We start from the raw sequence: 57,671 nt of genomic DNA on the forward strand, positions 1-57,671 counted from the left end.
ATTTTGCAGGAGCAAAAATCTGCCCTGCCGCCGACACCTGTCAATCGAGCAACCGTACCCTCCTTACAACCATTAGCGCGATATTGAATAAAGGAAAGTTATTCAGAGTTGTATCCTTGGGTTTCATGTTGGCTTTAAGTTCAAAAGTATCAACTATTAACGCGAACATAGCCATTGCAAAGCCCGTCATGCATATTTAAGATCGTTAGGCTTATAGAATCTCCGATGCATAATCGGCTAGACGGGATCTTTCGCCTTGTTTCAAGGTGATGTGCGCGGCATGCGGCCAGGTCTTGAAACGGTCGACAATATAAGTGAGCCCCGATGTGGTGGCCGTCAAATAGGGTGTATCGATTTGACCTAGGTTACCGATACAAATGATTTTAGTCCCCGGGCCGGCTCGGGTGATCAATGTTTTCATTTGTTTGGAAGTCAGATTTTGCGCTTCGTCGATGATCAAGTAACGGTTTAGAAAGGTGCGGCCGCGCATGAAGTTGAGCGATCTAATTTTGATCCGGTTCATAACAAGGTTGCTGGTCGCGCCTTGTTGCCATTCGTTGTGTCCCGAACGACTACCTAATAGTTCCAGATTGTCCATTAAAGCCCCCATCCACGGCGCCATTTTTTCTTCTTCGGTGCCGGGCAAAAAGCCGATGTCTTCTCCGACCGGAATGGTTTCCCGGGTCATGATGATTTCGTTGTAGATTTTTTCTTCTAGGGTTAATTCGAGACCGGCTGCCAATGCTAATAGGGTTTTACCGGTGCCAGCAGTGCCTAAAAGCGTTACGAAGTCGATCTCCGGGTCGAGCAGCACGTTGAGCGCAAAATTCTGTTCGCGGTTTTTGGCTGTGATTCCCCATACATTGTTATGAGGCGTTCGGTAGTCGTGCGCCAGTTCGAGTACAGCGCTTTTACCGTCGCAGCTTCTGACGATGGCTTCGAAGTCGCTGTTGTTATCCATATATAAATACTGATTCGGATACCATTCGCTAACGAGAGGTCCTTGCAGTTTGTAAAATGTTCGGTCGTTTTCCTGCCAAGATTCCATCTTACTGCCATGGATATCCCAGAAATCCGACTCGAGGGCGGCCGACCCTCGATACAGTAGTTCGATATCGTCAAGTGTTTGGTCGTTATGGTAATCCTCGGCATGTAATCCGAGTGCCGCCGCCTTGATGCGCATATTGATGTCTTTCGACACTAGGGTGATATTGGTATCGGGGTATTTTTGCGTTAAAGCCAGCACGACGACCAGAATCGAATTGTCGGCAATATGGCCAGGCATCGAGTCGGGAAGCATTGAAGTGAGTTGGCGAGTCTGGAAATAAAGACGTCCGAACTGTATGTCGCTATCGGGGGCGTGTTCGATACGCGAGAGAGGAAAACCTTCTTCAATCGATTCGGACGTAGCGCCTTGAATCAGTTCGTCCAAAAAACGGCTGACCTGACGGACGTTTCGGGCGACTTCTGATAGTCCTCTTTTACTATGATCGAGTTCTTCGAGAACGACCATCGGAATAAATATGTTGTGTTCCTGAAAACGGAAAATCGCGGCGGGATCGTGCATCAGCACGTTAGTGTCTAGTACGAACAATTTGAGTTTTGGTGAGTTTTGAATATTCATTAATTATACCTTTCGCACTTCAAGTTTCGGCGCATTCGTTCCCTCGGGAGGGGGGAGGGTGCAAGAAAAAAACCGAATTTGATGCGATGATTATATTATTGTGTCAAGATCTTGAGTTCTTGCAGGACTTCGGCGGCATGGTTTTTGACTTTTACGCCGCGCCACTCATGTCTTAGGATGCCTTGCTCATCGATCAAAAAAGTGCTGCGTTCGATGCCTCGGACTTGCTTGCCGTACATGTTCTTCATCTTGATTACGCCAAACAAGTTGCACAGGGTTTCATCTTGATCGGACAGCAAGTCGAACGGGAATGCCTGTTTGCACTTGAAACCTTCGTGAACTTTAACCGAATCTCGTGAAACGCCGAGAATAACGGTATTAAATGCGTTAAATTCGTCAATATGGTCGCGGAAGGCTATGCCTTCCTGCGTACATCCGGGCGTGTTATCTTTTGGATAAAAGTAGATAACAACATTTTTTCCTAAAAAGTCGGAAAGCGTTATGGTTTTATCGCCGGTTGAGGCGGCTTCGAAATCGGGCACGGCGGTGCCTATGCTAAGCGTTGTCATAATAATCAGTTAGCGTTTAATGGGTTCGAGAATGGCATCGAGATTCAGCTGATCGCAAAAATCGAGGAAATCCTCGCGAAGTTGCAACAAACGTTGTTCCGATGGAATGATAATGATGAGCTGTGTCGAAAAAACCGGTGTTTGAATATAGGCAGCGGGGTAGCGGTAGGCTTTGATTTCCTCTATTGCAATGTCACGTTCCACAAGAAAGGTTACGATAGACAGGATGATATCGTTTTGATCCAGACTCATCGCTTCGAGAGTATAGGGCAGGCCGGGTTTGGGTGTCCCCGATTTTTCTTGTCGTGCTTTATGAATGTGAATTTTTAGTTGTTTTTGCAGCGTTTCGAGTAGATTTTCGAGTTTGGCAATATGGTTCCAATTACCTTCGATTAACATATAGGCTGCTGTAGATTCAGTCAAGTCGGTCGACCGTATTTCAGCGATACTACACTTACACCGGCTAACGGCGGCTAGGATAGGTTCGATATATTGAGACTGACGTTTTCCAAGTACGGTGATTGCAAGTTGCATGGCATTATTTTTTGTTTTTCAGAGCGACAGTAAAGACCGAAAAGAGAGGGCGTTGGATTCGCTTGGCTCTCGATCGGCTCATTACTTAAGTGGACTTAGCGTCTGTTACGATCGACCAACATCTTGATAACGCCATCGATAGATCCCGTTTGGGTAATTTCTCGATTGAAAGTCGATCGGTAGTTAGTGACGAGACTGACACCCTCGATCAGGATATCGAAAACTTTCCATTCGCCACTTCTGTTTTTCATCATGCGATAGTTAATGTTTATAGGTTGCTGGCCCGGTTGATCGACGATGGTTCGGACAATGGTTCTGGTTGGATCTTCACCGCTGATCTGGGGTGCGAAAGTAATCTGCCAGTCAGTATATTCTTGAAATGCCTTAGTATAAGTTCGTACCAGTAATGTTCTGAATTCTTTTATAAATTGTTGTCTTTGAGTTGGAGTGGCTTGACGGATATGCCGACCTAAAACCAAAATCGCGACTCTCTCCATGTCTACGAAATCGCCGACTACGCCATCGACAAATTGCGTGGCTCTGGCAAAATCGTTGCGATAAAGCGGCTGACTGAGGGTCTGTTGAATTCTATCCGAGCTGTTTTGGATGATTTGTTGAGGCGGGGTCAGGTTGGCTGCGGCATTAGGCGGGTACAAAGTCGTGACCAAACAAAACAAGAAAAATAGTAGTGACAGCGGACGCCTGTTGTGCATGAAAAATCTCCGGGAAAAGTAAATTTAAAGCGCTATAGTATTACGAATTACAAACCAAGGAAAATTAGCTGCATTTTATTCCGATTTTGCATCAATGCATCAATGCATCGATTTCTGATAATTCTAAAAGAAAAGCATCTAACCGCAGAAGCGCCGAAGTATTATATACCCTTTGTTAACCTATGAATGGCGTTAATCCAGCGCTTGATCTTACCCAATAGATTATGGAGTTTAGGTGTGATGTTTCGTATTAATCGATTTCGGTATCTTCAGACGCTTGATCCGGCGTTCTGGGTAGATTTTGAAATAGCTGATTGAAATGAGCCTGTACATTTTCGATGTTGATTTGCGCGATGCCCGAGGCAAAACCGAACCAGACATAAAGACCGTTTAGATCCCTAAACATGGGTGGCAGGTACTTTGGCCCTGCAATTAAGCCATCTAAGTAGTGTTCATAAATGATAGGGATGTCGTCCAGCGTGACCTTGCCGGCGAACAGCATTGGCAACAGTTCCGGCAAGCCTTCCAGCGTTGCGCTACGGATGAAATTGACTAATTCGATAAAGCCTCGAACATAGGATAGGTCTTTTGTGAAACAAGCGCCACCTTCGACCATGCCGCCGCGAAAAACTCGCTGAGCGATCGTGTAACTGTCATGAGGGCTTACATCCCGCTCCAGGAAGTAACGGTAAACTTCAATGAAATCGGCGCCTTGTTCGGCTAGGTCGATCGCAATGACTCGGTCGCTGATGCGTCGGGCGCGATCGGGAAAAGAGCTGAACGTTAGGGTTTCGATCAAAACGGCCAAACCTTCTTGTGTCGCGGTGATGCGCGGCGAACCGACGCTAAGCCAGGTGGCCCAAGGTTGCAATCTTCCGTTTAATGTGGTTCCGACATGCACCCAGCCTTCATGCACCTCCAAGACTTTCAAATCGAGCTCGGAAAACCAAGCATTATTATTAATCTTGATTTTGTCTCCTCCGGCCGAGGCATCGGAAACGATGCCATCACTCAAAACGACGCTCAATGCGCCGTCGTCGAAATGGCTTGATAGGCGTTGCCTCAGCGACAGTACTGCGGTTTCGGCATTTATTTCTTTCGGGTGAGCGCGGTTAAGATGTTTGGCCCCGGGCAACGAAAAAATGGCGCATAATCGTTCACCGAGTTCCAAAAGGGTTTTATTGTCGCCGAGTAAATGATCTCGCGCCGAACCGTAAAGTGCATGGCTATGGATTAAAAAATCGGGAGTGCCGCGGCTATGTAATAAATCGATCACGCGCATGTATTGACTAACCGTATCTTGCAGAATCGAGCCGAGCGAATCGTTGTGTCCCAAGTTTTTAGTAATGTCTCGACTTAAGTCCTTCAGCGCGGCGTATACGCTCACTGCGTCGAAGCTTAGCGCTTGATGTTGATAGAACTCACGGTCGGCGGGCGGGAGAAATTGAGAGTCGCCGGCGAAAAATTGCTCGCGAAAATTGCGCGGCCATTTAATTGAATCGAGGATTTGAATGGGTTTTTGAATTTGAATGAGACGGTCGGAAAGTGCAAGCAGGCGTTCGCGATAGGATGAATGAGCCACGGCTGTGTTCCTGATAGAGGGATGATGCCGAGCTTACTAATATTCTGATGGAAGAGCAAAAGATTATCGGCTGAAGCTGCCGGACATGAATGCGATAAGGAGAGGAGGGTAAAAATAAATTGCCGGACGAATGACTCGTCCGGCAATCATTAAAATAAAGGATATTTACTTTTTCGCGTTGCGCTCTAAAGTTTCCTTAATGACTTCGTCCGCTACATTTTTCGGGCACGGCAGATAATGCGAGAATTCCATCGAGAATTGTCCGCGACCTGAAGTCATCGTACGCAAGTCGCCGATATAACCAAACATTTCGCTTAACGGCGCTTCGGCCTTGATGCGAACGCCTGTTACGCCGGCTTCTTGAGATTTGATCATACCGCGGCGGCGGTTCAAGTCGCCGATCACGTCACCGACATGATCTTCCGGTGTGAATACGTCGATTTTCATGATCGGCTCGATTAATTGCGGTCCGGCTTTCGGAATCGATTGACGATAAGCGGCTTTTGCGGCGATTTCGAACGCAATTGCCGATGAGTCAACTGCATGGAAGGCGCCGTCGACCAGTGTGACTTTAAAGTCCAAGCAAGGGTAACCGGCCAGTACGCCTTTGACCATGCTCAATTCAAAACCTTTTTGAATAGCAGGCCAGTATTCTTTCGGTACGTTACCGCCGACAACTTTCGATTCGAAAACGAAGCCGCTGCCCGGTTCGCCCGGTTCGATAAAATAATCGATTTTCCCGTATTGACCGGAACCGCCCGATTGCTTTTTATGCGTGTAGCTGTCTTCGACGCGTTGTGTGATGGTTTCTCGGTAGGCCACTTGCGGTTTGCCGACGATGACATCGACGCCGTGCGTTCTGCGCAGAATGTCAACCTTGATATCGAGATGCAGTTCGCCCATGCCTTTCAGGATCGTTTCGCCGCTGTCGATATCGGTTTCGACGCGGAAAGACGGATCTTCTTGGATCATTTTGCCCAGCGCAACGCCCAATTTTTCGGACGCACCTTTGTCTTTCGGTGCGACCGCCATTGAGATAACCGGGTCGGGGAATACCATCGGCTCTAATGTAGCCGGATCTTTCGGGTCGCACAAAGTATGTCCGGTTTGAACGTTTTTCATGCCCAATACCGCGACGATATCGCCGGCTTGGGCAGATTCAACTTCTTCGCGCGAATCGGCGTGCATTTCGACGATACGTCCGATACGCTCGGTTTTACCGGTAAAGGTGTTCAGTACGGTCGTGCCTTTCCCCAATTGACCTGAATAAATGCGAATGAAGGTCAATGCGCCGTAACGGTCGTCCATGATTTTGAACGCCAGTGCACGCAGAGGACGGTTTGGATCGACGATAGCAAAATTACCGGTTTCGTTGCCTTCCAGGTCAACTTCAGGTTGGGGGTTGACTTCGGTAGGGCTTGGTAAATAGTCGACAACCGCATCCAGAACCAATTGCACGCCTTTATTTTTGAATGACGAACCGCAATAAGTCGGGAACAGGCTCAGATTGATCGTACCTTTACGGATACAGCGTTTCAAAGTATCGATATCGGGTTCTTCGCCTTCCAGATATTTTTCCATGACGTCATCGTCTTGCTCGACCGCTTTTTCGATCAATTCCGCACGCCATTGTTTGACGTCTTCGAGCATGTCGGCAGGAATGTCTTGAATTTCGTAATTCATCGGATCGCCGGAGTTATCCCAGACCCAAGCTTTTTCGGTCAATAGGTCGACAACGCCGACAAACTGGTCTTCTGTGCCGATCGGTAGTGTCATGACGATAGGATTTGCGCCCAGCACGTTTTCGACTTGTTTAACGACGCGGTAGAAGTCGGCGCCGATACGGTCTAGTTTGTTCACATAAATGACACGGGCAACCTTAGAGTCGTTCGCATAACGCCAGTTGGTTTCCGATTGAGGCTCCACGCCGCCGGAGCCGCAGAAAACGCCGACGCCGCCGTCGAGAACCTTCAACGAGCGGTAAACTTCAATCGTGAAGTCAACGTGACCGGGCGTATCGATGATGTTGAAACGGTGGTCTTTCCAGAAACAAGTGGTTGCCGCGGATTGAATCGTGATGCCGCGTTCGGCTTCTTGATCCATGAAGTCCATGGTCGATTCGCCTTCGTGAACTTCGCCTAGTTTATGGATTTTTCCGGTGAGTTTTAAGATACGCTCGGTAGTCGTGGTTTTTCCAGCATCGACGTGAGCGAAGATGCCGATGTTTCTGTAATGCGATAGGTCTGTCATGTTGTTACTCTAAAGGTTAAGGCATTAAAAATTTTTTTCGACGGACTCCCAAGATATTGTCCTGAAAGTAGGCTTTTCCCTGCAACGAATGGCTGGAATTCGGATATCGCAGCAAGCCGAAGCCGGGTACTGATGAGAATCCGAAAGTTCCGGCGTAATCTTTTTCTCATCCAGTTTCAAAAAACTGGCTATTCTAACCTAAAATAACGTCAAACACAGAATGAAAATATTTATTTAAGGGGAAAAGGTGAAAGGTGAAAGGTGAAAAGCAGCGTAGCCCGGATGGAGCGCAGCGCAATCCGAGATGGGCGAAGCCACGAATACCCCGTATTCCGCTGGCGCTGCATACGGAATACATACTGCGCAACACTCGCCGCTCACTTCTCACTGTTCACTATTCACTATTCGGTTATAATCCGAACATCAAACGCGAAAAGCCTTAAATTTATTATTCAATTAATCATTTATTTATGACATTAATCCTAGAAGAGCTGGCCAGGCAATGTGATGCGGAAATTGTCGGCGGAGACAAGCATTGTTCGATTACTTCGGCGGCCGATATCAAGTCGGCCGCCGCTGGGCAAATCACCATATTAAATGATCCCAAATATGCACAATATTTGTCCAATTCCCGGGCGTCTGCTTGTTTGATCAAACCAGAAACGCGTTACGAAAATCCGCCGGAGCAAATGGCGCTGTTGATTTGCAAAGATCCCGAGATTAGTTTCATCAAAGCGATTCACCTGCTTTACCCGTCATTGGAGTTTCCTAAACAAATTTCGGAGCGTGCCTGTATAGCCGATTCGGCAATGATCGCTCATAACGTCTATATTGCGCCGTTCGTAAGTGTCGGCGAAGGTTGTTTGATCGGCGAGGGTTGCGAGATTCTTAATGGCGCCTATATCGGCAATGACGTCATATTGGGAGTTAATTGTCGTATTCATCCGAATGCCGTGATTTACGATCATAGTCGTATCGGTAACAATGTCGTAATTCACGCCGGCGCTGTGATCGGCGCGGACGGTTTCGGTTATAAGCAACGCAATGAGCAACAGATCAAAGTGCCGCATGTCGGCAATATCATTATCGAGGACGATGTCGAAATCGGCGCGAATACCTGCATCGACCGGGGCACATTAGGCTCTACCGTGATCGGTTCAGGGTCGAAGATCGATAATCTGGTGCAAATCGGCCATAACAACACGATCGGTAATAATGTGATCATTTGCGGGCAAACCGGTATTTCGGGTTCTTGCACGATCGAAGACAATGCGATTCTGGCCGGCAGCGCTGGTATTGCCGACCATGTCAAAATCGGCCATCATGCTGTCGTGATGGCGCGTTCCGGCGTATCGAACGATATTGCGCCGGCTACGCAGGTTTTCGGCAGTCCCGCGAAAGATAGAAAAGTCGCTTGGAAAGAGTTGGCTGCATTGACCAAATTGCCGGGATTGCTCAAAAAAATCAAGGATATCGAAATTAGACTCGGCAAACTTGAACAATAAAACGATCTTGTGAACGAATTGGAAGCGTTTTTTGCCGGCGACGGGCCACTATCGAAAGTTATTCCCGGTTATCTGCCGCGTGCGGCGCAGGTTGAAATGGCTTGTGCGGTTCGGGATGCGATCGAGCACGAGCGTCATTTGATCGCCGAAGCCGGGACCGGTACCGGGAAAACGTTTGCTTATCTAGTGCCTGCGATACTATCGGGACGCAAGGCGATCGTATCGACCGGCACCAAAAATCTCCAGGATCAATTGTTCAACAACGACATTCCCGTCATTCGCAAAGCGATGAGCGTGCCCTTTGCGGCCGCTTTGCTGAAAGGTCGTAGCAATTATCTGTGTATTTATCGGCTCGGCAACGCACTCAACTCGACCTTGGGTTTCAGTAGGGACGATGCGGCTTCGTTGACTAAAATCAAATCATGGTCCAACCGAACGAAATCGGGCGATGTCGCAGAAATGCCGGACGTCCCGGAAAGCGACCCGGTATGGTTTCAGGCGACCTCGACCGCCGATAATTGTCTCGGTCAGGAGTGTCCCGATTATGAGAAGTGTTTTCTGGTCAAGGCGCGTAAAAAAGCCCAGGAAGCCGATGTGCTGGTCATCAATCATCATTTACTGTGCGCGGATTGGTCGATTCGCGAAATCGGCTTCGGCGAGTTGTTGCCCGATGCCGAAATCGTAATCATCGATGAAGCGCATCAATTGGCCGATACCGCCTCTAACTTTTTGGGTATTACCGTCGGCGCCCGGCAATTGAGCGATTTGGCGAAGGATGCTTTGGTTGAATATTTCAAGGATGCGACCGATCTACCCGAGTTACGTACCGCCTGCGACGATCTGGAACACCAGATCAAGGATTTGCGCTTGGCATTCGGCATTGAGCTAAAAAGAGGCGAGTGGCGCGAAATCGAGACCCATCCGAAAATTTCTTCGGGCCTTTCCGAATTGCAGGAACAACTTCAACGTTTGACCGTGCAATTGGAATTGGCGTCGGTCAAGACTAAGGGGTTGGAATCTTGTTTCAAACGCGCAGAAGAGCTAGGGCACCAACTACGGGCCATTCTCGAAGAGAACGACGGCAAATGGATACGCTGGTACGAAACCCATAAAAAGACCTTCACGCTCAGTCGAACGCCTATCGACATTGCCTCTGAATTCCGTGCCTTTATGCAACAGCACAAGGCGACCTGGGTGTTTACCTCGGCGACGCTGAGTGTTGCAAATAAATTCGAGCATTTCGCGAAAAGTTTGGGGCTTGCGAATGCCGAGGGCGTCAGTTGGGAAAGCCCGTTCGATTACGCCGAGCAGTCGCTGTTTTATCATCCGAAAGGGTTGCCGAAACCGGCCGATCCGAACTTTACCAGGACGATTGTCGAATTTGCGTTGCCGGTGCTCGAAGCGAGCCGGGGGCGGGCGTTTTTTCTGTTTACGAGTCATCGCGCCTTGAAAGAGGCGGAATTGCTATTGAGACAAAAAATCAAATATCCGTTGCTGGTGCAGGGCAGTCGGCCGAAAGCAATTTTGTTGGATGAATTCAAACGGGCCGGTAATGCCATTTTACTGGGCACGGCTAGTTTTTGGGAGGGCGTCGATGTGCGCGGCGAGGCTTTGTCGTGCGTGATTATTGATAAGTTGCCGTTCGCCTCGCCGAGCGACCCGGTCTTGAAGGCTCGACTCGGCGCGATGGAGCGGCAAGGTTTGAATCCCTTTTTTGAATACCAGATTCCGGCCGCGGTGATCGCATTGAGGCAAGGCGTCGGCCGCTTGATTCGCGATGTCAGCGATCGCGGGGTCTTGCTGGTCTGCGATCCAAGGCTGTTAAAACGCGCCTATGGACAAATGTTTCTCGACAGCGTACCGCCAATGCGGCGAACCCGCGATATCGAGGATGTTCGGGCCTTTTTTCAAAACGAGCAGTAACGTTCGGCGAATTTGTGTGCTTCTATTTCTTAAGGGAGCGTGAATACCTCCCTGTAAGCTCTGGTTGCAACGTCCTGTTGCAGACAGCCTTATAAATCGATAGCCTACGCTCTCTCTAATTTACTCAGAATAGTCACAACGAGCGAAATGCATGAAGTTATTGGCAGTGGATACCGCGACCGAAGCTTGTTCGGCCGCCTTATATATCGATGGCGAAATCTTGGAGCGCTTCGAACTGGCGCCGCGAACGCATACGCAATTGATCTTACCGATGATCGATTCACTGATGGCCGAGGCGGGGCTCGTGCCTCAGGATTTGGATGGACTCGCGTTCGGCCGGGGCCCCGGGTCTTTTACCGGCGTCAGAATTGCGACCGGCGTGATTCAAGGTATCGCATTAGGATTAGACTTGCCTGTCGCGCCGGTTTCGACGCTGGCGGCCTTGGCTCAGAATTATTTTGAACACGCGGACCGGGACGTGGTTTTTGCCTGTATGGATGCACGTATGGGCGAGGTGTTTTGGGGTGTTTACCGTAAAAACGACCAAGGGTTTGCCGAATTGCTCGGCTCCGAGTCGGTAGGGTCCGCTGAAAACGTCGACTTCCCCGAAATAAAAGGCTACGGTATCGGCAGCGGCTGGAAAACCTACCGTGAAGCATTGGACGAGCGCTTGAATGCTTGGCTTGCCGGCGTCGACGACACGCCTTTGCCGAAAGCTTCGGCGATAGCACTGCTCGGCGCGCGAAGTTTCAACTTGAATCAAGCCGTACCGGTCGAACAGGCAATGCCGGTATATTTGCGCGATAAAGTCGCAAAAAAAGAATCGGAGCGATAATCGGGTATAATGGCCGAATTTATTTCAAGCACGCATACTATGGCGCAATTTTTTCAAATTCATCCCGAGAATCCGCAGCAACGGTTAATCAATCGAGCAGTCGAGATCTTGCAGCATGGTGGAGTGATTGCCTATCCGAACGACTCGTCCTATGCGATTGCCTGTCAAATGGACGATAAGCAGGCGCTGGACAAAATTCGTAGAATTAGGCAATTGGACGATAAACACAATTTTACCTTGATCTGTCAGGATCTAACGCAGGTGTCGAATTTTGCCAAAATCGATAACGACGCCTATCGGTTGATCAAGGCATTGACGCCAGGGCCGTTCACTTTTATCCTGAATGCTACGCGAGAAGTGCCGCGCCGCTTGCAGCATCCTAAGAAAAAAACCATAGGCATTCGGGTGCCTGATCACGCGATCGCCTCATTACTAGTGGAGACTATTGGAGAGCCGTTGTTCAGCTCGACGCTGGTCTTGCCGGGCGAGTCGTCGGCTCTAACCGATCCCTATGAAATTCGCGATCGGCTCGAGCATGAACTCGATCTCGTAATCGATGCCGGTATCGTGCCGGACGAACCGACTACAATTATTGAATGTTCGGGAAAAAATCTCGAAATTATCAGGCAAGGAAAAGGCCAAGCACCGATGTTGGACTAACCGAGAAATCCCTCTATGATGAACGAATTGTCTTTGATCCAGCGTATTATCGTATGGGTTATTCCGGTGATTTTCGCGATTACCGTGCATGAAACCGCTCACGGTTGGGTCGCCAAAAAATACGGCGACAATACCGCTAAAATGCTCGGTCGATTGACCTTGAACCCTTTGAAACACATCGACCCGGTCGGTACGATTCTTCTGCCCGGCATATTGTTATTGACCGGAACCGGTTTTATATTCGGCTGGGCCAAGCCGGTACCCGTCGATGCGCGAAATTTCAAGAATCCGCGGCAGGATATGGCCATCGTCGCATTGGCGGGTCCGGTATCGAATTTACTGATGGCTGTGGGGTGGGCGTTGATCGCTCGAGTGGGCGTCATGATCAATGTCGATTTCATGACACTGCCGATGATCTATTGGGGTATTGCGGGGATATCGATCAATCTGGTACTGGCACTGATTAATCTGATACCTATACCGCCTTTGGATGGCAGTCGCGTCGTATCCGGCATTTTGCCGAACCGATGGGCTTGGCAATACAACAAATTAGAGCGTTACGGTTTTTTGATATTATTGCTGATGTTATTCACCGGTACATTGAATGTCATACTGGGTTATCCGATGTTTTTGGCGCAAAATATGTTTTTTTCATTAGCTGGGTTGGGATGAGGGTTTTGATCGGTTTTCGGTTAAGGTGATCTATTGACGATGCAAGTAGCGCAAGCGGATGTTTTGGCCCCGGTTGAGAAAGTCTTGGCTATTGTTCAGGGCGCGCCGTTCATGGAATTCCCCGAGGATCTTTACATACCGCCCGATGCATTGCGTGTCTTTCTCGATACCTTTGAAGGACCGCTGGATTTGTTGCTCTATCTGATCCGGAGGCAGAATCTCGATATTCTGAATATTCCGATCGCGCAGATTACTCGGCAATACATCGGTTACATCGATATGATGACCGAGCTTAGGCTCGAATTGGCCGCCGAATATCTAGTCATGGCGGCACTGTTGGCCGAAATTAAATCGCGCATGTTACTGCCTAGGCAGGTCGCCGAAGAAGAGGATGATGAAGACCCGAGAGCCTTATTGATCCGAAGATTGCAGGAATATGAGGTCATTAAAAAGGCGGCCGAGGACATCGATGGCATGTCGAGGTTGGAGCGGGATCTGTTCATTGCCAAGGCCGACGTATCGATGATTGAAATCGAGCGCCCGTTACCTGATATTCAATTGCGAGAAATGTTATTGGCTTTGCAAGACGTATTAAAGCGCGCCGACCAATTAAGCCATCATCACATTGTTCAGGAGCCTTTATCGGTTCGGGAGCGCATGTCGAGCGTCCTGGAGAGGCTCAAAGGTGGGGAAGGGGTCATTTTCAATCGATTGTTTCTGACTCAAGAAGGACGCCATGGCGTCGTCGTGACTTTTTTGGCCATTCTCGAGCTCAGTAAAGAAGGCTTGATTGAAATCATTCAACACGAACCTTTGACCGAAATCGTGGTCAGAGCGGTTGCTGCAAGTGCTTAAGTTTTAATAAGATTCTCGCGCAAAGGCGCAGAGGAATTTTGCTGTTACCCAAGCTCCAGCTTGGGTAACCTGATCAGGAAGCTCTAGCTTCCCGACAAACAAAGAAGATTGAACGAGAAGGTCGGGGTTGATTAAGAATGTGCGGAGCTTGTGTCGGTCTCATGAAGCTGGAGCTTCCGGAGTGTCTTTCCCAAGCTGGAGCTTAGGAAAGAGCGAGATATGGGGTGGCCGTTTTTAGCTTGATGCGTATGGGTTGCAACCCCGTCTTAAATGTTTCGACCCTGCTAAAGCAATCCAAGATATTTGGGGACAAACCGAAACGTTGGGGACGGGGTAAATAATTCGTCCCGCAGAAGGGGTTGAATTACCGAATTCGTAAAACCACCTCTACGCCCTTTCGCATCTGCGCGAGAAAAAATTTAACAATACGTGTAGTCTTAAAAAAGCAACTTTCTAGCAACTCTCGTGGATATCAAACGAATCGTCGAAGCCCTATTATTCGCATCGGATAAACCGATGACGGTCAAACAACTCCAGCAAACTTTTCCCGAACTCGAACAGCCCGAAATCGAAACGCTGCAAAAAGCCGTTGACGAAATTGTAGAAGATTACGCAACGCGGCCTGTAGCCTTGAAAAAAGTCGCTAGCGGTTATCGTTTTCAGGTTAAGCCGGAATTATCATTTTGGGTCGGACGCTTATTCGAGGAAAAACCGCCTAGATATTCCAGAGCTTTGTTGGAAACGCTGGCGATTATTGCCTACCGACAGCCGGTTACGAGAGGCGATATCGAAGATATTCGCGGTGTTGCGGTCAGTTCGAATATCATTCGCACGCTTCTCGAGCGCGAATGGATTAGGATTATTGCGCATAAAGAAGTGCCGGGACGCCCAGCGCTGTATGGTACGACTAAACAATTTTTGGACTATTTCGATTTATCTTCCTTGCATGAGCTTCCGACATTACAGGAAATCAAAGAATTGGATTTATCGGTAGCCAGTAATCAGCAACTAATGCAGGAACAGAGTGAACAGCAAGAAAACAACCGACCAGAAGTCACAGAACAAGGGCAGGAAACCGAATTTAAAGCAGAAGTCGAGACCTTCGTCCAAAGTGCGGAAGAATGAAGTAGAGGCTCCCGTCGCGATGAAAAAAACATTGACCAAGCCCCAAGATGGAACCGGTGAACGCATACAAAAAATCTTGGCGCGCGGCGGTATGGGGTCGAGGCGCGAAATCGAACGCTGGATAGAAGAGGGGCGAGTCAGGCTTAACGGCGTGCAGGCGAAACTCGGTGATAGAATCCAAAACGGCGATCATCTGCAGCTTAATGGCCGAGTTGTTCATTGGGAAAAATTTGCGCATCAAACTACCCGAGTATTGATTTATCACAAACCGGTCGGTGAGGTCGTGACAAGGCAAGATCCGGAAGGCCGGCCGGTCGTTTTTACGCAATTACCTAAGTTGCAAGTCGGCCGCTGGATTTCGGTTGGGCGTCTCGATATCAATACTTCAGGCTTGCTGTTGCTGACCAATAACGGCGAATTGGCCAACCGATTGATGCATCCGTCGATGCAAGTCGATCGAGAATATGCCGTGCGGATTTTGGGCGAGGTTTCCGATGAGGTACTCGAACGATTGAAACAAGGTGTTGAACTTGACGATGGGCCGGCAAAATTCGACGATATTCAATTTCACGGCGGGGAAGGCGCTAATAAATGGTATCACGTCGTTGTTAGCGAAGGGCGGAATCGTTTGGTTAGACGGTTATGGGAATCTCAAGGGGTAACCGTCAGTCGCTTGATGCGCGTACGCTATGGTTTGCTGATGATGCCGGAAGGATTAAAATCTCATGCTTTTCACGAGCTGGAATCGAAAACATTGGATGTGCTGCTCGAATCGGTCGGCTTGCCTAAGGAAAAGCCTTTAGCGCCCGGTAAACAGGAGAGCGGAAAGCACGGGTTCTATAAAAAAACTAAGTTGTGAGTTTTAATTTAGTGAGCAGTGAGCAGTAAGCAGTAAGCAGTAAGCAGTAAGCAGTAAGCAGTAAGCAGGGAATGGCTGCGTGGGCATCAATTTTCGCTCGTTCCCAAGCTCTTTGCTTGGGAGTGCAGTACGAGAAGCTCCAGCTTCTCGAGGCTGGTAAGCAAGAGCTTGTGTGAAGGGGCTTTCCTATCGTTCCCACGCTCCAGCGCTCATCGTTATACATAAATTGTAGGGTACGCTGCGCGTACCAAAGCCGTGCCCTAGTGGTTCGGTTAGTACATGAAATGAACAACGCGGGGTTACCATGGTACGCACAGCGTACCCTACGCGGATCACCTAGCGTTAGGTGAGGGAGATCCGAGGGTGTTAAATGACAATAAAAAGTATCGAGGTCTCATTGGTTAAGATTGCAAAAGGGTAATTTTTGACTTATGTATAACGATGAGCGCAGAGAGTGGGAACGATAATTGCCGGGGGCTGAATGGTTACAAACATGGTATTACTGCATTGGGTTTATCTGTGATATTGGGACGATTCATAAAGCGCTCAATTTTCTTCCTTTCATGGTAATAAAAAAACGTAACTATTCAGCGCATGCGGTAGGTTGGTGTCAGGTATTGATTTCTAAGGACGCGTGAATACATCCCTGTAAGCTCTGACTGCAACGTCCTGTTGCAGACAGCCTTATAAATCAATGCCTGGCACCTTCTCATACATGACTTATGCTGAATAATTACAAAAAAACAAGCTATAAACATTGTGCTGCATCAGTCCCTCTTTATGGGTGATTTAACTATAAGATTATTAATGAAAAATATGATGAAACGAAATGTTAGTATAAGCCTTTTCATTGTGTTGGTCATGTTAAGTCCTTTTGGTCGAGCCAGCGCATATGAAGATCAAAAAATTATCGCAGGGTGGGTGGAAGACATTATTCTATCTCCGGCGCAAATACGGTTTCGAGCAAAGCTTGATACCGGTGCGAGAACCTCTTCGATCCATGCTAAAAATGTTGAAGAGTTCGAGCGGGACGAGCAAAGCTGGGTTCGTTTTACATTGCCGAAAGGTTTGGAAAAAAAAGCTCAAGCGACTACTGTAGAGCTGCCGGTTGTCAGGAAAACGCGAATTAAAAGACATAAACTGGAATCGGCGAAGCGTTTCGTTGTGGAATTAGGGTTTTGTATGAATTCGAATTATTACGAGACGGAGTTCACACTAGCTGACCGAGGCAACTATATTTATCCGGTCTTGCTAGGTCGTAGGTTTCTGGAAAACAAGGTCGTTGTTGATCCAAGCGTGACGCATAAACACTCAAAAAAATTAAAAAATATTATTTGTTCCCCTGGTTTTCCGGAGCCGGTCTTGGAAGAATAATTCGGTATCGTTTCTTTCTGATCTTAGGCCCTATAACAACAATTATTTAATACGGCAATCGTTTTGAAAAACCTTCATGTCAATGTTTTGGCGCTTATCCTGGTCGGATTGAGCGTCGCGGTCACTTATTACAAAGTTACAGAGCTAAATCTACCTTTGTTACCGGTCGAGGATGAGATTATTTGGGCTGTAGAAGCCAAGGTAAGCTATAAACCTTCTCCCGGCCCTTCCAAAGTCGATTTGATGTTGCCGAAACAAATTCCCGGATATATGTTTTTGGATGAAAACTTTGTTTCAGGTCGATACGGTCTTACCCTTGAAAGCGTCAATCATAATCGAATCGCTCAATGGGCGGTTCGGCGACCGGCAGGCGAACAGACGTTGTATTACCGGATGCAAATCGTTCCTGGTGAAAAAGAAGCTTTTACCGATAAAAAAGTTCCTTATCCTGAAGAACCCGAGTATCCGGAGATCATGCAGACGGCCGTTTCGGCATTGTTGGACGATGTCAGAAGCAAATCGGCGGATATCAAATCCTTTACTCAAGAGTTATTGCGAAGGTTGAATGCGCCAAGTCCCGACGACAATGTAAAAATCATTAAAAAAGACGCGACCGGTCCCGAAGCTTGGATGAAGCGAGTGATCGATGTTTTGCATGGGGCGAGGATTCCGACTCGTCAAGTTAACATCCTGATGCTTAAAGATGGGGCAAGACACAGTAAGCTGGTGCCCTGGCTTCAGGTGCATAACGGTGAACAATGGTTGACTTTTGATCCGCATTCGGGGGCATCCGGTTTTCCCGAAAATTCAATCATTTGGTATTACGGAAGCGCGCCCTTACTGAAAGTGACAGGAGGACGATCGGAAAAGATCGACTTTTCGGTTTATAAGCAGTCGCTTGGATTGGCAGCGGTAACCCAAAAGCGTATCGGTAAAATCGATTCGCCGATTATGGAGTTCTCGCTATTTCATTTACCGATTCAAACACAAAATGTTTACCGGATTTTATTGATGATGCCGATCGGCGCCTTGTTGATCGTTGTTTTGAGAAATGTCGTCGGCTTTAAAACATTCGGTACGTTCATGCCGATTTTGATCGGGATGGCGTTTCGAGAGACCGGCTTGTCTTGGGGGCTTTTTTTATTTGGTTTGCTCATCGCATTCGGTTTAATGCTGCGTTTTTATTTGGAGTATTTGCGTTTGCTGCTGGTGCCGAGACTCGCGAGTGTGCTGATCATCGTTGTGATATTGATGACGTTGCTAAGCTTGATGAGTCATAAAATGGGTATCGATCGCGGCTTGTCGGTCGCCTTGTTCCCGATGGTCATCATTTCGATGACGATTGAAAGAATGTCCTTGGTTTGGGAAGAACACGGGCCTTCAGAGGCGCTGCAGCAATGTATCGGTAGCTTATTCATCGCGTCGATCGGTTATTTGCTGATGTCGCATCCCGTACTCGAGCATCTTATTTTTGTATTTCCCGAATTATTATTGACGTTTCTAGCGTTTACCTTATTGTTAGGTCGCTATACCGGCTATCGCCTAACTGAGCTGTGGCGGTTTCGTTCCGTCATAAAAGGATAGTCGCATGTCTTGGAAAAACTATTTACGCCCCTCGAAACGGCTAAGAGATGTCGGTTTATTGGGGATGAATCAGCGTAATGGCGACTATATACTGCGTTACAATCCGCGTAAATATTATCCGTTGGTCGACGATAAGCTGCGAACTAAAAAGCTCGCACAAGCTTCAGGCATTGCCGTCCCCGAACTCTATGCGGTCATTGAAGCGGAATATCAAATTGCCGGTTTAGCCGAAAAGCTCAAAAACTACGACGAGTTTGCAATCAAGCCTGCGCATGGCAGCGGAGGCGAAGGGATTATCGTTGTCAATGGTCGCAGCAAGAATTGTTATCGCAAACTGAACGGCACCTTGTTGACCGAAGAGGAAATTGGCCATCATATTTCCAATATACTGAGTGGCATGTACAGTTTGGGCGGGCAACCGGATGTCGCATTGATTGAATATCGGGTGGATTTTGATCCGGTTTTCGATCTAGTGAGCTATCAAGGCGTTCCCGACATCAGGACGATTATTTTTATGGGAGTTCCGGTGATGTCGATGCTGCGTTTGCCAACTCGGCTTTCCGACGGTAAGGCCAATCTACATCAAGGCGCGATTGGTGTGGGTATCGATATCGAACAAGGAGTCACCACGACCGGCGTATGGCAAAACGATATGATCGATGCGCACCCTGATTCAGGGAATACGATTACAGGACTAAACTTGCCGAATTGGGAGGAAATCTTACTGTTGTCGGCGGGTTGCAAGGAGTTGGTTTCGCTCGGTTATATCGGCGTCGATATCGTATTGGATTCGAAACTCGGTCCGCTGATGCTCGAAATCAACGCTCGCCCCGGGTTAAGCATTCAATTAGCTAATAAAAAAGGACTTTTACCCCGATTAGAAGCCGTCGAGAAGCTTAAAAAAATCCCGGCAACGGCTGCGGAACGCGTAGAACTCGCCAAAAAACTGTATCGGACACAATAACTTCGGCATGTACCCCCCTCGCGGATCAAAATTCAAAGTGAATTGTAGGATACGCTGCTCTTTTTAGTTTCAGAGCTTCGTGCCGTAAAGAAATGATTCGATTTGATTGCTTGTCTGATGAAACCGTGTCTGCTACTGTCCGGTTTTGTCGGTCGGGTTGGGAGAAAAAGCATGTCAAGTAGAATTGATTTTACGATGGGATTTAATGCCCGGGGCATAGCATCTAAAAAAGAACACGCTAAGGCCTATCGAATTTATGTGTTGGGGGACTTTTCCGGAAAGCGAGATGCTGCATGGAGTCAACGTATTATTAAAAGGATCGATAGCGATACATTTGAGCAGGTAATGACTCAAATCATGCCGTCGCTCAATCTCGACTCAGGTTTGATATTGCATTTTGAATCGATCGAAGACTTTCATCCGGATGCCTGGTTTAACAAAATCCGAATTTTGGCTGACTTGCTGGAATTAAAAAAAGCGTTGAGTAATCCCAAAACGGCGGCGCAGGCTGCGGCGAAAATTCAATCGTTCAATCAAACCGACCCTAATCAAAACATTTTGGCCCAAACGCAGCAAGTCGATGTCGAGACTGAAGCGGATACCTTGCAACGTTTGTTGGGCAAAGAGCCGGGGCCAAAGACCGATAAAGCCGATACGGTGGAAAGATTGATCGAACGGGTGGTGTCGCCTTATATAACCAAGGATGTTAGTCCGCAGTATCAGGCTCTGATTGATGTGATCGAAAAGACAATCAGCCAATTTTTGCGAAACCTACTGCAACGACAGGATTTTAAAAGCCTCGAGTCCCTTTGGCGAGCCACCGAAGCGCTAGTCAATGAAGAATACGCGGACGAACAGCGCTTCTTTTTAGTCGATATCAGCCAAGCCGAATTAATGGCCGCTGTCAATGAAGGGGGCAGCGAGTTTAAAGAGCGCTTATTGGCGCATGTTCAATTGGACGACGAAGAGCGGGATGTATTGTTGGCCGGCGATTTTAGCTTTACCGGCAGTGCTGAAGATGGTGAATTGATAAAATTTTTGAGCGCTACGGCAAAAACTTGCGGCGGCTGTTTTTTGGGCGCTGCCGACCAGTCATTGATCGACAGCGCTATCTTAGGCGAATCTCAAAAAAACAGCCATTGGGCTCGATACCTTAGCGAGATTAATGCCGATAGCGTGGTGCTGGCATATCCTCGCTACTTATTGAGATTACCCTACGGATTGAAGCGTGATCCAATTGAAACATTGACTTTTGAAGAGTGTTCGGAGGTCCCCGTTCGGAATGAACTGCTATGGGGAAATCCGGCCCTGTTATGCGTTCGTGCGCTGATAAGAATGACTGAAGAAGAGAGTACGGATAATGCATTATTGATGAGCGATGTGCCGGTATTTAGTTATACCTTGGATGATGAGGCGGTTTTGCAGCCCGGCACCGAAACATTATTGAACGAGACTCAAGTCAATGCTTTGTTATCGAAAGGCATCACACCGTTGATTGGATTCCGTCAGCGTCAAGGCGTTCAGTTGCCGATAATTTCGACGTTAGCGGATCGTTGAATTAAAATGGTCAGGCTTTGTGGTAAGCCCGCTATTTTCTCTTTTCCACGCTCCAGCGTTACTGCCATTAAGCTAACGAAAACCCATCACTCCGCCGTGGATTCCTCTCCCACAAGGGGTTCCGAATGCTCTGTGGGAGCGATCCCCTGATCGTCCCTCACCTAACGTTAGGTGAGGGAAAGCTAAGAGCGTGTAACTATTCAGTCCCCCGGCAATTATCGTTCCCACGCTCTGCGTGGAACGCCTGAGTACCGCTCCAGCGGTACGAGACGCTAGAGCGTCTCGGTCTTCATTCCCACGCCGGAGCGTGGGAACGATAGGGGGTGTGAATAATTACAAGAGCGTTAGGTGACAATAAAGGGTGTCGAGGTCGTATTAGCTAAGATAGCAAGACAAATCTATACGAATAACGATGAGCGGAGAATCCTGGGAAACATAATTAATCGACGGATTTTCCAGAATTAAATTGACAATACTCATAATCGGCCTACAATGGGCCCCAGCTAGAAAACTAGATTTACCTTTGTTTACCATTTCGATGTCTCTTCAGTAGTTATTCGTCCTGTTTTTCATATAGTAATTTCCTCGTTATCAGCTTTACCCGCCTTTTTAAGGCTTTAATTTAAAAATTTTATAGGACTACTATGAATACTGCAGCAATGACTACCGGCACCGTTAAATGGTTTAATTCAGATAAAGGTTTCGGTTTTATCGAACAACAACAAGGTCCGGACGTTTTCGTTCATTTCCGGAATATCCTGAGCGGCACCAGCAGCTACAAATCACTGGATGAAGGCCAGCACGTTCAGTTTAAAATTACTCGTGGCCCAAAAGGACCGCAAGCTGAAGAAGTAACGGTTATCTAAACTGAATTAAAAACCCGCGCCCATGAACTGGGCGCGGGTTTTTTTATGCCTGAAAAAAATGCTGCGTATTTTGCGAGTTAGTTGTGCGGAGTTCGAAAACGAGAAAAGATGACTCCTTTGCGGGGCGGGTTATTTAACCCGTCCAGGCCAAGGCCAAATACTAAGTTAAGCTGTCCAGAAATAATAAGTAACCTAGCAGGACGGGGGTTGCAACCCCATCCTAAACGTTTCGACTTTGGCCGAAGTAAGCCGAAATGTTTAGGGCAAACCGAAACATTGGGGACGAGTTAAATAAGCCGTCCCGCAGAAGGTGCCCAACGTTTTGTTTCTGCCAAGAAATTTGAATTGCGAAAGGTATAATAGGCAAATGTTAAAGCTGGATTAACATTTCAATTGGGTTGGCATAATGGTTGCGCTATGAGTAACGACAAACAAAATAACTTTGAATTAATAGCAAAAGAGTTCGAGCTTAAACCTTCGGATTACTATTTCCTAGATCTGATCCCTTTAATTGAAATGATATGGGCCGACGGAGAAAATCAGCCCGCCGAGCTGGTTTTGCTGTATCAATTTACGATAGAACACATTGCGCATCTCGACCGCGCGGCGGGAATTCCATTGATAACGACCGAGGATGCCAATGATTTTTTAGAACGTTTCGCACATCAACGACCGCCGCAAAGACTGCTTGACGCGCTGAACGAATTGGTCGTCGGCTCGTACCTTTCAGCCGATCCTGATCGGAGCCGAAATATTCTGAAATATTGCATGGACATTGCCGCCGCTTGCACGACACAGTACCCCTATGCTTTGCGAGGCCGTATCGTCGAGAGCGAAAAGGCTTTGCTCCACAAGCTCTTTGCCGTGTTCCAAAATAAATATAGCTTCGACGCAAACTAAGCCGAATACCAATAACGAGAATATCCATGGAAACCTTTGAAAATGTAGTTGCGACTTTGTCGGGCTGGGTCTGGGGCGCGCCGATGCTTATTTTACTGGTCGGTACCGGACTGTATTTGACGATTCTGTTGCGCGGCTTGCAATTTCGGGCGCTCGGCCACGCATTGAAATTGATTTTCGACAAGGATCACAAGGGGGTCGGCGATATCAGTCATTTTGCGGCCTTGACCACGGCATTGGCGGCCACGGTCGGCATCGGCAACATCGTCGGCGTTGCAACCGCGATTACGTTGGGTGGGCCAGGAGCGGTCTTTTGGATGTGGATGACCGGCATCGTCGGCATGGCGACCAAGTATGCCGAGGCGGTATTGGCGGTTAAATATCGCGAACAAGGCAAGCATGGCATGCGCGGCGGCCCGATGTATTACATTGCCAAGGGTGCTGGACTTCCTTGGCTGGGCTGGCTGTTTGCGGTGTTCACGGCCGGCGCGGCGTTCGGCATCGGCAACATGACTCAAGCTAATTCGGTCGCGGTCATGCTGGACAAGGTCTTCGGCGTCGAACCCTGGGCGACCGGTATTGTATTGATGTCGTTGACCGGCTTCGTGCTGATCGGCGGCATTCGTTCCATCGGTCGATTTACATCAATGTTGGTGCCGTTCATGATCGTGCTTTATATAGGTGCCGCACTGACCGTTATCGCGATCAATATCAGTGAAGTACCGGACGCGTTGCGTTTAATTTTTTATCACGCTTTTAGTCCGATTGCGGCTGGCGGCGGGTTTGCCGGTGCAACTATCGCCGCCGCTATCCGCTTCGGCGTGGCGCGTGGGGTGTTTTCCAACGAATCGGGGCTCGGCTCGGCGCCGATAGCCGCCGCGGCCGCGCGGACTTGCGATCCGGTCAAGCAAGCTCTGGTATCGATGACGCAAACGTTTATCGATACCTTGCTGGTGTGTACGATCACCGCGCTGGTTATTCTAACCGCGACACCGTGGACTGAAGGTGTCAGTGCCGGGGTTCTGACTAGCTTGAGTTTTGCCGAGACGCTGGGTAGCGCCGGAACGCTGGTCGTCGCGCTGGCGACAGTATTATTCGCATTTTCGACGTTGATCGGTTGGAGCTATTACGGCGAAAAAGCCGTAGAATATTTACTAGGCGCGCGAGTCATCGTACTTTATCGCGTTGTCTTCGTTGCTGTCATCGTGATCGGCGCGACGATGCAGCTGGAATTGGTGTGGAATTTCTCGGACCTGATGAATGGCCTAATGGCCATGCCCAACTTGATTGGGCTGTTGCTGCTCTCTAACGTTGTGCGCGCTGAGACGCGGCGCTACTTTAGCGCTCGTAACGTGAACTCGGAAAACAGTCTAAAAGTTGAGTTTTTTGATAGGAAATAGCTTGACCGGGCGGAGTTTGGGGGTTAGGATTTTGACTCTTGTGCGTTAAGGCCTCGGAGCCGGCTATAGTATCTAATGCGAGATAAATGCCTATTTTTGCCGGATGCGGATGATAGGTGAGCTTGTCCTGATGATGGTTACCGGCGGATCTGAAGCATTTGATAAATCAAGAAGCCCAATGTTATGGGCTCATAAAGCCTGTCAGGATTTGGTCGATGAAAGAAAGGCGCGTTAGCAGTTATCGTTAAATTGTTAAACAAATAATAGTTAAGAACTGTGAATAAGCCGGGCTTTTTTTTAACGGTTTTCTGTGACTATGGCTAGCAAGGAAGAGAATAATAATTAACTAACGGATTAATCTAGCGTTTTAGGTTAAGACGTAAAAAGTCGAAAGGAATCGTTAGCCTTCAACAATAACTGAATTGGGCAATGTCAATTGATAGCCCAAGGAGAGGTTAAAAATGAACATTAAATTCAAACAATGGTGGGGCGAGTTTCTGCACGATGAAGAAGGTGCGAGCGCAATTGAATATGCGTTGATTGCAGCCATGGTTGCATTGGCGTTGATTGCTTTTGTAGATCCTATTAATACGGCGGTTGCAAATTTATTTACCCAAATTCAAGGTGCGTTACCGGCTGGAGGTTAAGGTCAAGAATTCAGTGGTTTAGATTCAGCCATTGGTTATAGTAACGTTAGTGTCACTACCCTATTGGTTGGTAGCGTTATGGACGCTTGTTTGCGGTGGGTATGACCTAATTCAGCGCCGCATACCCAATGGTCTGACGCTCGGTGCGCAGGGCGCGGCGCTGGCGGCTTATGCCGTGACCGGGCAAGGCTGGCTGGATGTGCCGTGGACGGCAGGGCTGGCCGGTTGGGCCTTGGCGCTGGCCTTGACCTTGCCCGGCTATGTCTTGAAGAAGCTCGGCGCGGGCGATGTTAAACTCTTTGCCGCGATGGGCTTGCTGGGCGGCTTCGACGCGGCATTGATTACGTTTGCCGTGGCGAGTTTGTTTGCGGGTGGAGTCGCCTTGTTGTGGCTGGCGGCGTACCGATGGTTTTTTCTGTTGGAGCTGCCGTTGTCGCGCATGGGTATCTCCATTGCCGGCGTGCCCGAACCGAAAGGCAGATTCCTACCGTTCGGTTCGGCGCTGGCAGCCGGATTTCTTGTGGCTTTGTTCGGTTCCGGCTCGGCGCCATTGCCGTTTTAATCATGCGGTTCGGGCTGGGTGTCTGCCGTACGCGGCCTGCTTGGTTTCACAGGGCATGTCTTTTCAATAGCGTGGGAACGGCCGGCAGCTTTGAGAGATGCCTACCAAACTGTGAATATATTCGATGCCAAGAAAACAGGCATGAAGAATATGAAGATTTATTTCATTGAAGTGCTAATTCTTTTTTTCGTTATTTTCGTGCACTTCATAGCGAATAAGGCTTTTTTATGATGTCTTGGCCAAAATTCTTTTACAGTCTCGGATGAGCGAGTTTTCGATGAAACAGACGCCTCGTCAACGGACCGTTATTAAGCCATTATCAAGTAGCTTGCGTATCCAGCGTGGAGCGGCAGCCATTGAGGCGGCGCTGTTGTTCGTCATTTTTTTTACGTTGTTTTATGCCATCGTCAGTTATTCGATGCCACTTTTGATGTTGCAGGCGTTTCAGCATGCGGCGGCTTCAGGTGCCAGGTCGGCCGTTGCTGTGGAATCGACCGAATTCGGTAGTACTGACGATTACATTCAAAACGGTGTGGCGCCTAGAGTTCGTAACGTTGTAGGTGAGCTATTAAATTGGCTGCCGCCCGCCGCTCATGTAGCGGTGTTAGGGGAAGGTAATCAGAATGTTCAGGTGGTTTTCGACCCAGCAAGTGGTTTATTGACTGTAACGGTTAGTTTTATGGATTATCCGGATAATCCATTGGTTCCGATTCTAGTCTTTCCCGGAATCGGCGCGGTGCCAAGATTGCCTCAGCATTTAACCGGGCGGGCCTCCGTACAGCTATGAGCGGCCGGCTAGGCAATGTGTCTTCTTTCATAATTCTAACAAGTTTCATCACTCCATTTTTTATTAAAAAGCCGCCGCGTCACTTGCGGGACTCAAATTATAAAGCCTCAAATAGTATATAATTATGTCCCTTAGGAATATGCACAAAATAACTGCTACAAGTAGTAGGCTTTGCGGCGGTTTGGTGACTCGCTTGACAGGGCGCCGTGAACCCAGCACATAAATCCAGCACCTAAATTCCATAGGTCTTTGGCAATGATTCAAAATCATGGCTTATTTAGGTGCTGGATGAATTATCCAAGGGAACGAACCATAGCCGATGGCTTATGGAAATTAGGTGCTGGGTGAATACGTCCATGTAAGCTTGACGGCGGTTTTCCCTGCCGCCGACACCTGTCAATCGAGCCACCGAACCTCCCTTTCAACAGTTGTCGAAGTTATTTCATGCTCGTTCCTTTGTATTTTCCGGGGCGCGGACGAAACGCTCAAAATGAATTGATGTTTATACTCGTCAAAACGCCTGGCTGACTACTGGGGATAATTCGCACAACGGTCGAAGTATCATATTAAAAAATTGACTGACGCGGTCGACGGAGGAGGTAACATGAGTAGTACGGTTTTACGAGTACTCGCTTTATTGTTGGCGATCGGTGCTATTGCTATCGGTTATTTCGGTTATCGAGCCAGTCAGCATCAACCGCCCAAACAAGAAGTCGTGCGCGTCGAGGCGGAAGAGCCAAAAGGCGAGGCGGTCGTATTCGCCGCGCGGGATATCCCGGCGGGGCAGGCTATTGTTGAGGATGATTTGACTACCTCGCTTGTGCCGACCCGTCCTATTCGATCTTACGCTACAGGCGTCGCTATTGTTGGCCGCAGACCTAGAGTCGATATCGCCACGGGGGAAATGCTGATGTCCGGACATTTCCCGACTTATAGTCAACTGGCGCTGAGCCTTCATCATGGGGAGCGGGCGGTAGCTGTTAAGGTCGACGAAGTCACCGGGACAGGCGGTTTCATCGAGCCGGGAGATCACGTTGATGTGCTTCTTTATTTGCGGGCAGATCGTGAAACGGGTCCGAATAGTTCGGCCCAAGTGGTTTTAACGAATGTGCGCGTGCTGGCTTTCGGCAATATGCTGCAGTCGCCGGATCAGCACTCTGATGAGGACGGTGGTCGCCAGTCAGAAACAAGTAGCGGTGGCATCAAAGCCGTTACCGGGCAGTCTAAGAAAGTAGAGCCTACCGGTAAAAAAAGTAAGACTGCCGTACTAGCCGTCGCCGTGTCCGATGCGTCGATACTGATGCTCGCCGAATCCGGCGGCAAGATTAGGCTGGCGCTACGGGGCGTCCAACAGGGAGCTAAGGTTTCGGCTAGCGCCGAGGTTGGTGCAAACGATATCGATTATTCTTATGCCGAATCCGAACAAGACCTGCAGAGTAGGTATTATAGGGTGTTAAGTGATTTGCTTAGACCTGGATCGGCGCTGTCGACTGCTCATGTCGAAAGCATCAGTTCTCGGGACCAAGGAAGTATCGTTGTACATAGAGGGAGTTCAATTGAAACTTTGACCTTGGGGCGTTAACGTGCCTTATCGAATAGAATTATTACAAAGATGGGTTAGGCAATTGCCAAGATGAACTTTTTCAAAGCTGTATTTTTTGCGACTCTTTTAGGCGCGACTCATTTATCCTATGCCTTCGATTCTACGATCCATATCGAAATGGGTAAGCAACATAGCTTCCGTTATTTAAGTGGATTTAAACGTATCGCCGTTGGCGATTCGCAAATTGCCGATATCGATGTCATCGACGACCGGCAATTGTTGATCACGCCTAAAAAACCGGGCGTGACGAATTTGATGCTTTGGCATGGTATGGATTCTACAGCGCCGGATTTTCAAGCGGAATTAATGGTCACAGCATCCGCTAGTTTGGAAAGGCATGCGCTTGACAAGCTAGAAGAAGTTGGTTTACAAGTCTCGGAAGCCGGTGAAAAGCTAAAATTAAACGGCAAAAGTGAATCGCTCGAAGCGCATCATCAAGCGCTCGAGGCGTTGAGTGAAAAAAGTGAATCCACAATTGACGCCACGACTTTGGATTTCGATACGCAAGTGCAGATCGATATCAAAATTGTCGAAGTCAGCCGCAGGCGCATGCAGAATGCCGGTCTATTTCTCGGAAGAAATACCGCGAACACAACCTTGGCCCTCTCCACGCCGGGAAATTTGAGTGGTGTCGGCAGTTTTGAATCTGCCGGCGAAGGTGCGATTTCTTTGCTTAGTAGCGGCTTCTTTCCTCATGCCCAGGCTTTCAATTTTCTTTACGGTAATGCCAGCGAAGGCATTCTCGGTGTGGTTTCCATACTTGAGAACAACGGTTTTGCCTATACACTGGCCGAACCTTCGTTAATGGCGATGAGCGGGCAAAGCGCCAATTTTTTAGCGGGTGGCGAATTTCCTATTCCCGTTCCCCAGGGCGGCGCGCAGTCCGGCAGTAATACCATTCGATTCAAAGAGTTTGGGGTGCGTGTGTCGTTGACGCCGACAGTGCTGGATCAAAACCGTATCGCTTTAAAAGTCGCGCCCGAAGTCAGTGAGCTGGATTTTACCGCCGGTATCCAAAGCGGAGGCGTCGCGGTGCCGGCCTTGCGCGTTCGCCGAACCGATACCAGTATTTCGCTGGGTGATGGCGAAAGTTTCGTGATTAGCGGCTTAGTCAGTCAGAATACCTTGGCGAGTGTCGATAAATTCCCATGGCTAGGCGATATTCCGGTTCTCGGCGCATTTTTTCGTTCCACACATATTGATCGCAACGATAGGGAGTTAATTATGGTGGTAACGCCGCATTTGGTGCAGCCACTCGCGAAGGGCGCCGATTTACCGGCGATGCCGGGTGAACGTTTCCGACAATACGACCCGAATTTTTTTCAAACATTCTTCCTGGAGTCGGGCTCGTTTAAGGTCAAGGCTCCCGCACGGTCGGGCTTTTCGAAATAACGACATGACGATCATACGCAAACACAGTTACGTTGCTGTCACCAATAATCAGGAGCACCTACGTTGGTTGCAAACTGTATTTCGTGAAGAAGGCGAGGTGGTTGTTGCCGATTCGCCGTCTATGGAACGCGTGCGACAGATACTCGATTTGACCGGTGCACAAGTCGTTTTTGTGGCATTGACGGAATTGTCGCTACGGCAAGATACCGCGCTGATCGAGGGTTTGGTTGCGGTTAAACCATTATTGTCGGTGATCGCGATGGCCGACCATGTCGATAATGCGATGTTGCTAGCGGCCATGCGCGCCGGTGCGCGTGATTATATTGTATCCGGTAGCCGCCCCGGTGAAGTTATTAACTTGGTTCAACGCTTACAAAATCGCGCACCGGCTCCCAATGTGCCGACGGCTTCGTTGGGTAAAATTACCGCTTTAGTCAGCGCCCGTCCAGGGGCCGATACGCCCATGCTGGCGCTTCATCTCGCTCTGGCCATGCAAGGCAAACAAACAGAACGCAATACGCTGCTACTCGATCTTGGGAATCCCGTCGGCGATACTTTGACTTATCTCGGGCTCAATTCGCCTTACAGTTTTAGCGATGCGGTCAGGAGTCTACGTCGTCTCGATTCGATGTTAATCGATAGCGCTTTCGCCAAACATGAGAGCGGTCTGAGTTTATTGGCATTACCGGAAGAGCAAAGCGCGATGAGTGAAATTACTTCCGCGGATATTTATGTCTTGCTCGGTATGCTGCGTCGTTATTTCTCTCGGATCATCCTTAATCTCGGCGGTGTTCCAAGATCGGATTTTCTTTATTTACTGCTTAGTAATGCCGATAATACCCTGGTGCTCGTTGAGCAGAGCGTACCAAGTTGTAAGCAAAATATGCAATTAGTAAAGAAAATGATCGAACATAAGATTCCAATGGATTCCGTTGAGTTAATCGTCGACCGTTATCTTCCTCAGTTGCCTCCGGATGCCGAAAGTTTATCGCGCGGATTCGGTTTGCCGCTCCAGACGACATTGCCGCCCTCCGGCATGGCAAGATTGAGCATGATGAATTCCGGTGAAAGTTTATTCAAATGCGCTCCCCGCGATCCCTATACCCTGGCGATTAAAAAGTTAGCGAAGAAGATCATGAGTCGTGATCTCGGCGAGGTTAAAAAAGAAAATAAAAACAATGGGGTTCTCAAAAATCTGGTTTCTTGGTTTAGTGTTAAGTAGAGGCATTTAGAATGGGACTTAAATATCCGCTCTATGACTACAGTCTTAAACATACCGAAACTTATCAGGATCTCAAATATTCCTTGCATCGTTATTTGATCGATTGCGTTGAAGAAGACAATGTTCCATTGAATGAATGGGGTCACGAGCAAATCGAAAATTATGTGCATGATCATGTATCGCGGTATGCCGCTCAATTACAACTGGCTGTTACGAGCTACGATCTCGATGACCTGACCGAAGAGATGATTAACGAGCTGACCGGTTACGGTCCACTTGAATCGCTCCTCGCGGACGACCAAATCAGCGATATCATGGTAAACGGCGCCCGAAATATTTTTTTAGAACGTAATGGAAAGGTAGAGCAGGCCGATCTAAGGTTCATCGATGACGACCATGTGCTACGTGTGATTAGGCGAATTATCGCACCGCTCGGACGCCGGTTGGATGAGTCGAGTCCGATGGTGGATGCGCGTTTGTCCGACGGTAGCAGGATTAACGCGATCATACCGCCGTTGGCTATCGATGGCCCTTGCCTTTCCGTGCGCAAATTCCGCAAGGACCCGCTACGCGAGTCCGATTTGTTGGTTTATGGGACGGCTAACGAAGCGATGCTGCAATTTCTTAGAAAAGCGGTTAGATATCGTTGTAATATTTTGGTGAGCGGAGGAACAGGGTCCGGTAAAACCACGTTGCTTAATATCTTGAGCCGGTTTATCGAAGAGCAAGAGCGAATTGTAACCATTGAGGACGCAGCGGAACTCCAACTCGGTCATAATCATGTCGTTCGCCTAGAAACGCGCCCACCTAATGTCGAAGGCTCGGGCGAGGTGAGGGCTCGAGATTTGGTTCGTAATGCTTTGCGGATGCGGCCGGATCGAATTATCCTGGGCGAGGTGCGCGGCGAAGAAGTATTGGATGTGCTTCAGGCGATGAACACCGGCCATGACGGCTCGATGAGTACGGTGCATGCCAATAGCGCTCGGGACGCTTTAGGTCGCCTGGAGATGTTGGCGGCCTTGGCGAACTTTCAAGGAGGAGCGGAAATACTTAGGCAAATGATCGTATGTGCGATCGATATCATTGTTCAAATCGCTCGGTTTTCGGACGGAACGCGCCGTATCATTTCAATCGCAGAAGTGGATGGTTTACATGAAGGGCAGTTTAGACTAAACGAGCTATTTAGGTTCGATAGGGTCAATAAAAATTTTTCGACGAGCAGTTCCCGTCCGTCCGGTCAAAAATTCGAAATAGATGGTGGTCGTTTGTTTCCGGAAGAAGGAGGTCAATCGTTTGATTAGTAACAGCATGCTGAGCTTTGCTATAGCTATAGCCATGTTTGCCTTGGCTTTGTTTATGTATCAAAAAAGCCAGCGTGATGCGTTTGTTGAGAAGGTAACGCGGCGTATGGTCGAATCGTCCGGCATCGAAGCGTCGGTTTTGAAGCCTGAAAGACGTTATGCCTGGCCTTGGGTTGAACAACTGTTCTGGCGGGCAGGAATAGACGCGAAAAGTCAGCAGGTGTTGGCGGGTTTATTAGCCATGATGATGATTGTTTTCCTAGTGGGCCTGTGGAAAGGCCTGGCGATTGCATTGTCAACACCTATTATCATTATGCTTTTGATTTATCTATGGCTATTGCATAAAGCGAAAAAAAGGATCGTTCTAATTTTGGCGCAATTACCGTTATTTCTCGATCAGGTGTTACGCGGTCTCGGTACCGGCCGCAGCATGGAAGGGGCCTTGAGTCTGGCGGCGGATGAAACGCCCGCGCCCCTTAAAGATATTATCACTCGAGTGCTTCGTGCCGGCAAATTGGGTGCCGATTTGGGCGAGGCAATACAGGAAGCCGCCGATCTTTATCGCATCAACGAGTTGTACTTGTTAGCGCTGTCCATCAGAATCAACCGCAGCTACGGTAGCAGTGTTCGGGATATGCTTCAGAATGTGGCTAAAATGATCCATGATCGTGAAGCGGCGCGCGGCGAATTAAGGGCGCTGACCGGAGAGACTAGAGTAACGGCTTGGGTGTTGGGTTTACTGCCGCCTAGTTTGGCCGTCTATATCATGCTGATGAACCCCCGCTATCTCGAAACGATGTGGCAAGATGCTTCCGGCAGAATTCTATTGATGATTGCGATAGGTCTGCAACTGGCAGGGGCATTTACCCTGTGGCGAATGGTCAAAAGTATCTAGGAGAGCAATGTGACATTGTGGACATATTGGGCAATCGCATTACTTTTGATTTTGTCCGGCGTTTTGATGTTGTGGGCTTCATTTCGCTCGGATGGCGCTTCCAATGCTTCGCAGCGACGTTTTCAGGCCTTACTCAAATCGGGGATGAGCTCAGATAATATTGCTGATGAAGGTTGGATATTGTCGGCAATCGAACGCATGAATAAAAGCGGGATGGGAAAATTATTCTCTAGTGACGATCAGGAAGAAATCACCCGGCTATTGAAACAAGCGGGTTGGTATGTTGCTCGGAAGCGTATGCTTTTTTTGTCGATTTCGTGGTTGGCGCCGATGATCGCGGTAGTTTGTGCCGGTGCTTATATTTTCACGGTAGGTCATCTGACCGTTGTACAAAATTTAGCGATGGTTTTTTTTGCGATTGCATTCGGTTATCTAGGTCCCCGCTATGTATTGCGCTATCGGGCTAGTGTGCGCCGTAATGCCTTGTCCCGGGAAATGCCGGTCGCGATAAACTTGTTGCGCATGTTGTTAGAGGCCGGGCTTTCGACCGAACACGCGCTACGGGTAATGAATGCTGAGGGACGTGTGTTGATGCCGAATCTTTCCGAGGAGATAGCCGTGGCCTTACAGCGCATCGATGCCGGACATGATCGCGTCGAAGCGCTCGGTGATATGGCGGCGCCGCTGGAGGTATCCGAATTGACTGATACCGTTGCAATTTTGAAACAGGTAACCAAACACGGTGGGAATATTCGCGAATCATTGGTAAAGTTTGCACAGTTGATCGATGCTCGTCAGCAGTCAGCATTGCGAGAATATGTTAACCGGCTGTCGGCGAAAATGTCTGTCGTCATGATGCTGTTTCTCTTTCCTGCGCTGCTGATTTTTCTTGCGGGCCCGGGATTTCTAGCCCTTGCTCGAGGGTTGTTGAATGTCTATGGTTAGTCTTACGATTCACAGAGCTTTGCTTGGCATCGCCGTGATTGTAATGAGTGGATGCGGTTGGTCGTTGCCGGAATGGCAGGCTAAAGCAATTCATGATGATCCCGGAAGTTACAAATTAGCGAAGTCTTGCGGAGATGATCCCGAGCCGAAGCAAAATGTCAAGTTAGACTTGATACGTCAGCTCATGGATAGCGGAAAACTATATGCAGCATTGGCTCATTTAGATGAAGCACGATCGCTTTCATTACAATCCAGTTATTTGCGCGCGGAAATCTTACGTCGGACGGATCGTCCGGAAATGGCAGCCCCTTTATATCGTGAATTACTGGAAAGCTGTATGGTTGGAAAAGGGTACCATGGGCTCGGCTTGATAGCCGGAAGGAATCGGCAAATTAATGAGGCCATCGATTTTTTGCAAAAAGCCGCTAATGAATTGCCGGTCGATACTCGAGTGCGAAATGATCTGGGTTATGCTTTATTGCTTGGTGGACAGTTTGACTCGGCGCGTAACGAGTTTTTGACAGCCTTGGAATTGGATGGTGGCGATCGGTTGGCGGCTAGCAATATGTTCTTGCTATTGTCGGTGATGGACAAGGAGCAGGAGATTCGAGTTTTCTCGACGCATATGAAAATAGATTCGGAAACGATGGAACAACTTCGTGCTCAAGCCGAAGAAATCAAAGCAACGCTTAAAGCTTCAGGCCGCATTGATATGTTGCGTGAGCAGGGCTTATTGTGATGCGTAACTCTAAAAAACATAGGTGGGATTCAATGAAGTTGCGAAAAACGATTATAACCGGGGGGGGGCTTGTGTTGTTATTAAACGCCTCTATTCCGTTTGCGGAATCATCTTCGGAGCGGTCTTCGGGTAAGGAAACTCGACGCTGGCTTGAACTGCAGAGCAGCGGTCTTGCGGCTTCCACCTCGCGTCAAACGGTATCGGGTCCGGTTGCCGACGCCATTTACCGACGTTATCTCGATAGCTTTAAACACCCGATTCCGGAATTCTACAAGAGTAAGCAAGATGGCGAGGGTAATGGTGCTCGTTGAGATAGAATGACGCCTAACGGTGAATGTGCTACAGAGTCTTTAGGCTTCGACTTGGCTTGGCACGAACTGTCGACAGCGCATGCCAACTGCTCTTTTTACTCCCTTCTTACTGAATAATCGTTCAACTTTGTTTGGGTATGGGGTATGCCTATCGAAGACGGCCGTGAACCCGTCCATGAGGGCTTGACGGCAGATCGAACGCCAAGGATGGCGTGGATGCAGATTTTGCATGGAGCAAAATCTGCCCTGCTGCCGACATCCTCGCTAGGCATACCCCGCACCTTTTCGTTCTTAAACGTTTTTTCGGTCAAAAGGGAGTAAGATTAAAGACACGCCTGTGTTAAAAAATTGATGAACACTTCATGACTACTAAGCCGTTTACTTCAAGGTTAGAGATGCCATTCCATAAAGGTACGCCGCCTCGTCAACGCGGTGCCTTGGGAATTCTAGGCGGATTGGTTCTGTTTCTCTCTGTCCTTTTTACGGCATTGGCGGTGGATACCGGAAGGCTGATGTTGGAACACCGCCGGTTGCAACTGGTTGCCGACATGGCGGCATTGGATGCCTCATCTCAATCCGGCGGTTGCGGCGACGGAACTTTAGCGCTCGCGGAGGCGGCGGCACAGACCAGTGCCGCACGTAATAATCATTCGATCGCGGATGCTAGAACGCTCGATGTATTGTTAGGCAATGTCTCAGTAGGGACGGGCGGCATCAGAAATTTCGCACAAGCTGACCCCGAGTCGTCGATGTCGGTTCAGGTGACGGCCGGAAATACTGTGCCAGCGAGTTTGTTTGCCGGTGGTTTGCTCGGCCGCGAGGCTACACTACAGGCGACAGCAGTCGCTGAACGGCAGGTGTTGGCCGGTTTTTCCGTTGGTAGTCTGTTGGTGTCGCTCAATGATGATGATGCGGGGTTATTGAATAATTTGCTGGGTGGGGTTCTCGGTTCGTCCGTGAGTCTCGACGCGGTTGCCTATCGAGGGATTGCCGCGACCAATGTGAAGCTTTTGGACTTGGTAGACGCCGCTGCCTATGCAGGGACTGTTCAGGAGCTATTAAACGCTGATGTGAGTGCGAGTGAGTTATTGCAGGTCTATGCGGATGCGGTGAATGCTTCCGGTGTTGCGGATGCCGGGGTTTCCGCAGCTATGAATACTTTGATCGCGGCTTCGGTTTCCGATTTGGCGTTGACCTTAGGCGAGGTTTTGAATGTGACCACCGCTCCGACGAATGTGGAAGAAGCGGCTTCAGTCGGTGTTAACTTGCTCGATCTGATTACCACGACGGCTTTGGTCGCCAATGGCGAGAGTGCAATAATTTTGCCTCTGAATACGGGAATACCTGGCTTGATAACAGTAAATACTGAACTGATGGTGATAGAGCCACCGCAAATCGCTATCGGCCCGCCAGGTAAAAACGAAGACGGAGATTGGAGAACTAAAGCGAAGACCGCTCAAGTACGATTGAAAACCGATGTGTCTGCCAGTGTTAATGTTCCGCTGCTGCAATTGAGCGTCGATTTGGGATTGCATGTACAGATAGCGCAGGGCGAGGCTTGGTTGGACAGCATCCAATGCAGAAACGCGATTGACTCTACGTCTGTTGTGTCCATCGGCGCGCAACCAGGTATCGCCAATGTTTTTGTAACAATATCGGACTATGATGGTCCTCCGATTGCTGCCCCGCCTGCAAATATTGGGGTTGTCGTTGATCTCGGATTATTGGGTAATGTTTCAGTGGCTAACGTAACCGCTGGTTTAAATTTACCGTTGGAGCCCGATGAAGGGGATTTGACTTTTTATGTGGATGTAAATGATCCCAATGCCTTGCCGATGATGCAGCGGTTATCGAGTGACACGGGCGGTAGTCTTAATAATGGTTTTGCCGAATTGGATAAAGGATTGGTCGTCAACGTAAATATGCTTGGTGGTCTGGGGGGGCTTGTTCTAAACGGGCTTAGTGCTCTCGGTATAAATGCTAATTATATTTTGTCTATTGTTCTCAGCAGTTTATTACAGCCGCTTTTGGCCGGGCTTGGAACCTCGGTCTTGGATCCGTTGTTGCGTCTGCTGGGAATAGAGGTCGGTGCCATAGATGTTCAGTTGATTGATCTGGATTTGGGTCGGCCGAACTTGCTGATATGAGAGTTTTTCCGGTCCCATGGCTTTGCGTGACCGTCAGTGTTGGGTTACGTAGATGTTGAATTGTTTGAGGTCAAGATAGGGCGGCCTGACTTAATTAATCTAGGAATATCGAATGACTTGCTATCGGCTCGCTTAATTGATTTTATCAAGGCTCGACTAAAGCGGCTTACAAGCATAAAGACTCGTCAATAGGTGTGCTTTTTGCCGTAAATCTCCTGATTTCACTCTTCGTTAGTTCCATCTAAATTAGGATCGTACCATACTACTCGATTCCGCCCATTTGCTTTGGCGCGGTATAAGGCTTTGTCGGCGATTTTTACTAAGTCTTCGGATTTCATGTCTTCCCCGGCAAAAGTCGTATATCCTCCGAGGCTGATGGTCACATGGCCTAGCGTTGAGTCCTGGTGAGGAATATTGAGGCGCTCGACGGCCTGTCGCATTCGCTCAGCCATTGTATAAGCATCGTCACGAGTTGTTTGACTAAGCAATACAACAAATTCTTCTCCGCCATAACGAGCAACTAGATCGATTGCACGTTTGGCGGATTGAGCAAGCGCGCCTGCGACTTGCTCGAGGCAATCATCTCCGTCTTGATGACCATAACGATCATTGAATTTCTTAAAAAAATCCACATCCAACATGATCAATGAAAGCGGAGTCCCTGATCGAAGCGCATGCAACCATTCTTGTTCCAGAACGATATCGAAACGGCGGCGATTGGCAAGGTGCGTCAATTTATCTTCTCCTGCCTCGTTTTCCAGTCCGAAACGAGAAAGCAAACCATCCAATAAATCGCTGTGCAGTTGGCGTGCCGAATAAAAGAGGCTACAACCCATTATCAATACAGCCGGAATGGTACTAAGGCTCGGCTCGCTATCCATCACGATTAAAATGGAAATTAGCGGCGCCATTATCCCGAATAAGAATGCCGCGTAGACTGACGGTAACGTGCTGAGTCTAGGCATCGCGGCTGCGGCGATCGCACTTAGCATCACGAAGATAAATAAGCAAGTGTGAAGCGATAACAATGGAAACAGTATCGCGGTGATACCAAAACTAAATCCAGCTACTCCTGCCGCTATGACGTCGGGCATGATAGAGTCGCCCTTTATTGAATCCTCGGTAATGTGGCGGAGCGCTCTGCTGCTTCGATACCAATGCCAAAAGCCGCCAAGCAATGCAAAAGCGAGCCATGCCCCCCAAATCGTTAAAGGAAGTTCGAACCAAAGATAGGCCGCAAAAAGCGAGGTATGTACGCAATGGACGGCAAAAGCCCTGGTTGAATGCCGATAGAGATGGCGAAGTAGTTGCGTGGAAAGTCGGTGGGGATTAATCAAAGTCGTTTATCCTGTTATCAAAGCATGGTTTTCAAATGCAGTTCCCAGTGTTGTAATCTGCACCAAATAATAACCGGTCGGCATAAATATTGCGATTACCTAAGACTTCACGGCGCAAATAAGATCAAGGTCGATAGCAGTATTTTATCGAATATTTTATAGAAACTAGGGTTTAACCGCATAAGCGCCAACTTAGTGCTTATTCTATGGGTGCATTTGACACTTTTATTCGTCATATCGGCATGGATTGCCGATATCCTGGTTACATGGATGTGAAGCTAAGCATTGCCGTCCGTGGCACTGGATTCCGCCACAAATCCGTATGGAACGGATTTGCATTTACCCGAAGGGCTCCGGGCAGGATAGTCCGGAGTGAATCCCTGACGGCATGACGCGTTTTCTACTTAAGTTGGTGCCTCTTTGGGGTTTAACCGTCGGGTCGTCAAGTTATGGCGCCGGTATTTCGGAACGAGTGACGAAAAAATAGGCTATGTTTGCGTTAGCAGTTGAAATAATTTCCTTTATTGCTGAATAAGCCATTTAGGAATATGCACAAAATAACTTATACAAGTAGTAGGCTTTGGGGCGGTTAGGTAACTCGCTTAACAGGACGCCGTGAACCCAGCACCTAAATTACGCAAGATAGTTACCATAGCCAAAGGGCTATGGAATTTAGGTGCTGGGTGAATACGTCCATGTAGGCTTGACGGCGGCTATCCCTGCCGCCGGCACCTGTCAATCGAGCAACCGTTCCCTCCTTTCAACCATTGGCGCGATATTGAAAAGGAAAGTTATTCAGATTTGTATCCTTGGTTTTCATGTTGGCTTTAAGTTCAAAAATATCAACTATTAACGCAAACATAGCCAAAAAATAGGGTTTCGGAAAAGCGATATATGCGGTAATAGTTGAAAACACCCACCTCTATCGGAAGCACTTAAAAGTTCAATGTGAATGTAGGGTACGCTACGCGTACCTAATGTCGACACAAGGCAAAGCATGAGGGCGCGTTATACTCATCGTAGATCAAAATTCGGCAGCGGGGTGCCCGTCAAAGGCTCAGCACCTAAATTATCTAAGACAATTAACCATGGCCAACGGGCTATGGAATTTAGGTGCTGGGTGAATACGTCTATAAAGTCTCTATGCCAGCATTCATGCTGGCAAAGCTTTTGCCGTACACCCCGGCGCCTCCTTAGGTGCTGCCGAAATTTGAAGTGCGAAAGGTATATATCCCGGAGCGAAGGCGGCGAGTCTACTTTATACTGTGCTAATGGAATGATCGCCTGAAAAAAAACCGAAAACCGTCATTTTTATGGTAAAGGTTTTAAGGTGTCGGGCTAAGATTTTGATCTATAATTATAAGTTAATTATGGTTTGTTTATTGCTGAATGATGAATTGAGATAAAAGGTTAAATAAATATGGCGGAAAAAAATCAAAAAGCGGAAGGCGAAAAGAAATCGTCTAAAAAACTCATTATCATCATACTGGCTGTTTTACTGGTATTGGCGGGCGCGGGCGGCGCTTATTTTTTTCTTGCCGGTGATGATCCCGAGAATGTGGCTGACGTTGCAGAGACCGAACAAAAAACTGAAGCCAAGCCCGAGGTTTTTTATTACGATTTTAGTAAACCGCTCATAGTAAACTTTCCTACTGGTTCGAGAATGCGGTTAATGCAGGTCTCTATATCGTTGTTGGTTGATAGTCAAGAAGCCATAGAAGACTTAAAAAAACACGACCCTATGATTCGAAATAATCTCTTAATGTTGATTAGCGCGCAAAGTTCCGATGAACTCAATTCTCGGGAAGGTAAAGAGACGCTTAGGCAGTCAGTGCAAGGGGAGGTGAGTGCGGTCTTAGAAAAAATGACCGGTAAACAGCCTGTCAAGGAAGTGTTTTTTACTTCATTTGTGATGCAATAATTATGTCTACTGCAGACCTGCTTTCTCAAGAAGAAATCGATGCTTTGTTGCATGGTGTCGACGATGGCGAAATTGAAACCGAAACCGATGATGTAGAAGAATACTCAGGTGCGCGAACGTACGATTTTACCAGTCAGGAGCGTATCGTTCGCGGTCGGATGCCGACGTTGGAAATGATCAATGAACGTTTCGCGCGTTATTTTCGAATTACCTTGTTCAATTTTTTGAGACGTTCGGCTGAGATTTCAATCTCGGGCATACAGGTACAAAAATTTTCCGAATATGTTCAGAGTTTGTTCGTGCCGACCAATCTGAACATTGTTAAATTTACGCCGCTGAAAGGCCGAGCTTTGATTGTAATGGAGCCGCGTTTGGTCTTTACCGCAGTGGATAATTTTTTTGGCGGTACCGGGCAGTTTTATAACAAGGTCGAAGGTCGTGAATTTACGCCGACTGAGATGCGGGTGATTCGTTTGTTTATCGATATGATTTTTAAGGATTTACAGGAAGCCTGGAGGCCGGTTTTAGCGTTGCAGTTTGAATATTTGACTTCCGAAGTTAATCCGCAGTTCGCGAATGTCGTCAGTCCATCGGAGATTGTCGTGATTTCGACGATGCATGTCGAACTCGATGGGGGGGGCGGCGATATCAATATCGTCATGCCTTATACGATGATCGAGCCGATCCGAGAATTGCTAGACCAGGTGATCAGCGATCGGGGCGAGACGGACGGGCGTTGGCAGGAGTTACTGAGAAAAAGTGTCATGAATGTGGCCGTGACACTCGATAGCTTACTGATTGAGAAAAAAATGACGGTTAAGGAAGTCATGCAATTGAAAAAAGGCGATGTGATACCTGTTGATATGCCGGATACCGTACGCTTAAGAGCGCAGACCGTTCCGGTATTTGAAGGCAAGATTGGTTTATCGGACGGTAATTACGCGATCAAGATTGTTAACAAGGTAAACCCCGATTATGTTTGACGGTAAGGGTTTCGTGCCAATAAATTCCTGGAGCTATGAGTTTTGTAGCGGGTTCGGTAACTCGCTTAGGAATATGCACAAAATAACTTATACAAGTAGTAGGCTTTGTGGCGGTTTGGTGACTCGCTTGACAGGACGCCGTGAATACGTCCATGTAGGCTTGACGGCGGCTATCCGTGCCGCCGACACCTGTCAATCGAGCCACCAAACCCCCTTCCGACAGTTGTCTAAATTATTTCATGCTCGTTGCTTACCTTGCATTAAAAATAGGGAAGTTATTTATGACCGAATCCTTAGTGGTTTTCCACAGAAGGCGGCGAATGTCTTGTGGGAGCGATCCCCAGATCGCGATTTCGGGGTCGAGAATGCCAAATTACATTAAATGGCATCGAGGTCAAAAGGCTAAAATATGCTCTTACCCAAGCAGGAGCTCTCATCGTTATACATAAATTGTAGGGTACGCTGCGCGTACCAAAGCCGTGCCCTAATGGTTCGGTTGGCACATGAACATCGCGGGGTTACCATGGTACGCACAGCGTACCCTACGCAAATCACCTAGCGTTAGGTGAGGGCCGCACACCCTGGCGCCTCCTCTGGCACTGCCGAAATTTGAAGTGCGAAAGGTATATAACGATGAGGGCTGGAGCTTGGGTAAGAGCAAAGATGGGATTTAGGAAATAGTTTTAAGCAGAGATAGTAATAATGAGTGAACAAGACGATTCGGATTTAGGTGACGATTGGGCGGCTGCGATGAACGAGCAGGCCGAGTCCGAAGCCGAAACAAAGGGCAGCAAAAATAGCAATCATGTCGAGACTGCATCGTTCGATCGATTCGATAACCAACCCCATGAAGCGGGTGAGATGCGCGAGCCCGGCAATGAGATTCAAATGGATATCATCCTCGATATTCCGGTGACCATGTCGATGGAGATCGGCCGGACTCAGGTGAGCATCAGGAATTTATTGCAATTGAACGAAGGTTCGGTGGTCGAGTTAGATCGTCTTGCGGGCGAGCCGATGGATGTTCTGGTCAATGGTACCCTGATTGCTCATGGCGAAGTGGTCGTGGTAAACGATAAGTTTGGGATTCGTTTGACTGATGTAGTCAGCCCAACCGAACGGGTTAAAAAGCTTCGTTGATGGTTAGGTTTATCTTAAGCGTTTTGTTTTACGCATACCTTCCGTCGGTTTTTGCCTCGCCCGTATCCGAAGTATCCGGAGTTGCGGTCAAAAATGTGGGTTTTCAAGACGTGTTGCAATGGGGCCTGGCGCTTATCTTCGTATTGGGAATCTTTGGGGTTTTTGTTTGGTCGTTACGCAAATTAAGCGGGTTGCCGGTTGGCGGTGAAGCGAAAATGCGGGTGCTGGGCGGCTTGTCCCTCGGCATGCGCGAAAAAGTCGTTTTGCTGGAGATCGGTAATAAACAACTGGTCTTGGGCGTCACGCCGGGAAGGATAGAGGCGTTATTGGTCTTAGATGGCGAGGATCGCCTGGTTAGCGATCGCGGCGAACAAGGTGGCCCTAGCGTGTTTTCACAAAAGTTGGTGCAAGCGATGAAGAGGCGCGGCAATGGCTAAATCTTTGCGGATGTGCGGTTTCGTATTCGTCGTTATTTTGCCGATGCCGCTGCATGCCACTGGAGTCGAGGCATTTACGGTTACGACTAACGCACAGGGCGGCGAAACGTATTCGGTAACAATTCAGATCCTCGCGTTAATGACAATGTTGACGGTTTTACCGTCCTTGTTACTGACGATGACTTCGTTTACTCGGATCATGATTGTTTTGGGACTGTTGCGTCAGGCTTTAGGGACCGCACAAGCGCCGAGTAATCAAATCTTGTTGGGTTTATCGTTATTTTTGACGTTTTTCATCATGGCGCCGGTATTCGACAAGGTTAATCGCGATGCGATTCAGCCTTATCTCGAGGAAAAGATCGATGTGTTGACCGCTGTCGAGAATGCATCAGTGCCTTTTCGGCAATTTATGATTAGGCAGACACGCGAGTCCGATCTTGAAATGTTTCTCAGGATTTCCGGTCACGAAGAAGTCGAATCGGTCGACGATGTGCCATTTTCGGTATTGTTACCGGCTTATGTGACCAGCGAATTGAAGACGGCTTTCCAGATCGGTTTTTTGATTTTTCTCCCTTTTCTGGTGATCGATTTAGTGGTTGCTAGCGTATTGATGTCGATGGGTATGATGATGCTGTCGCCGATGATTATATCGCTGCCTTTTAAAATAATGCTGTTCGTGATGGCAGACGGGTGGTCGCTGATCATGGAAATGCTCGCGGCCAGTTTTTATGTGGCTTGATCATTACTTCCTTTATACTCAAAAATTAGTTGGCTTTATGAAGGTATGGGGTGTGGCTAGCGAGGATGTCGGCAGCAGGGCAGATTTTTGCTCCATGCAAAATCTGCATTCACGCCATCCTTTGGCGTTCGAACGCTGCCGTCAAGCCTCCATGGACGGGTTCTCGGCGGTCCTCGATAGACACATCCCATACCTTTTATTCTTAGACGGTTTTTAATCAAAAAGGAGTAGGAGAGAGCGATGACTCCGGAAACGATTTATACGGTGAGCCAGGAAGCGATGTGGGTGGCGGTTAAGTTGACCGCGCCGGTGCTATTGCCGTCATTGATAGTCGGTTTGATTATCGCGATGTTTCAAGCCGCCACTCAGATCAATGAAATGACGTTGACCTTCGTTCCCAAACTCATCGCGATCGGTATCGTGATGATGACGATGGGGCCCTGGATGCTGCAAATGTACTTGGATTTTTTTCAGCAATTGATTCGTGATATTCCTGAAATGATTGGGTAAGCGATTGAATTTTACCGAAGCTCAATTATTGAATTGGGTTGCATCGTTTATTTGGCCGTTGATGCGCATCGGCGCGATGCTAGTCGCAGCGCCGTTGTTTAGCATGCAAGGCGTGCCGCCTCGGGTGAGGTTAGTCATTGCACTGGGTTTGACCTTGGTCGTCATGCCTTTGCTGCCTCCATTGCCCGATGTTCCTATGTTGAGTTATCAAGGTTTGGCTGTGTCGATGCAGCAGATTTTAATCGGCTTGGTGAGCGGTTTCATCATACAGATGGTTTTTGGCGTCGTAGTATTTGCCGGGCAAACGATCGCTTATAGCATGGGTTTGGGGTTTGCATCGATGGTTGATCCGCAAAGCGGCCAGCAAATTCCGGTGTTGGCACAGTTTTATATTATCGTCAGTACGCTGATTTTTTTTGTTTTAGATGGGCATTTGATGTTGATTAGCATGGTGTTGGATAGCTTTAATACCGTGCCGATTGCGGTCGATGGGTTGGAACAAGCCGAAATCTGGTCGATTATTGCATGGAGCAGTCGCTTGTTTGCCTCGGGTTTGTTATTGGCTTTGCCGGTCATGGCGAGTTTATTGATGGTCAATGTCAGTTTCGGCGTCGCGGCCCGCGCCGCGCCGCAGTTGCATATTTTTGCGGTGGGCTTTCCGGTTACGTTGATGCTAGGCTTGTTGCTGATCTGGCTGACCTTGCCGACTATGCTTCAACAATTCACTGGCGTCATGGTAGAAGGTTATGAGCTTCTAGAGCAGGTGCTGCGTCTGTAGCAGGTCGATATGGCAGAAGATACCGGTCAGGATAAAACAGAAGAACCCACGGCGAAGCGGCTTGCCGATGCTCGAAAGAAAGGTCAAGTCGCAAGGTCCAGGGAGCTTAATACTTTAGTGATGCTGGTCACCAGCTCGGTATTACTGTTATTCATGGGCGGATACATCGGGCAAGGTATGATCGAGATCATGCAAACCCAGTTTCAATTGAGCAGGGAAGTTATTTTCGCGCCCGAAAGCCCAATTAAATTTTTTAAGCAGGCCTTGCTCGATGCCTTCTGGCTTATCTCGCCGTTTTTGGCGGTTTTGGTTGTCGCGGCGTTGATTGGGCCTTTAATTCTGAGCGGATGGGTGTTCAGTTGGGAAGCGTTGACGCCGAAGCTGGAAAAACTCGACCCGATCAAGGGGTTGGTTCGTTTGTTTTCGAAACAAGGGTTGATCGAGTTGTTGAAGGCGCTGATCAAGTTTTTGTTGGTGTTCGGCGTTGCAATGATCTTATATAAGTCGTTTTTGAACGAGTTTCTCGGGTTGAGTGCGGAGCCCTTGGGGCAGGCTGTTCAGCATGCCTTGTTTCATATCGGTCTCGGTTTTTTGGTGTTGAGTGCGTCATTGATTTTAATCGTGATGGTCGATCTACCTTATCAACTCTGGGATCATCATGAAAAGTTAAAAATGACTCGCCAGGAAGTGCGTGACGAAATGAAGGAGTCTCAAGGTAATCCGGAAATCAAAGGGCGTCAGCGCAGAATACAAATGGAAATGTCGCAACGGCGCATGATGGAGGAAGTCCCTTATGCCGATGTCATTGTTACCAACCCGACGCATTTTGCCGTGGCATTGCAATACGATCAAAACTCGTCTTCTGCGCCGAAGGTCATTGCTAAAGGTACCGATCTGATTGCGGCCCAAATTCGTAATTTGGCAGCCGGTGCGAATGTGCCGCTATTGGTTGCACCGCCTTTGGCGCGTGCTTTGTATTACTCCACTGATTTGAAACAGGAGATTCCGCAAGGCCTGTTTTTGGCGGTCGCGCAGGTGCTGGCCTATGTGTATCAGTTAAAAACAGCCAAGGCTTACGGTTGGGACGAGCCGTTGCCGCCGCAAGATTTGCCGATTCCTGAGGAGTTTCGAAAAGAGTAGTTGGGGGCTGGTAAGCAGACAGCGGTTAGCAGATAGCGGTGAAAGGTGAAAGGTGAAGGGTGAAGGGTGAAGGGTGAAGGGTGAGTCACGTAGGGTACGCTATGCGTACCATGGCAGCACCGCCAACGCTAACACAAGCCCTTTCATCGTTCCCACGCACTGCGTGGGAATGCAGCCCGAACCGCTCTGCGGTTCGAAGGCGATTGAGCACCCCGGCCAGGAAGCCACTGGATAAGTGTTTCCTTAGGCTTTTGCGAAAATGGGGCTATTAGCTTGTCGAGGGTTCGGTGACTCGCTTGACAGGACGCCGTGAATACGTCCATGTAGGCTCTATGCCAGCTCCATGCTGGCAAAGCCTTTATCGGACACCCAGTCGCCTCCTCGGGCACTGCCGAAATTTGAAGTGTGAAAGGTATAGTTAACCATAGCCAGCGGACTATGGAATTTAGGTGCTGGGTGAATACTTCCATGTAGGCTTGACGGCGGTGAATGCAGATTTTGCATTACGCCATGGATGGCGTGTATTAGAGCAATGCAGGAGCAATTGCCGAGGAGCAAAAATCTGGCCTGCCGCCGACACCTGCCAATCGAGCAACCGAACCCTCCAAAAATAGGGAAGTTATTTATGACCAAATCCTTAAATGCTTATTCAGCCAAGCAAATGCCACATCTAATCCGGCTTAACCGGGGTTGCCAACCTTTGGCTCCTGCTTGCCGCTATCAATATTTATTTACGCCGAGAGTTATTACCAAGACTAAAACATGGATCTTACCCGAATTTTAAACACCTTAAAAATGATAAGCGGCTCCGGACTCGGCGCGCCGCTGCTGATCATCATGATTTTGGCGATGGTGGTCCTGCCGTTACCGCCATTTTTGTTGGATTTGTTTTTCACGTTCAATATTGCTTTTTCGCTGATTATTCTGCTGGTCGTCATTTATATGCTGAATCCGTTGGAGTTTTCGGTGTTTCCAACGGTGATATTGGTGGCGACTTTATTGAGGCTGGCATTAAACGTGGCATCGACACGAATTGTCTTACTTGAGGGGCATCAAGGCGGTGCGGCGGCGGGTAAGGTGATCGAAGCGTTTGGTTCGTTTGTAATCGGCGGTAATTTCGCGGTGGGCTTAGTGGTTTTTTTGATCTTGGTTGTGATCAATTTCGTCGTGGTGACAAAGGGTGCGGGTCGGGTTGCTGAAGTAGGCGCACGGTTTACATTGGACGCGATGCCGGGCAAACAAATGGCGATCGATGCCGATCTCAATTCCGGATTGATTACTCAAGATCAGGCGCGTGAGCGGCGTGCCGAGGTGGCAGCTGAGGCCGATTTTTACGGCTCGATGGATGGTGCCAGCAAGTTCGTCAGAGGCGATGCGGTTGCCGGTATCATTATTTTATTCGTCAATATCATCGGCGGACTCGCGATCGGCGTCGGTCAGCATGGGATGAGTTTCGCGGAAGCCGGCGAAATCTATGTATTGTTGACCATCGGTGACGGTTTGGTCGCTCAAATTCCTTCGCTATTGCTATCGAGTGCGTCGGCGATCGTAGTAACGCGCGTAAAAGGCGGTACCGAGGATATTGGTCAACAAGTTAGTGCGCAGCTTTTCGAAAATTCCAAAGTCTTGTATATCACCGCCGGTGTAATGGGGACTTTGGGCATAATTCCGGGCATGCCGAATTTGGTATTCATTCTGCTGGCCGGTTCGATGGCCGGTTCTGCTTATATGATTGACAGGCGTCAGAAGGTATTGGCCAGTATCGAAACCAAGCGGGAGCTCGATGTTCGCCAAACCATACCGGAGGTCAAGGAATTGGGTTGGGATGATGTGATGCCGGTCGATATCATCGGCTTGGAAGTCGGCTACCGCTTGATTCCATTGGTCGACAAAAATCAAGGAGGGCAGCTGATGACGCGGATCAAAGGTGTGCGTAAAAAGTTGTCGCAAGAGTTGGGCTTTTTAGTGCCTACGGTGCATATTCGCGATAATCTGGATTTGTCGCCGACGATGTATCGCATCACTTTAATGGGCGTAACAATGGGCGAGGCGGAGATATTTCCCGAATTGGAATTGGCGATTAATCCCGGTCAAGTATTCGGTTCGTTGAAAGGCCGGGAATGTCGCGATCCGGCATTCGGTCTGGAGGCGGTTTGGATCGATGCGGGTCAGAAAGATCATGCGCAAACGTTGGGCTATACCGTCGTCGATCCCGGTACTGTCATTGCCACGCATTTGAGTCATTTACTGCAAAGCAACTCTCATGAATTATTCGGCTACGAAGAAGCGCAACAGTTACTCGATAATCTTGCGAAAGTCGCCCCGAAACTGGTCGAGGATCTGGTGCCAAAAACATTGCCGTTGGGTGTTGTGGTCAAGGTGTTGCAAAATTTACTGCAAGAGCATGTATCGATTAGGGATATTCGTACGATTGCCGAAACTTTGGCGGAGTTCGGCGTCAAGAGTCAAGATCCCGATATATTGACCTCGGCGGTCCGTGTGGCACTTGGGCGATCAATCGTTTATGAAATCAGTGGGATACAGCAGGAATTGCCGGTTATTACCTTGGATTCAGAGTTGGAACGATTGTTGCATAAATCATTACAGACGGCGGGTGAAGGCGGTGTCGGCATCGAGCCGGGACTGGCCGAGCAAATGCATCGGTCGCTGGAAGAGAGTGCTCAAAAAATGGAAATGGAAGGACAGGTGCCGGTTTTATTGGTTTCGTCCTTTGTTCGTCCCTGGTTGGCTCGCTTCGTCCGTCATTCGATTTCAGGCTTGCATGTATTAGCTTACAATGAAATACCTGAGGATCGCCAAATAAGAGTGGTTTCCACGGTTGGACAACGCGCCTAATTGACGGGGTAGTACAATGAAAATCAAACGTTTTTTTGCATCGGACATTCGCCAAGCGATGCGCATGGTTAAAGATGAATTGGGTGCCGATGCGGTCATCATGTCTAATCGCTCGGTCGATGGCGGCGTGGAAATCGTCGCTGCTCGCGATTTTGACGAGCAACTCATTCATAATAAATTGCAAAAGGATGCGGCTGAGCGGAAAGCTCAAAACCCCGAAGTCAAACAGCCCCCGTTACAGGATTTTGCGGCTGAAAACAAATCGGCACAGATTATTAGCAGCACTCGAAAAAAAGGAGCGGACGGCTCGGTACCTCCGCGTTCGTTGCGTCGGGATTTTGACGAATATTTGGGTTATGCGGAAAAAATGCAAATAAATCGTCCGCGTCGTTTGCAGCCCGATCCGGTAAAGAAGCCAGTGCCGGCTGTATCGGCAAAAATAGAGGAAATTCCCGACGAGCCGGTACCTGCGGTTCATGAGAAAACGGTGATGTCGGCGCGGGTCGAAGAGTCCGTTCCGGTCGCCCGCGAAAACAGTGCGAACGATCAGCTTATCAAAGACATGTTTCAGGAATTGAAATCGCTGAAGATGACGATGAATAGCCGCCTGTCGGAAATCGGTTGGAGGCAAAACAGTCAAAGCAATCCGGTGCGGGTCGAATTGTTGCATCGTTTGGTCGATATGGGGATCGCCAAAAATTTGAGTATGAAAGTCGCCGGTCGCTTGAGTAATTATCAAACCATCGAGCCGGCTTTCAAAAAAGCTCAGGAAATGTTGGTTAACGTGCTGCCTGTCTATAATGATGCGCTTTTGGATTATGGTGGAATCGCCGCGTTGGTGGGCCCGACCGGCGTCGGCAAGACTACGACGATCGCCAAATTGGCGGCACGCTTCATTCTGAAACATGGGCCGAGACAGGTCGCGTTGATCACGACCGATAATTATCGTATTGCCGCGCATGATCAACTCAATACCTACGGCCGGATTCTCGATGTGCCCGTTCGCGTGGCGGCCGATGCCGAGCAACTGCGAAATTTGATCGACGGCTTTGCCGATAAGCGTCTTATTTTGATCGATACCGCCGGAATGAGTCAGCGCGACCAACGCTTGGCCGAGCAAATCCAAACGTTACAGCACGATGACCTACGCATTCGACCTTATTTGGTGATGTCTGCTGCGACGCAATACAAAGCGATGAAAGAGATTATTCAAGCCTTTCAAATTTTTCAGCCTGAAGCAGGCATATTGACTAAACTTGACGAAGCAGCGACCAAGGGGGCGGCAATATCGGCATTAATCGAACAGCGCATGCCGCTATCTTATGTTACCGATGGACAACAAGTACCCGAGGACCTGCATGTGGCCTCGGCCAAGCAATTAATTGAGCAGTGCGCAGCAGAGTCGGATCAAGAAAGCGATTATAATGCGATACTTGATTATGACGACTGGGTGGCGCAAGGTTATGCATAATCCATTCGATCAGGCAGCCGGAATCAGAAGAATGAATAAAACGAATCCCGTTCGGGTCATCGCAGTCACTAGCGGTAAAGGCGGCGTTGGGAAAACAAATTTATCGGTAAACTTGGGTTTGGCATTGGCCGAACAAGGCAAGCGAGTTGCCTTGCTCGATGCCGATATGGGGCTTGCCAATGTCGACGTGCTGCTGGGTATGTATCCGAAATTCAATCTTTCGCATGTATTGAAAGGTGAAAAAACATTGAACGAAATTATCGTGACCGGGCCGTCCGGGTTGCAAGTGATTCCAGCTTCGTCTGGCTTGCAGCATATGTCTGATTTGTCGACGGTCGAACAAGCCGCAGTCATTCGGGCATTTAGCGATATCGATCAGGATTTGGATGTACTGATTGTCGATACGGCGGCGGGCATATCGTCCAGCGTTATTAATTTTGCCCGTGCTTGCCAGGAAGTCATTGTTGTCGTGTGCGACGAGCCGACTTCTTTAACCGATGCCTATGCCTTCATTAAACTCTTAAATCGTGATTACGGTTTGAGCCGCTTCCATATTTTGACCAACATGGTTCAAAGTGCCCAGCAAGGCCAGAATCTTTTTCAAAAATTGACGAAAGTCACCGACCGTTATCTGGATGTGACGTTACAGTTTGCAGGTGCGGTACCTTATGATGAATATTTACGTAAAGCCGTTCAGCAACAAAGCCCGGTCATCGCTGCCTATCCTCGCAGTAAAGCCTCTCTGGCCTTGAAAAATGTGGCAAGACAAATAAATAGTTGGCCGATCAAAGGACATGCGGGTGGTTATCTTGAGTTCTTTATCGAACGTATGATCCAATACGGCGCACAAAAGGATGTTGCATGAAGGGAGCGGCCATGTATGCGTCGGTGCAATCGGGTGAAAAAGAAGACCTGGTACTACGGCATGTGCCTTTAGTTAAACGCATTGCCTATCATTTATTGGCTAAATTGCCCGAAACTGTGTTGGTCGAGGATTTGATTCAATCCGGAATGATCGGCTTGTTGGATGCGATCAAGCATTTTGATGCCTCGCAAGGCGCCAGTTTCGACACGTATGCCGGTATTCGCATTCGTGGTGCAATGCTCGACGAAGTTCGACGATCCGATTGGACCCCGCGTTCCGTTCATAAAAAAGCGCGCATGGTGACTGATGCGATAAGACATATCGAAAGCAAGACCGGCCGCGATGCCAGCGATGGAGAAGTCGCCGAGTATTTGGGGATCAGTGCCGACGAATATGGACGCATATTGCAAGACACGCAATGCTGTCGTACCTTGAGCGTCGAGGAGTTGTCCGAAGAAGGCGATGCGGCTTTTTACGATGATCAGCCGTTAAAAAACGATCCGTTGAACCGATTAAGCCGAGAAAAATTCAATCAGGCTTTAATCGAGGCGATTCGAAGTTTGCCCGAGCGCGAACAGCTCGTGGTTTCTCTGTATTACGTCGATGAATTAAATTTACGCGAAATCGGCCAAATTTTAAATATTAGCGAGTCCCGCGTCAGTCAGATCAGCAGTCAGGCCATGTTGAGATTGCGAGCGAGACTTGCGGACTGGCGTGAAGGCCATGATAATGGCGTTTGAATTAGGCTTTGCAGGTATGAACGTTATACTCATCGTAGATCTTTTGCGGGAAGGGTTATGTAACCCATCCCGAATGTTTCGTTTGGTCCTAAATATTTTGTGCTGTTACCCAAGTTAGAGCTTGGGTAACCTGTTCAGTAGTAATTATTCACACCCCTATCGTTTCCACGCCCCAGCGTGGGAACGATAATTGCCGGGGGGCTGAATAGTTTCGTTCAGGAAACTCTAGCTTCCCGACAGTCAAGGAAGATTGAACGAGCGAGTCAGGGTTGATTGAGAATGTGCGGAGGTTGTGTCGGTCTCAGGAAGCTGGCGCTTCCGGAGTGTGTTTCCCAAGCTGGAGCTCTCGCCGTTATACACAAGTATCGGTAAACTTGCTAAACAGAGTTCGTCGTATACCTGGAAACGGTGCTGTTTGATAAATCTGCGGATATTGAACATCAGTGACTTTCCCTCACCTAGCGTTAGGTGAGGGAAAGTCGGGAACGTTGGGCGACAAAAAATGGTATCGAAGCCTCATTAGCTAGGATTGCAAAACAGTAATTTTTGACTTATGTATAACGATGAGAGCTGGAGCTTGGGAAAGAGCGTGATGGGGGTTGGCCGTGCTATCAAAAAAGATATGTGATGCGTAGCATCAAACGTTAAAAAGTTTTATTTATTAAGTTGAGTGGGTTGGAGACTATCCTTGGATAAAAATATGAAAATTCTCATTGTGGATGATTTTTCAACGATGAGACGTATTATAAAAAACTTACTGAGGGACTTGGGTTTTACAAATACGGCCGAAGCCGATGACGGTAAAACCGCTCTGCCGAGACTAAAAGCCGGTGGCATCGATTTTCTAGTGACCGACTGGAATATGCCTGGCATGTCCGGATTGGATTTGCTAAAAGCCGTTCGATCCGACCCGGATCTTGCCACGCTGCCGGTTTTAATGGTAACGGCCGAAGCTAAGCGCGAGCAAATTATTATGGCGGCTCAAGCCGGCGTCAATGGATATATCATCAAGCCGTTTACCGCCGCGACGCTCAAAGAAAAAATCGAAAAAATCTTTGAACGCATAGACAGCTAAGTCTGAGGGGATTTAATGACCGATAAAGATCGCCTCAGTCAGGTTAAAGACCTGCTTAAGGCATTAGAAGAAGGAGACGAGAAAACGGCCGACAGAATTCTCGATGAAATAGCCGGAATCCGCGAAAGCCAGCTGTTTATTGAAGTGGGTCGATTAACCCGGCAATTGCACGATGCCATGGTGCATTTTTCCGTGGATTCAAAAATCACCGAGATTGCCGCGCAGGAAATTCCGGATGCGAAGGAACGATTGCGTTATGTCATTACGATGACCGAACAAGCTGCCGATCAAACCTTGACCGTTGTCGAAGATATCGTCCCGGTTGCGCGAATGCTCAACGAACAAGCCACAAGACTCGCCGAAAACTGGGAACGTTTTTTGATTCGAAAAATGCCTTTCGAAGAATTCAAAGACATGAGTCAGGAAATTACCGAGTATTTTAATGAGTCTGTTAAATCGCTTGAAATTATGCAAAACGGGCTCAACGATATTTTAATGGCTCAAGGTTTTCAAGACATTACCGGACAAATCATCCGGCGGGTAATAGCAATGGTCGAAGACTTGGAAAATGGCATGGTCGATTTAATCCGTTTATCAAGCGTTAAAGCGGCTTCGAAAGAGACGGGCATGTCAAGCGTCGAATTACCAGGACCGGTCGTGCCCGGTGTTGACGATAAAAAAGACGAGGTGGCGACTAGCCAAGACGATGTTGACGACTTGCTATCCAGCTTGGGTTTTTGAGGATTGAATTATGGCGATTGATCTGGACGACGAAATTTTACAGGATTTTCTAGTCGAATCCGGTGAAATAATTGAATTATTGGGCGAGCAGTTGGTTCAACTCGAGCAGATGCCCAATGATTACGATTTACTCAATGCCATATTTAGAGGTTTTCATACCGTCAAAGGAGGTGCCGGATTTTTAGCGATAGACCCCCTGGTTGAAATTTGCCATAAAGCTGAAGATGTCTTTAATGTGCTTCGACAAGGCGATAGAAAAGTCGACCCTAAATTAATGGATGTCGTGCTTCAGGTGCTGGATATTGTTAACGAAATGTTCGGCCAGATTCGTGCCGGACATGAACCTGAACCGGCATCGCCGGCATTACTGAACAAACTTCAGGCTTTTACGTCTCCCGGCAAAGCGACCGAACAAAGGGGCGCGAAAGAGCAAGAACAAGAGCCATCGCCTATTGCCTCCGCCGATGAAATCGATATTGTCGAGAAAGAATTCGAATCGATGCTGAATATAGCCGACGAGGAATCGGCTGGTATTGACGATAGTTCAAACTCCGATGAAATCACCGAGGAAGAGTTCGAGCAATTGCTCGATACCTTGCATGGTAAAGGAGCTTCGCCGACCGCCCCTAAAATAACGCAAGGCGAATCGCAACCGGCTTCAGCAGCCGATGAAATTACCGAAGATGAATTCGAGCAACTACTCGATGCATTACATGGCAAAGGCGGTTCGCCGACATCGCCCAAATCCGATCGAAGCGAAACCGCATCGAATGCAGGAGTCGAATCGGAAAACGCCGAAAAGGTATCGATGCCCGCCAAAAAATCGGTGCCGGCGACTTCGGATTCCGATGAAATTACCGAAGACGAATTCGAAAATTTGCTCGATCAATTGCATGGTAAAGGGAAGTTCAACCCTTCAGTAGTTGCCGAAACCGGCGATCAAGCACCTAATAAGGCGCCGGAAAAGAAACCTGTCGCCGAATTTGTTCCCGGTAACAAAAACAAGCCGTCGCCTGCTACTAAGTCGTCGTCCGCTGCTAATTCAATAGAGCAGCATGACACTAAAGATCAAAAGCCCGCCGCTTCAAAAGCAGCCTCTTCAGGAGCCCCGCAAATCGAGCCCACCGTTCGGGTCGATACTCAGGTACTCGACGATATCATGAACATGGTCGGCGAATTGGTTTTGGTTAGAAATCGTTTTCAGACGCTTAGATCAGCATCCGATAGCGATGATCAGATGGCCAAGGCAATTGCTAATCTCGATGTTGTGACAGCTGATCTGCAACTAGCGGTCATGAAAACCCGAATGCAGCCGATTAAAAAAGTATTCGGTCGATTTCCACGTGTAGTCCGGGATTTGGCGCGTAGTCTCAATAAACAAATTAGACTGGAATTGGTTGGAGAAGAAACCGATCTCGATAAGAACTTAGTCGAGGCTTTGGCGGACCCGTTGGTGCATTTAGTGAGAAATTCGGTCGATCACGGTATCGAAAGCCCGGAAGAGCGGACTGCGGCAGGTAAGCCGGCCGAAGGCGTCGTCTTGTTGACCGCTTCGCAGCAAGGCGATCATATCGAGTTATCGATAAAGGATGATGGCAAGGGCATGAATGCCAATGCTTTGCGGGCCAAGGTCGTCGAAAAGGGTTTAATGGATGCCGATACCGCCGCTCGACTGGATCAACGCGAATGTTTTAATTTAATTTTTATGCCCGGATTTTCGACCAAAGCCGAGATTTCCGATGTTTCGGGGCGGGGTGTCGGTATGGATGTTGTAAAGACCCGCATTTCTCAAATGAACGGTGCGGTCGAGGTTGATTCAAAGGAAGGCATCGGTACCACGATTACCATCAAAGTACCTTTGACGCTAGCGATCATGCCTACATTGATGGTCAAGCTAGCCGATCAAGCCTTCGCATTACCGTTGGGTAGCGTGATGGAAATTCTCGATCTGGATCTGCGTGTGACTAATGTCGTAGACGGACAGCAGGTCGTCATGGTTCGAAACAAAGCCTTACCGCTATTTTATCTTGGCGAATGGCTCGTGCAGGATCCGAATTATGTGCTAAATAAACAAGCTTCTGCGCATGTCGTCGTGGTCAATGCCGGTGGGCGTCAAGTCGGTTTTGTCGTGGACCAATTAATTGGTCAGGAAGAAGTTGTTATTAAAGCTTTGGGTGCGAAATTGCAAGGCTTGGATGGACTTTCTGGTGCGACGATCACCGGTGACGGGCGCATCGCACTGATTCTCGACGTGCCCGGTTTAATGAAGCGATATGCAAGCTAATTAGAAGTTCATGGCCGTTAAGGTATTGATAGTCGACGATTCCGGATTCATTTGTAAAAGAATCAAAGAAATACTTGAGGAGTCGAAAGATAGCGAAGGACACGCCGAATTTGAAGTAGTGGGTATTGCCAATAACGGCTTGCAAGCGATTAGGTTGACGGCTGCCTTAGCGCCCGATGTCATAACGATGGATATCGAGATGCCGTTGATGGACGGCATTACTGCGGTTAAGCGCATCATGGCGGAAACGCCGACCCCTATTTTGATGTTTTCGGCAATGACCCAGGTAGGTGCTCAAGCGACATTGGATGCCTTGCATGCCGGTGCAGTGGATTTTTTACCGAAGCGACTGGATGAGATCGATGCCGACCGAGAAACGGCAAAACGCTTGCTTCGGCGAAGGGTACGCATGGTTGCCTTGCAAACCGGAAAAAGCAAAACAAGAAGCGGCGGCGGAGCGCTGGTTAAGAATAAAACCGAACAGGCAGGAAAAACGCTCGAAAAACCGGCTAAGCAAGGGATTCAGCAAACAGCGAAACAATTCGGCGCATTACGCATTATGGTGATTGCCGCCTCAACCGGCGGTCCTGTCGCGATACAGCAAGTGTTAAGCCAAGTTCCGCAGTCATGCCCGTTGCCGGTGATCATTGTTCAACATATGCCGCAAAACTTCACGGCTAGTTTTGCAGAGCGGTTGGATCAATTATGCCGTATCAAGGTTAGGGAAGCACGCGATGGCGATATCTTGGAGCCGGGAACGGCGTTGGTTGCGGCAGGAGGAATGCAATTGGAATTCAAAGGCTCCGGCGTGCGTAAATCGATTGTTTTAAGGCCGAAAATAGCCGGAGAAATTTACAGTCCGTGTGCGGACATTACATTGGCTTCAGTCGCTCGGTATTTTCACGATGCAGTGCTGGCGGTGGTCTTAACCGGTATGGGCTCGGATGGTAAAGAAGGCGCTCGTAAACTGAAACAAGCCGGTTCGATAGTTTGGGCGCAAAACGAGGAAAGTTGCACGATATACGGTATGCCCAAAGCGGTTATCGATGCAGGCTTAGCCGATAATGTTTACAGCATCGATGAAATAGGACGGCAATTAAGCCGTATCACTTAATGGATTACTTAAGTCTCGTTGGTGTTGTGTTGGGTTTCGTGGCGATCGTCGGTGGTACGATAATGGACGGCGGACATGCTGAAGCGCTGCTAAATGGACCGGCCTTAGTGATCGTTTTGGGCGGTACAATAGGTGCTACATTGTTGCAATTTCCGCCGACGACATTTTTCCGGGGCCTCAATATCAGTTTATGGATCTTCAAGCCAAGGAAACAATTGTTTAAGCAACAAGTTAACAAAATGGTCGAATGGAGCGCGCTGGCCAGAAAAGAAGGTCTGCTGGGGCTGGAATCGGTTCTCGATAACGAAATCGATCCGTTCGCAATCAAGGGTTTGCAGCTATTAGTCGACGGTAGCGAACCGGAAGTAATTCGGGATTGTTTGGAATTAGAGATTAGTACTCGGGAGTTTAGCGATTTACAGGCGGCTAGAGTATTCGAAGCCATGGGCGGTTACTCGCCGACGATCGGTATTCTCGGTGCCGTGATCGGTCTCATTCATGTCATGAAAAATCTGGCCGAGCCAGGTTTACTGGGATCCGGCATTGCAACGGCGTTTGTTGCGACGATCTATGGCGTTGGCTTTGCCAATTTGATTTTTTTGCCGGTTGCAAACAAATTGAAGATGCAAATATTGATA

At 48.4% G+C, this 57,671-nt stretch carries 52 protein-coding genes (1 of these 52 running past the window's edge); 45 read left to right on the plus strand and 7 right to left on the minus strand.

Annotated elements, in window-relative coordinates; genetic code table 11:
- The coding region (locus ACRJJO_RS06285; RefSeq protein ID WP_431065032.1) for a hypothetical protein at positions 1-200 on the plus strand (200 nt) is incomplete at its 5' end.
- An 11-nt stretch (positions 201-211) separates the two neighbouring features.
- On the opposite strand, the gene ACRJJO_RS06290 is transcribed toward ACRJJO_RS06285, so the two are convergent.
- From ACRJJO_RS06290 to fusA, 6 genes are all read right to left on the minus strand, one after another.
- Positions 212-1,624 (minus strand): PhoH family protein, encoded by a 1,413-nt coding sequence (locus tag ACRJJO_RS06290; protein WP_431065033.1) that lies wholly within the window; start codon positions 1,622-1,624, stop codon positions 212-214.
- A gap of 95 nt (positions 1,625-1,719) precedes the next feature.
- A complete protein-coding gene (locus tag ACRJJO_RS06295; protein WP_431065034.1) occupies positions 1,720-2,193 on the minus strand; it encodes a peroxiredoxin in 474 nt (157 codons plus the stop codon).
- A 9-nt stretch (positions 2,194-2,202) separates the two neighbouring features.
- The gene (locus ACRJJO_RS06300) at positions 2,203-2,727 is read right to left on the minus strand and encodes a glycine cleavage system protein R (protein WP_431065035.1); all 525 of its coding nucleotides are present in this window, start codon (positions 2,725-2,727) and stop codon (positions 2,203-2,205) included.
- A gap of 95 nt (positions 2,728-2,822) precedes the next feature.
- Complete coding sequence (locus ACRJJO_RS06305) at positions 2,823-3,440, minus strand: MlaC/ttg2D family ABC transporter substrate-binding protein (RefSeq protein ID WP_431065036.1); 618 nt, start codon at positions 3,438-3,440, stop codon at positions 2,823-2,825.
- 250 nt (positions 3,441-3,690) lie between these two features.
- The gene (locus tag ACRJJO_RS06310) at positions 3,691-5,022 is read right to left on the minus strand and encodes a flavohemoglobin expression-modulating QEGLA motif protein (protein WP_431065037.1); all 1,332 of its coding nucleotides are present in this window, start codon (positions 5,020-5,022) and stop codon (positions 3,691-3,693) included.
- Positions 5,023-5,187: 165 nt separating this feature from the next.
- Positions 5,188-7,272 carry an elongation factor G gene (gene fusA / locus ACRJJO_RS06315; protein ID WP_431065038.1) on the minus strand — a complete coding sequence of 695 codons (2,085 nt, stop codon included), beginning with the start codon at positions 7,270-7,272 and terminating at the stop codon, positions 5,188-5,190.
- Positions 7,273-7,742: 470 nt separating this feature from the next.
- On the opposite strand from fusA, the gene lpxD reads away from it, so the two are divergent.
- From lpxD to ACRJJO_RS06450, 27 genes are all read left to right on the plus strand, one after another.
- Complete coding sequence (gene lpxD, locus ACRJJO_RS06320; protein WP_431065039.1) at positions 7,743-8,777, plus strand: UDP-3-O-(3-hydroxymyristoyl)glucosamine N-acyltransferase; 1,035 nt, start codon at positions 7,743-7,745, stop codon at positions 8,775-8,777.
- Positions 8,778-8,786: 9 nt separating this feature from the next.
- Positions 8,787-10,700 carry an ATP-dependent DNA helicase gene (locus ACRJJO_RS06325; protein WP_431065040.1) on the plus strand — a complete coding sequence of 638 codons (1,914 nt, stop codon included), beginning with the start codon at positions 8,787-8,789 and terminating at the stop codon, positions 10,698-10,700.
- 151 nt (positions 10,701-10,851) lie between these two features.
- On the plus strand, positions 10,852-11,535 hold the full coding sequence (gene tsaB / locus ACRJJO_RS06330) for a tRNA (adenosine(37)-N6)-threonylcarbamoyltransferase complex dimerization subunit type 1 TsaB (RefSeq protein WP_431065041.1): 684 nt from the start codon (positions 10,852-10,854) through the stop codon (positions 11,533-11,535).
- Positions 11,536-11,574: 39 nt separating this feature from the next.
- Positions 11,575-12,195: an L-threonylcarbamoyladenylate synthase gene (locus tag ACRJJO_RS06335; protein ID WP_404356896.1), complete on the plus strand. Its 621-nt coding sequence runs from the start codon at positions 11,575-11,577 to the stop codon at positions 12,193-12,195.
- A 15-nt stretch (positions 12,196-12,210) separates the two neighbouring features.
- Complete coding sequence (locus ACRJJO_RS06340) at positions 12,211-12,867, plus strand: site-2 protease family protein (RefSeq protein WP_404356894.1); 657 nt, start codon at positions 12,211-12,213, stop codon at positions 12,865-12,867.
- A gap of 39 nt (positions 12,868-12,906) precedes the next feature.
- Positions 12,907-13,722, plus strand: coding sequence for a segregation and condensation protein A (locus ACRJJO_RS06345; RefSeq protein WP_431065116.1), 816 nt, complete (start codon positions 12,907-12,909; stop codon positions 13,720-13,722).
- A gap of 465 nt (positions 13,723-14,187) precedes the next feature.
- The gene (gene scpB, locus ACRJJO_RS06350) at positions 14,188-14,847 is read left to right on the plus strand and encodes an SMC-Scp complex subunit ScpB (RefSeq protein WP_431065042.1); all 660 of its coding nucleotides are present in this window, start codon (positions 14,188-14,190) and stop codon (positions 14,845-14,847) included.
- A gap of 19 nt (positions 14,848-14,866) precedes the next feature.
- A complete protein-coding gene (rluB, locus tag ACRJJO_RS06355; protein ID WP_431065043.1) occupies positions 14,867-15,706 on the plus strand; it encodes a 23S rRNA pseudouridine(2605) synthase RluB in 840 nt (279 codons plus the stop codon).
- Between the two features lie 780 nt (positions 15,707-16,486).
- Positions 16,487-17,080, plus strand: coding sequence for an ATP-dependent zinc protease family protein (locus tag ACRJJO_RS06360; RefSeq protein WP_431065044.1), 594 nt, complete (start codon positions 16,487-16,489; stop codon positions 17,078-17,080).
- A gap of 63 nt (positions 17,081-17,143) precedes the next feature.
- A complete protein-coding gene (locus ACRJJO_RS06365; protein WP_431065045.1) occupies positions 17,144-18,664 on the plus strand; it encodes an inactive transglutaminase family protein in 1,521 nt (506 codons plus the stop codon).
- A 4-nt stretch (positions 18,665-18,668) separates the two neighbouring features.
- Entirely contained in the window at positions 18,669-19,628 is a 960-nt protein-coding gene (locus tag ACRJJO_RS06370) for an alpha-L-glutamate ligase-like protein (protein WP_404356885.1), read from the plus strand.
- A gap of 171 nt (positions 19,629-19,799) precedes the next feature.
- Positions 19,800-21,185, plus strand: coding sequence for a type VI secretion system contractile sheath domain-containing protein (locus ACRJJO_RS06375; protein ID WP_431065046.1), 1,386 nt, complete (start codon positions 19,800-19,802; stop codon positions 21,183-21,185).
- Positions 21,186-21,844: 659 nt separating this feature from the next.
- Positions 21,845-22,051: a cold-shock protein gene (locus tag ACRJJO_RS06380; RefSeq protein ID WP_026130375.1), complete on the plus strand. Its 207-nt coding sequence runs from the start codon at positions 21,845-21,847 to the stop codon at positions 22,049-22,051.
- Positions 22,052-22,468: 417 nt separating this feature from the next.
- A complete protein-coding gene (locus ACRJJO_RS06385; RefSeq protein WP_431065047.1) occupies positions 22,469-22,951 on the plus strand; it encodes a hypothetical protein in 483 nt (160 codons plus the stop codon).
- A 26-nt stretch (positions 22,952-22,977) separates the two neighbouring features.
- On the plus strand, positions 22,978-24,351 hold the full coding sequence (locus tag ACRJJO_RS06390) for an alanine/glycine:cation symporter family protein (protein WP_431065048.1): 1,374 nt from the start codon (positions 22,978-22,980) through the stop codon (positions 24,349-24,351).
- 461 nt (positions 24,352-24,812) lie between these two features.
- The gene (locus ACRJJO_RS06395) at positions 24,813-24,998 is read left to right on the plus strand and encodes a Flp family type IVb pilin (RefSeq protein ID WP_431065049.1); all 186 of its coding nucleotides are present in this window, start codon (positions 24,813-24,815) and stop codon (positions 24,996-24,998) included.
- 49 nt (positions 24,999-25,047) lie between these two features.
- Entirely contained in the window at positions 25,048-25,560 is a 513-nt protein-coding gene (locus ACRJJO_RS06400) for an A24 family peptidase (protein WP_431065050.1), read from the plus strand.
- A 277-nt stretch (positions 25,561-25,837) separates the two neighbouring features.
- Positions 25,838-26,347, plus strand: a complete 510-nt coding sequence (locus ACRJJO_RS06405) for a TadE/TadG family type IV pilus assembly protein (protein WP_404356873.1) — start codon at positions 25,838-25,840, stop codon at positions 26,345-26,347.
- Between the two features lie 604 nt (positions 26,348-26,951).
- Positions 26,952-27,929: a Flp pilus assembly protein CpaB gene (cpaB, locus tag ACRJJO_RS06410; protein WP_431065051.1), complete on the plus strand. Its 978-nt coding sequence runs from the start codon at positions 26,952-26,954 to the stop codon at positions 27,927-27,929.
- A 51-nt stretch (positions 27,930-27,980) separates the two neighbouring features.
- Entirely contained in the window at positions 27,981-29,342 is a 1,362-nt protein-coding gene (locus ACRJJO_RS06415) for a type II and III secretion system protein family protein (protein ID WP_431065052.1), read from the plus strand.
- A gap of 4 nt (positions 29,343-29,346) precedes the next feature.
- A complete protein-coding gene (locus tag ACRJJO_RS06420) occupies positions 29,347-30,564 on the plus strand; it encodes an AAA family ATPase (protein WP_404356867.1) in 1,218 nt (405 codons plus the stop codon).
- 11 nt (positions 30,565-30,575) lie between these two features.
- Entirely contained in the window at positions 30,576-31,865 is a 1,290-nt protein-coding gene (locus tag ACRJJO_RS06425) for a CpaF family protein (RefSeq protein WP_404356865.1), read from the plus strand.
- The gene (locus tag ACRJJO_RS06430) at positions 31,858-32,760 is read left to right on the plus strand and encodes a type II secretion system F family protein (RefSeq protein WP_431065053.1); all 903 of its coding nucleotides are present in this window, start codon (positions 31,858-31,860) and stop codon (positions 32,758-32,760) included. Before ACRJJO_RS06425 ends, ACRJJO_RS06430 begins: the two co-directional genes overlap by 8 nt.
- A gap of 9 nt (positions 32,761-32,769) precedes the next feature.
- Positions 32,770-33,705, plus strand: coding sequence for a type II secretion system F family protein (locus ACRJJO_RS06435; RefSeq protein WP_431065054.1), 936 nt, complete (start codon positions 32,770-32,772; stop codon positions 33,703-33,705).
- A complete protein-coding gene (locus ACRJJO_RS06440) occupies positions 33,692-34,444 on the plus strand; it encodes a tetratricopeptide repeat protein (protein WP_431065055.1) in 753 nt (250 codons plus the stop codon). The genes ACRJJO_RS06435 and ACRJJO_RS06440 overlap by 14 nt, the downstream gene beginning before the upstream one ends.
- A gap of 32 nt (positions 34,445-34,476) precedes the next feature.
- A complete protein-coding gene (locus tag ACRJJO_RS06445) occupies positions 34,477-34,755 on the plus strand; it encodes a DUF3613 domain-containing protein (RefSeq protein ID WP_431065056.1) in 279 nt (92 codons plus the stop codon).
- Positions 34,756-35,150: 395 nt separating this feature from the next.
- Entirely contained in the window at positions 35,151-36,902 is a 1,752-nt protein-coding gene (locus ACRJJO_RS06450) for a TadG family pilus assembly protein (protein WP_431065057.1), read from the plus strand.
- Positions 36,903-37,123: 221 nt separating this feature from the next.
- Here the strand turns inward: ACRJJO_RS06450 and ACRJJO_RS06455 are convergent, their stop codons facing one another.
- Complete coding sequence (locus ACRJJO_RS06455) at positions 37,124-38,239, minus strand: diguanylate cyclase (protein ID WP_431065058.1); 1,116 nt, start codon at positions 38,237-38,239, stop codon at positions 37,124-37,126.
- A 1,420-nt stretch (positions 38,240-39,659) separates the two neighbouring features.
- On the opposite strand from ACRJJO_RS06455, the gene ACRJJO_RS06460 reads away from it, so the two are divergent.
- From ACRJJO_RS06460 to ACRJJO_RS06540, 17 genes are all read left to right on the plus strand, one after another.
- Positions 39,660-40,160 carry a flagellar basal body-associated FliL family protein gene (locus ACRJJO_RS06460; protein WP_431065059.1) on the plus strand — a complete coding sequence of 167 codons (501 nt, stop codon included), beginning with the start codon at positions 39,660-39,662 and terminating at the stop codon, positions 40,158-40,160.
- Positions 40,161-40,162: 2 nt separating this feature from the next.
- On the plus strand, positions 40,163-41,143 hold the full coding sequence (fliM, locus tag ACRJJO_RS06465; protein WP_431065060.1) for a flagellar motor switch protein FliM: 981 nt from the start codon (positions 40,163-40,165) through the stop codon (positions 41,141-41,143).
- A 702-nt stretch (positions 41,144-41,845) separates the two neighbouring features.
- Positions 41,846-42,283, plus strand: a complete 438-nt coding sequence (fliN, locus tag ACRJJO_RS06470) for a flagellar motor switch protein FliN (RefSeq protein WP_404356848.1) — start codon at positions 41,846-41,848, stop codon at positions 42,281-42,283.
- Positions 42,283-42,720, plus strand: a complete 438-nt coding sequence (fliO, locus tag ACRJJO_RS06475; protein ID WP_431065061.1) for a flagellar biosynthetic protein FliO — start codon at positions 42,283-42,285, stop codon at positions 42,718-42,720. The genes fliN and fliO overlap by 1 nt, the downstream gene beginning before the upstream one ends.
- Positions 42,713-43,459 carry a flagellar type III secretion system pore protein FliP gene (gene fliP, locus ACRJJO_RS06480; protein ID WP_404356844.1) on the plus strand — a complete coding sequence of 249 codons (747 nt, stop codon included), beginning with the start codon at positions 42,713-42,715 and terminating at the stop codon, positions 43,457-43,459. The genes fliO and fliP overlap by 8 nt, the downstream gene beginning before the upstream one ends.
- Positions 43,460-43,699: 240 nt before the next feature.
- On the plus strand, positions 43,700-43,969 hold the full coding sequence (gene fliQ, locus ACRJJO_RS06485; protein WP_014149590.1) for a flagellar biosynthesis protein FliQ: 270 nt from the start codon (positions 43,700-43,702) through the stop codon (positions 43,967-43,969).
- Between the two features lie 4 nt (positions 43,970-43,973).
- The gene (fliR, locus tag ACRJJO_RS06490) at positions 43,974-44,747 is read left to right on the plus strand and encodes a flagellar biosynthetic protein FliR (protein ID WP_404356842.1); all 774 of its coding nucleotides are present in this window, start codon (positions 43,974-43,976) and stop codon (positions 44,745-44,747) included.
- A 9-nt stretch (positions 44,748-44,756) separates the two neighbouring features.
- Positions 44,757-45,887, plus strand: a complete 1,131-nt coding sequence (gene flhB, locus ACRJJO_RS06495) for a flagellar biosynthesis protein FlhB (RefSeq protein ID WP_431065062.1) — start codon at positions 44,757-44,759, stop codon at positions 45,885-45,887.
- A gap of 762 nt (positions 45,888-46,649) precedes the next feature.
- On the plus strand, positions 46,650-48,743 hold the full coding sequence (gene flhA / locus ACRJJO_RS06500; protein ID WP_431065063.1) for a flagellar biosynthesis protein FlhA: 2,094 nt from the start codon (positions 46,650-46,652) through the stop codon (positions 48,741-48,743).
- Positions 48,744-48,759: 16 nt separating this feature from the next.
- Positions 48,760-50,214, plus strand: a complete 1,455-nt coding sequence (flhF, locus tag ACRJJO_RS06505) for a flagellar biosynthesis protein FlhF (RefSeq protein ID WP_431065064.1) — start codon at positions 48,760-48,762, stop codon at positions 50,212-50,214.
- A 31-nt stretch (positions 50,215-50,245) separates the two neighbouring features.
- Positions 50,246-51,079 (plus strand): MinD/ParA family protein, encoded by an 834-nt coding sequence (locus ACRJJO_RS06510; RefSeq protein WP_431065065.1) that lies wholly within the window; start codon positions 50,246-50,248, stop codon positions 51,077-51,079.
- Positions 51,076-51,819 (plus strand): RNA polymerase sigma factor FliA, encoded by a 744-nt coding sequence (locus tag ACRJJO_RS06515; protein WP_404356833.1) that lies wholly within the window; start codon positions 51,076-51,078, stop codon positions 51,817-51,819. The genes ACRJJO_RS06510 and ACRJJO_RS06515 overlap by 4 nt, the downstream gene beginning before the upstream one ends.
- A gap of 700 nt (positions 51,820-52,519) precedes the next feature.
- A complete protein-coding gene (gene cheY / locus ACRJJO_RS06520) occupies positions 52,520-52,894 on the plus strand; it encodes a chemotaxis response regulator CheY (protein WP_431065066.1) in 375 nt (124 codons plus the stop codon).
- A gap of 15 nt (positions 52,895-52,909) precedes the next feature.
- On the plus strand, positions 52,910-53,635 hold the full coding sequence (locus ACRJJO_RS06525; protein ID WP_431065067.1) for a protein phosphatase CheZ: 726 nt from the start codon (positions 52,910-52,912) through the stop codon (positions 53,633-53,635).
- Between the two features lie 10 nt (positions 53,636-53,645).
- The gene (locus tag ACRJJO_RS06530; RefSeq protein WP_431065068.1) at positions 53,646-55,919 is read left to right on the plus strand and encodes a chemotaxis protein CheW; all 2,274 of its coding nucleotides are present in this window, start codon (positions 53,646-53,648) and stop codon (positions 55,917-55,919) included.
- A gap of 10 nt (positions 55,920-55,929) precedes the next feature.
- A complete protein-coding gene (locus ACRJJO_RS06535; protein WP_431065069.1) occupies positions 55,930-57,033 on the plus strand; it encodes a protein-glutamate methylesterase/protein-glutamine glutaminase in 1,104 nt (367 codons plus the stop codon).
- Positions 57,033-57,671, plus strand: the 5' portion of a protein-coding gene (locus ACRJJO_RS06540; protein WP_431065070.1) for a flagellar motor protein. It continues 114 nt past the right edge of the window; 639 of the gene's 753 nt are visible here — the first part of the coding sequence; it begins with the start codon at positions 57,033-57,035; its stop codon lies off the right edge, out of view. The genes ACRJJO_RS06535 and ACRJJO_RS06540 overlap by 1 nt, the downstream gene beginning before the upstream one ends.

Origin of the sequence: Methylotuvimicrobium sp. (assembly GCF_050611805.1) — a bacterium.
Classification (GTDB): Bacteria; Pseudomonadota; Gammaproteobacteria; order Methylococcales; family Methylomonadaceae; genus Methylotuvimicrobium.

Excerpts from the sequence above, each read along its gene's own strand:
- ACRJJO_RS06515 (WP_404356833.1), top strand. The coding sequence starts at position 51,076 with ATGAAGGGAGCGGCCATGTATGCGTCGGTGCAATCGGGTGAAAAAGAA.
- cpaB (WP_431065051.1), top strand. The coding sequence starts at position 26,952 with ATGAGTAGTACGGTTTTACGAGTACTCGCTTTATTGTTGGCGATCGGT.
- ACRJJO_RS06415 (WP_431065052.1), top strand. The coding sequence starts at position 27,981 with ATGAACTTTTTCAAAGCTGTATTTTTTGCGACTCTTTTAGGCGCGACT.
- ACRJJO_RS06445 (WP_431065056.1), top strand. The coding sequence starts at position 34,477 with ATGAAGTTGCGAAAAACGATTATAACCGGGGGGGGGCTTGTGTTGTTA.
- ACRJJO_RS06385 (WP_431065047.1), top strand. The coding sequence starts at position 22,469 with ATGAGTAACGACAAACAAAATAACTTTGAATTAATAGCAAAAGAGTTC.
- ACRJJO_RS06450 (WP_431065057.1), top strand. The coding sequence starts at position 35,151 with ATGCCATTCCATAAAGGTACGCCGCCTCGTCAACGCGGTGCCTTGGGA.
- lpxD (WP_431065039.1), top strand. The coding sequence starts at position 7,743 with ATGACATTAATCCTAGAAGAGCTGGCCAGGCAATGTGATGCGGAAATT.
- ACRJJO_RS06380 (WP_026130375.1), top strand. The coding sequence starts at position 21,845 with ATGACTACCGGCACCGTTAAATGGTTTAATTCAGATAAAGGTTTCGGT.
- ACRJJO_RS06530 (WP_431065068.1), top strand. The coding sequence starts at position 53,646 with ATGGCGATTGATCTGGACGACGAAATTTTACAGGATTTTCTAGTCGAA.
- fliN (WP_404356848.1), top strand. The coding sequence starts at position 41,846 with ATGAGTGAACAAGACGATTCGGATTTAGGTGACGATTGGGCGGCTGCG.
- flhF (WP_431065064.1), top strand. The coding sequence starts at position 48,760 with ATGAAAATCAAACGTTTTTTTGCATCGGACATTCGCCAAGCGATGCGC.
- ACRJJO_RS06290 (WP_431065033.1), bottom strand. The coding sequence starts at position 1,624 with ATGAATATTCAAAACTCACCAAAACTCAAATTGTTCGTACTAGACACT.
- ACRJJO_RS06345 (WP_431065116.1), top strand. The coding sequence starts at position 12,907 with ATGCAAGTAGCGCAAGCGGATGTTTTGGCCCCGGTTGAGAAAGTCTTG.
- fusA (WP_431065038.1), bottom strand. The coding sequence starts at position 7,272 with ATGACAGACCTATCGCATTACAGAAACATCGGCATCTTCGCTCACGTC.
- fliP (WP_404356844.1), top strand. The coding sequence starts at position 42,713 with ATGGCTAAATCTTTGCGGATGTGCGGTTTCGTATTCGTCGTTATTTTG.
- cheY (WP_431065066.1), top strand. The coding sequence starts at position 52,520 with ATGAAAATTCTCATTGTGGATGATTTTTCAACGATGAGACGTATTATA.
- ACRJJO_RS06375 (WP_431065046.1), top strand. The coding sequence starts at position 19,800 with ATGTCAAGTAGAATTGATTTTACGATGGGATTTAATGCCCGGGGCATA.
- ACRJJO_RS06335 (WP_404356896.1), top strand. The coding sequence starts at position 11,575 with ATGGCGCAATTTTTTCAAATTCATCCCGAGAATCCGCAGCAACGGTTA.
- fliO (WP_431065061.1), top strand. The coding sequence starts at position 42,283 with ATGGTTAGGTTTATCTTAAGCGTTTTGTTTTACGCATACCTTCCGTCG.
- tsaB (WP_431065041.1), top strand. The coding sequence starts at position 10,852 with ATGAAGTTATTGGCAGTGGATACCGCGACCGAAGCTTGTTCGGCCGCC.
- fliM (WP_431065060.1), top strand. The coding sequence starts at position 40,163 with ATGTCTACTGCAGACCTGCTTTCTCAAGAAGAAATCGATGCTTTGTTG.
- ACRJJO_RS06535 (WP_431065069.1), top strand. The coding sequence starts at position 55,930 with ATGGCCGTTAAGGTATTGATAGTCGACGATTCCGGATTCATTTGTAAA.
- ACRJJO_RS06420 (WP_404356867.1), top strand. The coding sequence starts at position 29,347 with ATGACGATCATACGCAAACACAGTTACGTTGCTGTCACCAATAATCAG.
- ACRJJO_RS06510 (WP_431065065.1), top strand. The coding sequence starts at position 50,246 with ATGAATAAAACGAATCCCGTTCGGGTCATCGCAGTCACTAGCGGTAAA.
- fliQ (WP_014149590.1), top strand. The coding sequence starts at position 43,700 with ATGACTCCGGAAACGATTTATACGGTGAGCCAGGAAGCGATGTGGGTG.
- ACRJJO_RS06440 (WP_431065055.1), top strand. The coding sequence starts at position 33,692 with ATGTCTATGGTTAGTCTTACGATTCACAGAGCTTTGCTTGGCATCGCC.
- ACRJJO_RS06370 (WP_404356885.1), top strand. The coding sequence starts at position 18,669 with ATGTCTTGGAAAAACTATTTACGCCCCTCGAAACGGCTAAGAGATGTC.
- flhB (WP_431065062.1), top strand. The coding sequence starts at position 44,757 with ATGGCAGAAGATACCGGTCAGGATAAAACAGAAGAACCCACGGCGAAG.
- ACRJJO_RS06395 (WP_431065049.1), top strand. The coding sequence starts at position 24,813 with ATGAACATTAAATTCAAACAATGGTGGGGCGAGTTTCTGCACGATGAA.
- ACRJJO_RS06295 (WP_431065034.1), bottom strand. The coding sequence starts at position 2,193 with ATGACAACGCTTAGCATAGGCACCGCCGTGCCCGATTTCGAAGCCGCC.
- flhA (WP_431065063.1), top strand. The coding sequence starts at position 46,650 with ATGGATCTTACCCGAATTTTAAACACCTTAAAAATGATAAGCGGCTCC.
- ACRJJO_RS06525 (WP_431065067.1), top strand. The coding sequence starts at position 52,910 with ATGACCGATAAAGATCGCCTCAGTCAGGTTAAAGACCTGCTTAAGGCA.
- ACRJJO_RS06360 (WP_431065044.1), top strand. The coding sequence starts at position 16,487 with ATGGGTGATTTAACTATAAGATTATTAATGAAAAATATGATGAAACGA.
- ACRJJO_RS06340 (WP_404356894.1), top strand. The coding sequence starts at position 12,211 with ATGATGAACGAATTGTCTTTGATCCAGCGTATTATCGTATGGGTTATT.
- ACRJJO_RS06390 (WP_431065048.1), top strand. The coding sequence starts at position 22,978 with ATGGAAACCTTTGAAAATGTAGTTGCGACTTTGTCGGGCTGGGTCTGG.
- ACRJJO_RS06425 (WP_404356865.1), top strand. The coding sequence starts at position 30,576 with ATGGGACTTAAATATCCGCTCTATGACTACAGTCTTAAACATACCGAA.
- ACRJJO_RS06460 (WP_431065059.1), top strand. The coding sequence starts at position 39,660 with ATGGCGGAAAAAAATCAAAAAGCGGAAGGCGAAAAGAAATCGTCTAAA.
- rluB (WP_431065043.1), top strand. The coding sequence starts at position 14,867 with ATGAAAAAAACATTGACCAAGCCCCAAGATGGAACCGGTGAACGCATA.
- ACRJJO_RS06305 (WP_431065036.1), bottom strand. The coding sequence starts at position 3,440 with ATGCACAACAGGCGTCCGCTGTCACTACTATTTTTCTTGTTTTGTTTG.
- ACRJJO_RS06300 (WP_431065035.1), bottom strand. The coding sequence starts at position 2,727 with ATGCAACTTGCAATCACCGTACTTGGAAAACGTCAGTCTCAATATATC.
- ACRJJO_RS06405 (WP_404356873.1), top strand. The coding sequence starts at position 25,838 with ATGAAACAGACGCCTCGTCAACGGACCGTTATTAAGCCATTATCAAGT.